The 56,444-nt window shown below is 72.6% G+C and carries 50 protein-coding genes and 1 pseudogene (2 of these 51 cut by a window edge); 28 read left to right on the forward strand and 23 right to left on the reverse strand.

All coding sequences use genetic code 11. From position 1 onward, the window contains the following. Nucleotides 1-529, forward strand: partial view of a methyltransferase domain-containing protein gene (locus IG90_RS0125315; RefSeq protein ID WP_030588916.1) — the 3' portion only. Its footprint begins 281 nt before the window's first position; only the last 529 of its 810 coding nucleotides appear in the window; its start codon lies beyond the left edge, outside the window; its stop codon occupies nt 527-529. A 16-nt stretch (nt 530-545) separates the two neighbouring features. Here the strand turns inward: IG90_RS0125315 and IG90_RS0125320 are convergent, their stop codons facing one another. Continuing rightward, nucleotides 546-1,037, reverse strand: a complete 492-nt coding sequence (locus tag IG90_RS0125320) for a GNAT family N-acetyltransferase (RefSeq protein WP_030588919.1) — start codon at nt 1,035-1,037, stop codon at nt 546-548. A gap of 97 nt (nt 1,038-1,134) precedes the next feature. On the opposite strand from IG90_RS0125320, the gene IG90_RS0125325 reads away from it, so the two are divergent. Further along, nucleotides 1,135-1,488, forward strand: a complete 354-nt coding sequence (locus IG90_RS0125325) for a VOC family protein (protein ID WP_030588922.1) — start codon at nt 1,135-1,137, stop codon at nt 1,486-1,488. 348 nt (nt 1,489-1,836) lie between these two features. Here IG90_RS0125325 and IG90_RS0125330 read toward each other — a convergent pair whose 3' ends face one another. From IG90_RS0125330 to IG90_RS0125360, 7 genes are all read right to left on the reverse strand, one after another. Then, the gene (locus tag IG90_RS0125330; RefSeq protein WP_030588925.1) at nt 1,837-2,076 is read right to left on the reverse strand and encodes a LapA family protein; all 240 of its coding nucleotides are present in this window, start codon (nt 2,074-2,076) and stop codon (nt 1,837-1,839) included. A gap of 138 nt (nt 2,077-2,214) precedes the next feature. Next, nucleotides 2,215-3,981, reverse strand: a complete 1,767-nt coding sequence (locus tag IG90_RS0125335) for a CocE/NonD family hydrolase (protein ID WP_030588928.1) — start codon at nt 3,979-3,981, stop codon at nt 2,215-2,217. Nucleotides 3,982-4,213: 232 nt separating this feature from the next. Then, nucleotides 4,214-5,173, reverse strand: coding sequence for a S66 peptidase family protein (locus tag IG90_RS0125340; protein ID WP_030588931.1), 960 nt, complete (start codon nt 5,171-5,173; stop codon nt 4,214-4,216). Continuing rightward, the gene (locus tag IG90_RS0125345) at nt 5,170-7,185 is read right to left on the reverse strand and encodes a S9 family peptidase (RefSeq protein WP_030588933.1); all 2,016 of its coding nucleotides are present in this window, start codon (nt 7,183-7,185) and stop codon (nt 5,170-5,172) included. The genes IG90_RS0125340 and IG90_RS0125345 overlap by 4 nt, the downstream gene beginning before the upstream one ends. A 65-nt stretch (nt 7,186-7,250) precedes the next feature. After that, on the reverse strand, nt 7,251-8,594 hold the full coding sequence (locus IG90_RS0125350; RefSeq protein WP_030588935.1) for a M20/M25/M40 family metallo-hydrolase: 1,344 nt from the start codon (nt 8,592-8,594) through the stop codon (nt 7,251-7,253). Continuing rightward, nucleotides 8,587-9,420 (reverse strand): M55 family metallopeptidase, encoded by an 834-nt coding sequence (locus IG90_RS0125355; RefSeq protein ID WP_030588939.1) that lies wholly within the window; start codon nt 9,418-9,420, stop codon nt 8,587-8,589. The genes IG90_RS0125350 and IG90_RS0125355 overlap by 8 nt, the downstream gene beginning before the upstream one ends. A 245-nt stretch (nt 9,421-9,665) precedes the next feature. Beyond that, nucleotides 9,666-10,670, reverse strand: a complete 1,005-nt coding sequence (locus tag IG90_RS0125360; protein ID WP_030588942.1) for an aldo/keto reductase — start codon at nt 10,668-10,670, stop codon at nt 9,666-9,668. A gap of 111 nt (nt 10,671-10,781) precedes the next feature. Between IG90_RS0125360 and IG90_RS0125365 the strand changes: the two genes are divergently transcribed. Further along, nucleotides 10,782-11,705 carry a LysR family transcriptional regulator gene (locus IG90_RS0125365; RefSeq protein WP_030588945.1) on the forward strand — a complete coding sequence of 308 codons (924 nt, stop codon included), beginning with the start codon at nt 10,782-10,784 and terminating at the stop codon, nt 11,703-11,705. 169 nt (nt 11,706-11,874) lie between these two features. Here IG90_RS0125365 and IG90_RS0125370 read toward each other — a convergent pair whose 3' ends face one another. From IG90_RS0125370 to IG90_RS0125380, 3 genes are all read right to left on the reverse strand, one after another. Next, entirely contained in the window at nt 11,875-14,319 is a 2,445-nt protein-coding gene (locus tag IG90_RS0125370) for an MFS transporter (RefSeq protein ID WP_030588948.1), read from the reverse strand. 220 nt (nt 14,320-14,539) lie between these two features. Then, complete coding sequence (locus IG90_RS0125375) at nt 14,540-14,983, reverse strand: SRPBCC family protein (protein ID WP_030588950.1); 444 nt, start codon at nt 14,981-14,983, stop codon at nt 14,540-14,542. 89 nt (nt 14,984-15,072) lie between these two features. Continuing rightward, complete coding sequence (locus IG90_RS0125380) at nt 15,073-15,465, reverse strand: VOC family protein (RefSeq protein ID WP_030588953.1); 393 nt, start codon at nt 15,463-15,465, stop codon at nt 15,073-15,075. A gap of 127 nt (nt 15,466-15,592) precedes the next feature. Between IG90_RS0125380 and IG90_RS0125385 the strand changes: the two genes are divergently transcribed. The 3 genes from IG90_RS0125385 (at nt 15,593) to IG90_RS0125395 (ending at nt 18,436) form a co-directional block, all read left to right on the forward strand. Then, nucleotides 15,593-16,066 (forward strand): radical SAM family protein, encoded by a 474-nt coding sequence (locus IG90_RS0125385; RefSeq protein ID WP_030588956.1) that lies wholly within the window; start codon nt 15,593-15,595, stop codon nt 16,064-16,066. Nucleotides 16,067-16,209: 143 nt separating this feature from the next. Then, complete coding sequence (locus tag IG90_RS0125390; RefSeq protein WP_030588959.1) at nt 16,210-17,796, forward strand: alpha/beta hydrolase; 1,587 nt, start codon at nt 16,210-16,212, stop codon at nt 17,794-17,796. A 76-nt stretch (nt 17,797-17,872) separates the two neighbouring features. Then, nucleotides 17,873-18,436 carry a GNAT family N-acetyltransferase gene (locus tag IG90_RS0125395; RefSeq protein ID WP_030588961.1) on the forward strand — a complete coding sequence of 188 codons (564 nt, stop codon included), beginning with the start codon at nt 17,873-17,875 and terminating at the stop codon, nt 18,434-18,436. Here the strand turns inward: IG90_RS0125395 and IG90_RS0125400 are convergent. Beyond that, the gene (locus IG90_RS0125400) at nt 18,414-18,986 is read right to left on the reverse strand and encodes an adenylosuccinate lyase (RefSeq protein ID WP_411572646.1); all 573 of its coding nucleotides are present in this window, start codon (nt 18,984-18,986) and stop codon (nt 18,414-18,416) included. The two genes, IG90_RS0125395 and IG90_RS0125400, sit on opposite strands and share 23 nt — an antisense overlap. 360 nt (nt 18,987-19,346) lie before the next feature. On the opposite strand from IG90_RS0125400, the gene IG90_RS0125405 reads away from it, so the two are divergent. After that, nucleotides 19,347-21,128 (forward strand): 3-hydroxyacyl-CoA dehydrogenase family protein, encoded by a 1,782-nt coding sequence (locus IG90_RS0125405; protein ID WP_030588965.1) that lies wholly within the window; start codon nt 19,347-19,349, stop codon nt 21,126-21,128. 91 nt (nt 21,129-21,219) lie between these two features. Beyond that, nucleotides 21,220-22,038: a TetR family transcriptional regulator gene (locus tag IG90_RS0125410; RefSeq protein WP_030588966.1), complete on the forward strand. Its 819-nt coding sequence runs from the start codon at nt 21,220-21,222 to the stop codon at nt 22,036-22,038. Here IG90_RS0125410 and IG90_RS0125415 read toward each other — a convergent pair. Then, complete coding sequence (locus IG90_RS0125415; RefSeq protein ID WP_030588968.1) at nt 22,025-22,804, reverse strand: restriction endonuclease; 780 nt, start codon at nt 22,802-22,804, stop codon at nt 22,025-22,027. The genes IG90_RS0125410 and IG90_RS0125415 overlap by 14 nt on opposite strands. 156 nt (nt 22,805-22,960) lie before the next feature. On the opposite strand from IG90_RS0125415, the gene IG90_RS0125420 reads away from it, so the two are divergent. From IG90_RS0125420 to IG90_RS0125465, 10 genes are all read left to right on the forward strand, one after another. Further along, nucleotides 22,961-23,758, forward strand: a complete 798-nt coding sequence (locus IG90_RS0125420) for a GNAT family N-acetyltransferase (protein ID WP_030588970.1) — start codon at nt 22,961-22,963, stop codon at nt 23,756-23,758. A gap of 357 nt (nt 23,759-24,115) precedes the next feature. After that, nucleotides 24,116-25,453: a crotonyl-CoA carboxylase/reductase gene (ccrA, locus tag IG90_RS0125425; RefSeq protein WP_030588973.1), complete on the forward strand. Its 1,338-nt coding sequence runs from the start codon at nt 24,116-24,118 to the stop codon at nt 25,451-25,453. Nucleotides 25,454-25,462: 9 nt separating this feature from the next. Next, nucleotides 25,463-27,475 (forward strand): protein meaA, encoded by a 2,013-nt coding sequence (locus IG90_RS0125430; RefSeq protein WP_030588975.1) that lies wholly within the window; start codon nt 25,463-25,465, stop codon nt 27,473-27,475. Then, nucleotides 27,472-28,446 carry an HpcH/HpaI aldolase/citrate lyase family protein gene (locus IG90_RS0125435; RefSeq protein WP_018513489.1) on the forward strand — a complete coding sequence of 325 codons (975 nt, stop codon included), beginning with the start codon at nt 27,472-27,474 and terminating at the stop codon, nt 28,444-28,446. The genes IG90_RS0125430 and IG90_RS0125435 overlap by 4 nt, the downstream gene beginning before the upstream one ends. Nucleotides 28,447-28,448: 2 nt before the next feature. Beyond that, nucleotides 28,449-28,952 (forward strand): MaoC family dehydratase, encoded by a 504-nt coding sequence (locus IG90_RS0125440; RefSeq protein ID WP_030588977.1) that lies wholly within the window; start codon nt 28,449-28,451, stop codon nt 28,950-28,952. 27 nt (nt 28,953-28,979) lie between these two features. Next, nucleotides 28,980-30,185: an acyl-CoA dehydrogenase family protein gene (locus tag IG90_RS0125445; RefSeq protein ID WP_030588980.1), complete on the forward strand. Its 1,206-nt coding sequence runs from the start codon at nt 28,980-28,982 to the stop codon at nt 30,183-30,185. 180 nt (nt 30,186-30,365) lie between these two features. Further along, on the forward strand, nt 30,366-31,013 hold the full coding sequence (locus IG90_RS0125450; RefSeq protein WP_030588983.1) for a phosphatidylserine decarboxylase: 648 nt from the start codon (nt 30,366-30,368) through the stop codon (nt 31,011-31,013). Continuing rightward, entirely contained in the window at nt 31,000-31,863 is an 864-nt protein-coding gene (gene pssA, locus IG90_RS0125455; RefSeq protein WP_209443572.1) for a CDP-diacylglycerol--serine O-phosphatidyltransferase, read from the forward strand. The genes IG90_RS0125450 and pssA overlap by 14 nt, the downstream gene beginning before the upstream one ends. Nucleotides 31,864-32,174: 311 nt before the next feature. After that, entirely contained in the window at nt 32,175-33,023 is an 849-nt protein-coding gene (locus IG90_RS0125460; protein WP_030588989.1) for a hypothetical protein, read from the forward strand. Nucleotides 33,024-33,055: 32 nt separating this feature from the next. Next, the gene (locus tag IG90_RS0125465) at nt 33,056-35,239 is read left to right on the forward strand and encodes a bifunctional serine/threonine-protein kinase/ABC transporter substrate-binding protein (protein WP_030588992.1); all 2,184 of its coding nucleotides are present in this window, start codon (nt 33,056-33,058) and stop codon (nt 35,237-35,239) included. Nucleotides 35,240-35,313: 74 nt separating this feature from the next. On the opposite strand, the gene IG90_RS0125470 is transcribed toward IG90_RS0125465, so the two are convergent. The 5 genes from IG90_RS0125470 to IG90_RS0125490 are packed head-to-tail and all read right to left on the reverse strand — an operon-like array spanning nt 35,314 to nt 40,252. After that, a complete protein-coding gene (locus IG90_RS0125470; protein ID WP_030588995.1) occupies nt 35,314-36,567 on the reverse strand; it encodes an ABC transporter substrate-binding protein in 1,254 nt (417 codons plus the stop codon). Then, on the reverse strand, nt 36,564-37,778 hold the full coding sequence (locus tag IG90_RS0125475) for a branched-chain amino acid ABC transporter permease (protein WP_030588998.1): 1,215 nt from the start codon (nt 37,776-37,778) through the stop codon (nt 36,564-36,566). The genes IG90_RS0125470 and IG90_RS0125475 overlap by 4 nt, the downstream gene beginning before the upstream one ends. Beyond that, on the reverse strand, nt 37,771-38,661 hold the full coding sequence (locus tag IG90_RS0125480; RefSeq protein ID WP_030589002.1) for a branched-chain amino acid ABC transporter permease: 891 nt from the start codon (nt 38,659-38,661) through the stop codon (nt 37,771-37,773). Before IG90_RS0125480 ends, IG90_RS0125475 begins: the two co-directional genes overlap by 8 nt. Next, complete coding sequence (locus IG90_RS0125485) at nt 38,658-39,458, reverse strand: ABC transporter ATP-binding protein (RefSeq protein ID WP_030589006.1); 801 nt, start codon at nt 39,456-39,458, stop codon at nt 38,658-38,660. Before IG90_RS0125485 ends, IG90_RS0125480 begins: the two co-directional genes overlap by 4 nt. Beyond that, a complete protein-coding gene (locus tag IG90_RS0125490) occupies nt 39,455-40,252 on the reverse strand; it encodes an ABC transporter ATP-binding protein (RefSeq protein ID WP_030589009.1) in 798 nt (265 codons plus the stop codon). The genes IG90_RS0125485 and IG90_RS0125490 overlap by 4 nt, the downstream gene beginning before the upstream one ends. Nucleotides 40,253-40,500: 248 nt before the next feature. On the opposite strand from IG90_RS0125490, the gene IG90_RS0125495 reads away from it, so the two are divergent. Next, the gene (locus tag IG90_RS0125495; RefSeq protein ID WP_030589012.1) at nt 40,501-41,244 is read left to right on the forward strand and encodes a PucR family transcriptional regulator; all 744 of its coding nucleotides are present in this window, start codon (nt 40,501-40,503) and stop codon (nt 41,242-41,244) included. A 204-nt stretch (nt 41,245-41,448) separates the two neighbouring features. Here IG90_RS0125495 and IG90_RS0125500 read toward each other — a convergent pair whose 3' ends face one another. Next, a complete protein-coding gene (locus tag IG90_RS0125500; protein ID WP_030589016.1) occupies nt 41,449-42,567 on the reverse strand; it encodes a glycerate kinase in 1,119 nt (372 codons plus the stop codon). A 145-nt stretch (nt 42,568-42,712) separates the two neighbouring features. On the opposite strand from IG90_RS0125500, the gene IG90_RS0125505 reads away from it, so the two are divergent. After that, nucleotides 42,713-43,210 (forward strand): NUDIX domain-containing protein, encoded by a 498-nt coding sequence (locus IG90_RS0125505; RefSeq protein WP_030589020.1) that lies wholly within the window; start codon nt 42,713-42,715, stop codon nt 43,208-43,210. A gap of 21 nt (nt 43,211-43,231) precedes the next feature. Here IG90_RS0125505 and IG90_RS0125510 read toward each other — a convergent pair whose 3' ends face one another. Further along, complete coding sequence (locus tag IG90_RS0125510; protein WP_030589023.1) at nt 43,232-43,432, reverse strand: type II toxin-antitoxin system VapB family antitoxin; 201 nt, start codon at nt 43,430-43,432, stop codon at nt 43,232-43,234. Nucleotides 43,433-43,605: 173 nt separating this feature from the next. Between IG90_RS0125510 and IG90_RS0125515 the strand changes: the two genes are divergently transcribed. The 7 genes from IG90_RS0125515 (at nt 43,606) to IG90_RS0125545 (ending at nt 53,044) form a co-directional block, all read left to right on the forward strand. Then, nucleotides 43,606-44,388, forward strand: coding sequence for a CoA transferase subunit A (locus tag IG90_RS0125515; RefSeq protein ID WP_030589026.1), 783 nt, complete (start codon nt 43,606-43,608; stop codon nt 44,386-44,388). Nucleotide 44,389: 1 nt separating this feature from the next. After that, the gene (locus tag IG90_RS0125520) at nt 44,390-45,079 is read left to right on the forward strand and encodes a 3-oxoacid CoA-transferase subunit B (protein ID WP_030589028.1); all 690 of its coding nucleotides are present in this window, start codon (nt 44,390-44,392) and stop codon (nt 45,077-45,079) included. A 338-nt stretch (nt 45,080-45,417) separates the two neighbouring features. Then, complete coding sequence (locus IG90_RS0125525) at nt 45,418-46,941, forward strand: extracellular catalytic domain type 1 short-chain-length polyhydroxyalkanoate depolymerase (RefSeq protein WP_030589031.1); 1,524 nt, start codon at nt 45,418-45,420, stop codon at nt 46,939-46,941. 97 nt (nt 46,942-47,038) lie between these two features. Then, nucleotides 47,039-48,508, forward strand: a complete 1,470-nt coding sequence (locus IG90_RS0125530; protein WP_051860250.1) for a 3-hydroxybutyrate oligomer hydrolase family protein — start codon at nt 47,039-47,041, stop codon at nt 48,506-48,508. A 213-nt stretch (nt 48,509-48,721) separates the two neighbouring features. Next, nucleotides 48,722-49,519: a 3-hydroxybutyrate dehydrogenase gene (locus IG90_RS0125535; RefSeq protein WP_030589038.1), complete on the forward strand. Its 798-nt coding sequence runs from the start codon at nt 48,722-48,724 to the stop codon at nt 49,517-49,519. Between the two features lie 105 nt (nt 49,520-49,624). Then, nucleotides 49,625-51,046 (forward strand): MFS transporter, encoded by a 1,422-nt coding sequence (locus IG90_RS0125540; RefSeq protein ID WP_030589042.1) that lies wholly within the window; start codon nt 49,625-49,627, stop codon nt 51,044-51,046. 93 nt (nt 51,047-51,139) lie between these two features. Next, a complete protein-coding gene (locus tag IG90_RS0125545; RefSeq protein ID WP_030589045.1) occupies nt 51,140-53,044 on the forward strand; it encodes a helix-turn-helix domain-containing protein in 1,905 nt (634 codons plus the stop codon). Nucleotides 53,045-53,070: 26 nt separating this feature from the next. Here the strand turns inward: IG90_RS0125545 and IG90_RS0125550 are convergent, their stop codons facing one another. Next, entirely contained in the window at nt 53,071-53,475 is a 405-nt protein-coding gene (locus tag IG90_RS0125550; protein ID WP_030589050.1) for a (2Fe-2S) ferredoxin domain-containing protein, read from the reverse strand. A 371-nt stretch (nt 53,476-53,846) separates the two neighbouring features. On the opposite strand from IG90_RS0125550, the gene IG90_RS0125555 reads away from it, so the two are divergent. Next, nucleotides 53,847-54,431 (forward strand): TMEM165/GDT1 family protein, encoded by a 585-nt coding sequence (locus IG90_RS0125555; RefSeq protein ID WP_030589053.1) that lies wholly within the window; start codon nt 53,847-53,849, stop codon nt 54,429-54,431. A gap of 114 nt (nt 54,432-54,545) precedes the next feature. Here IG90_RS0125555 and IG90_RS39760 read toward each other — a convergent pair. After that, a pseudogene (locus IG90_RS39760) lies at nt 54,546-55,083 on the reverse strand (methylated-DNA--[protein]-cysteine S-methyltransferase). Nucleotides 55,084-55,105: 22 nt separating this feature from the next. Next, a protein-coding gene (locus tag IG90_RS0125565; protein WP_030589056.1) for an AlkA N-terminal domain-containing protein crosses the window boundary here: on the reverse strand, nt 55,106-56,444 show its 3' portion. 134 nt of this gene lie beyond the right edge of the window; the window shows 1,339 of its 1,473 coding nt (coding positions 135-1,473); its start codon lies beyond the right edge, outside the window; the stop codon is at nt 55,106-55,108.

A 56,444-nucleotide genomic window follows, 5' to 3' on the forward strand; every position in this document is an offset into this window, starting at 1 on the left:
GGCCGACGTCCACGCCCTGGATTTCCCCGACGACTCGTTCGACGTGGTCCACGCCCACCAGGTACTCCAGCACGTGGGCGACCCGGTCCAGGCGCTGCGCGAGATGCGGCGCGTCTGCCGTCCCGGCGGTGTGGTCGCGGCGCGCGACAGCGACTACGCGGCGATGACCTGGTATCCGGAGGCTCCCGGTCTCGACCGGTGGCTGAACGTGTACGGCCGGGTGGCCCGCGGCAACGGCGGCGAGCCCGACGCCGGCCGCAGGCTCCTGTCGTGGGCGCGGCGGGCCGGGTTCACCGACATCACCCCGACCGCGGCCGCCTGGTGTTTCGCCACCCCGGAGAGCCGCTCCTGGTGGAGCGGTCTGTGGGCGGACCGTACGACGGACTCGGTCTACGCGGAGCTGGCCGTCCGGGGCGGCCATGCGAGCGCCGAGCAGCTCACGGCCATCGCCGGGGCGTGGCGCTCCTGGGGCGAGGAGGGTGACGGCTGGTTCATGGTCCCGCACGGCGAGGTGCTCTGCCGGACGTGACGTCAGCCGGCCCTCATCAGGGGCGGTGCCATTCCATGATGTGACCGGTCGCCCGGAACCGCTCGTTGCCCGCGAGCTTCCCGGTCCTCGTCTCGACGACCACGAAGCCCGCGCTCTCGTAGAGGGCGCGGGCGCTGTCGTTCCCGGCCAGGACCGTGCACTCGATCCCGGCGGAGTCGGCGGCCTCCAGGGCATGGCTCAGCAGGATCCGTCCGATCCCCTGACGGTAGCGGGCCGGGTCGACGTACAGCCAGGTGAGCTCCGCGTCCGCGTACGCGGCGAAGCCGGCGACCACCGGCTCGGAGCCGTTCCGCACCTCGGCCACCCAGAGCGCCCCGTCGAACAGCCCCTCCCCCTCGTACGTCTCGGCCAGCGTGAGGAAGGCGTCCACGCCGACGGAGGCGCGCAGCTCGTCCAGGCGCGCGGCGTCGTGGATGCGGGCGATCGCGTCCCAGTCCTCACGCCGGTAGGCCCGCACGGTGACCTCTGATGGCGAAAGTCGTTCCATGGGAACGACCCTGGCACCGCCCCCGGACCGGAGCAAGAGGATTTCGGCGGACCCGAATCGATCACGCCCGCGGCGGCCGCCAACTACCCTCGTACACATGGAGATCCTCGGAACCACGCTGCGTATCTGCGTCGACGACCTGGAGGCCTCGGTGGCCTTCTACGAGGGGCTGACGGGCACGTCCGCCCTGCGCTTCGAGCGCGGTGGGGTGTCGGTGGCCGCGATCGGCTGCTTCCTGTTGATGAGCGGGCCGGAGTCGGAGCTGGAGGTGTTGCGCAAGGTGGGTGCGACCATCGCCGTCAAGGACGTCGACGAGGCGAACGCGGCGCTGACCCGGGCGGGCGCGCGCGTCATCGCGGGGCCGGTGCCGACCCCGGCGGGCCGCAACCTCATCGCCCTGCACCCGGACGGCTCGGTCTTCGAGTACGTGGACCGCAACGTCACCGTCTGACCGGCCGCCCGGGGCACGTCGATCACTCCTGGGGCGGGCCCCTGCGCGAGCTGTGGGCGTCCGGCAGCGGCCGTCGCTGACGGACGCCCACAGCTCGCCGGGGATTCCGGCCCCTTCACGCGGACCGGCGACCTCGAACCCGGCGTCGAAGACCTCGCGGGCCGCCTCGGTGCCTCCCGGCTGGTGGCAGCCCGGGACGGTGCCGGGGGCCGGGGGGCCGCGGCCCGAGGCTGGACGGGGCGTCGCGGACCACGATCGTACGCATGCGGCCCGTGCTCGCCGCAGCGGGCCGTGGCCCCCAAGCGGATTCGTGGGAGCCCGCGAAGCGGCCGGGGCGCGGGCTCCTCGTCACTTCCCCCGGCGGCGGAAGAGGTAGCCGCCGCAGCCGAGGCCGATGAGGAACATGGCCAGCAGGGCGAACCAGAGGGGCATCGTCACCTCGGGGATCAGCACCCGGATGGTGACCTCGTTCGTGTTCACGCAGATGAACACGATGACGAGCACGACCAGCACACCGACCACGATGCGCCCCGGAGTGAGCCACCCCTTGGCCCTCGCGGTACCGCTCGATACGTCCCTGGGGCTCATGGTCCGGCCCTTCCGCTCGCTCCTCGCCGTCCGGCCCGCCGACGTGCGCGCGACCGCCCCCGGGATGCCAGCATGTCCGGCGGCCGGGTTCGGGGGGCGGTCCTGTACGGCCGTTCGGGTGAACGGGAGTGCCGGGCGTCAGCCGGACGGGACCACCGGGAGCTCCAGTACGCCGGTGTCCTCGGGGGCGTGGACGACGGTGACGGGCTTGATGCCCCGGTTGCCGAAGTACGCGGTGTCGCTGGCGGCGATCACGAACTCCAGACGGTGCCCCGTTCCGTACCGGTGGACGATGCCGGGCAGCTCCACCGTGAAGGGCCGGGTGACGTCGGGGACCCGGACCGGGGAGACGAGCCGGTTCACCAGCGTACGGCTGCCGTCCGGCGCGACGTCGTAGACCTTGGCGAACAGGACGAGCTTGTCGGAGGCGTCGCCGCTGTTCTGGACCCGTTCCGCCTTCGGGGAGAGCACCTTCAGGGTGGCCTTCGGCGCGCCGACGACGTCGAGGGGTGCGGTGAGGGGTTCGCTGCGCCAGCCGAGGTAGGTGCCCCTGGTGTCGTACGGCTCGGGGTCGGGCAGTCCGATCAGCGGGGCGACGGAGCTCTCGGAGTGGCTGGTGGGCACGAGCTGGTTGGTGTACCGGCGGCTGCCGCGCGCCACCTTCGCCCGGTTGTCGACGAGTTTGCCGTCGCCGGAGAGGTACAGGGACTGCGAGAGGGCGGGGACGCCGGCGGCCGAGCCGTAGCCGCTCCGCCAGGCGCGGTAGTAGGAGAAGGCGGGTCCGGTGTCGGTGTCCGTCTTCTTGTGGAGGTAGCGGTCGAACCAGGCCAGGACCCGCTGTCCGACGTGGCTGGTCTCCAGATCGCCCTGGCTCAGGTCGAGTTCGCCGGGGACCAGGCCGCCGCTGTGCCCCCAGGACTGCCAGATCATCTTCGTCTCGGTGCCCTGCGCCTTGAGCGTCCGGTAGGTGGCGGTGGCCTCGTTGAGGTTGAACAGGCTGTCCGCCTGGCCCTGGACGATGAGGGTGGGGGCCTTGACCCGGTCGAGGTAGGAGACGGGCGAGACGCTGCGGGCGTAGGCGAGCATCTCCTCGGCCTTGTCGGCGGGGTAGCGGCCCGAGTTCAGCAGCCGGATGGTCTCGCAGGCTCGGGTGGCGAAGTGCAGGCAGTCCAGCCGGTTGATCCGGGACGGGTCCAGGCTCGGGTTGAGGAGTGGCTGGCCTTCGCCGATCAGGTAGAAGCCGTTGGTCCACTGCCACTTGAAGACGCCGGGGGTGCCGGGAGTGCCGGGAGTGCCGGAGGTGCGCGCCCCGGTGTTGTTGGGGGCGAGTGCGTAGCCGAGGTCGTTCCAGGTGATCAGCGGGACGAGGGCGTCGACGCGGGGGTCGACGGCGGCGGTGGCCAGCTGGATCGCGCCGCCGTAGGAGCCGCCGATCATGCCGACGCGCGGGTCGCCGTCGGCGTCCTGGGTGACGTAGTCGGCCTTGGTCCCGTCGTCGGCCGCGCGGACTCCCCCGAGGAAGTCGAGCAGTTCGGTCGCGGCCCTGCCGTCGATCCCGGGGTCGTCGAGGGTGATCAGGCAGCCGGACTTCCCGAAGCCGAGGCCGGAGTAGACGAGCCCGACGTAGCCACGCTCGGCGAAGGCCTCGCCGATGACGTCGGTGGTGCCGTCGGACTTGCTGCCGCCGAAGCCGTTGGTCGCGAGGACGGCGGGGGCGGGGCGGTCCGCGTCGGTCCCGGCGGGCCGGTAGAGATCGGCGTCCACCGTGCAGGTGCGGTCGCCCGCCTCGACGGTGAACGTCAGCGGGGTGACGGTGTACGGATCCGCCTCGGCGTGGGCCGGGCCGGCGAGGACGAGGGGGGCGACGAGGGCCGCCCCGGCGACCGCGACGAGCGGGCCGCGCACTCTGGAAACAGCACCTGACACGAAGACCTCCACACCGAGGACACCCTACCGACCGGTAAGTGTTGGGCCGCGCTCCTGCTGTGACGCAGCTCATTGCCGTGTCAACGTATCGGTAAGCGGTTCTTGACGGACGTTCACGTTCCGCGCGCGAACGCCACATCCGGATGCCCGCGCGGACAGCGGCGCGGGCACGGACGCGGCGGCGGATACGGGTGGGGCGGCCGAGGAGGGCTCAGCGCAGGGCGGGGGTCTCGACGGTCAGCGTGCAACGCCCGCCGTCCGCCGGTGCGTCGAGCACCCCGGGCACGCCCAGGGGGATCGTCAGCGCGGTCGGGCCGTGGCCGAAGCCCAGTTCCTCGACCACGGGTATGCCCAGCGGGCCGAGCCGGTCGGCGAGCACGGCGCGGACCTTCTCGTACGGTCCGCACTCCTGCCAGGAGCCGCAGGCCACACCGGCGGCCCCGTCCAGGGCTCCGGACCGCAGCAGCCGGGTGAGGAATCCGTCGAGCCGGTAGGGCTCCTCCCCCGTGTCCTCGATCACCAGCAGTCCGCCGCGGGTACGGGTCCTGCCGCCCGGGGTGCCGGTGTCGGAGGCGAGCAGGCTGACGCACCCGCCGTACAGGATGCCCCGCGCCCGGCCCGGGACCAGGGCCCCGGCCGATTCCAGGCCGAGGGTGCGGACGGTCTCGGGTTCGAAGAGCGTGGCGCGCAGGTGCTCACGGGTCGTCGCGTCCTTCAGGAACGTCTCGGTGGCGACCATCGGCCCGTGCAGGGTCGCGAACCCGGCCCGCAGGGCGAAAGCCTCGTGCAGAACCGTGATGTCGCTGTAGCCGACGAACGCCTTGGGCCCGGCGGCCCGGACCGCCGCCCAGTCGACCAGGTCGACCATCCGGTGCGCGCCGTATCCTCCCCGGGCGCACAGCACGGCCTCCACCAACGGGTCGCACCACGCCTCCTGGAGGTCCGCCGCACGGTCCGCGTCCGCACCGGCGAGGTAGTCCAACTCCGGGTGTGCGTCACGGACATGGGGGCCGACGACGGGTTCGAGGCCCCAGTCGCGCAGGACGGCGAGACCCTCCTCCAGCCGGTCGGCGGGCACGGGGCCGCTGGGTGCGACGACGGCGACCCGGGAGCCGGGGCGCAGCCGGGGCGGCCGGGCGAGGGTCGCCGGGTCATGGCCCTCACGGGTCACGTGGTCAGCTCCAGGGTCGGCACGTCGGGCCGCTGAAAACCGAACGTCTGCGCGTAGAGGGAGAGTTCGGCCTCCAGTGCGCGGACCAGAGTCTCCACGCGCCGGAAGCCGTGGCTCTCCCCCTCGAAGGCGATATAGGCGTGGGGGATGCCCCGGCCGGCGAGTGCGGCGAGGAACCGCTCGCTCTGGACGGGCGGGCAGATCACGTCGTCCAGGCCCTGGAGCAGCACGAACGGGGTGTTCAGCCGGTCGGTGCGGTGGATCGGTGAGCGTTCGCGGTAGCGCTCGGGCACCTCGGCGAACGGGCCGACGAGGGACTCCAGGTACTGCGACTCGAAGTCGTGGGTCTCGTCCGTGGCCCACCCTTCGAGATCCAGGATCGGGTAGAGGATCGTCCCGCAGGCGTACAGGTCGGTGGAGGTCAGCGAGGCGGCGGTGGTCCAGCCGCCCGCGCTGCCGCCCCGGATCGCGAGCCTGTCCGGGTCGGCGGCGCCCTCCTCGACCAGGGCCGAGGCCACGGCCGCGCAGTCGGCGACGTCGACCACGCCCCACTGGCCGCGCAGCCGTTCGCGGTAGCCGCGGCCGTAGCCGGTGGAGCCGCCGTAGTTGACGTCGGCCACGCCGATGCCGCGCGAGGTGAAGTAGGCGGTCTCCAGGTCGAGGACGAGCGGGGTGTGGCCGGTGGGCCCGCCGTGCGCCCGGACGACGTACGGCGGTTTCTCGCCCTCGGGGCCGGTGCAGTGGGGATTGCGCGGCGGATAGATGTGGGCGTGGACCTCACGGCCGTCGGGGCCGGTGAAGGTGCGGTCCTCGGGCACCGGGTAGTACGCGGGGTCGACCGCGTCGTGGTGGGGTGCGCCGATGGTGCGGGTGTGCCCGGTCGCGGTGTCCAGCTCGATAATCTCGGCGCCGCTGCGGGGACTCGCCGCGACGCCGACGACCCGGGAGCCGTGGACGGCGAGCGTGTCGGCCCAGGCGGTCCGGGGGCCCGGTACGTCGGCGAGTTCGCCGGTCTCCGGGTCCAGGATGCCGAGCCGCATGCCGCCCCTGCCGTGCAGGACGGCGATCAGCCCGTTGTCCAGGGGGTGGAACCAGCGCAGCCCGATCTTCCAGAGCGGCCCGCCGAACTCCTCGCCCCGGGGCGGCAGGAGGCGGCTGCTGGGGACGACACCGCCCGCGACGGTGTCGGGGCGGATGCGCTGGAGCTCCCACCAGCCGGAGAGGTCGGAGACGAACAGGAGGCTGCCGTCGCGGTCCCACTCCACCTGGCAGACCGATTCGTCGAGGTCGCCCACGAGGGGCCGCAGGCCGGTGAACTCACCCGCGTCGGTGATGTCGGCCAGCATGACCACCGTGCCGTCCCACGGCATCCGGGGGTGGTCCCAGGCGATCCAGGCCGCCCGCCGCCCGTCGTGGGAGACCTTGGGCCCGGTGACGAACCGGTGCCGGTCGTCGGAGAGTTCACGGACCGCCGAACGGTCGTCGGCCGCCGAGCCGTCCAGCGGTACGGCGGCGACCACGCGCCGCACGTCGGTGGGCGCGGGTCCGGTGAACTCCTCCAGGACGCACCAGACTTCGCCCGCCGCCCCGCGCTCCGGGCGCAGCTGCGGGTCCACCCAGCGCAGCCCGCCGCCGACGTCCGACACGGGGGTGAGCGGCCACGGCTCGTCCGGCCCGTCGGGGGCGTAGGCGTACAGCCGCTGGTCGGTGAAGTGGACGAACACCACGAGGAGTTCGCCGTTCTCGCGCACCGTGCCGGCCCAGGGCTGCCCGCCGTACTCGATCACCCGGCTGCGGGCGTTCCAGGGGGCGGGCAGCACGGGGGCGGTGGTGCCGTCGGCGCGGCGGCGCATCAGGGCGCGCCGACCGCCCTCGGCGGGGCGCGGCTCGGTCCACCACACCTCGTCCCCGACGATGCCGAGGTGGTCGGGGCGGCCGTCGTACGAGGCGGCGAGCGCCGCGTCGATCGGCGACGGCCAGGTTCCGTACGGTGCTGCTGGCACGGTGCTCACGTAGGTCGGTCCCCCCGGGGCGCGGATCGGTCGGCAGGCGGTCAGGCGGTCAGGCGGTCAGGCGGTCAGGCGGTGCGCAGGTAGTGGTCGAGGACGCGGACGCCGAAGTGGAGGGCGTCGACGGGGACGCGCTCGTCGACGCCGTGGAAGAGCCGCTGGTAGTCGAAGCCGACGGGGAGCTTCAGCGGGGTGAAGCCGTAGCCGGTGATGCCGAGGCGGGAGAACTGCTTGGCGTCGGTGCCGCCCGACATGCAGTACGGGACGGTGTGCGCGTCCGGGTCGAACCGCTCGACGGCGGCGCGCAGCTTGGCGTACGTCGGTGAGTCGACGGGGGCCTGGAGGGCCGTCTCGCGGTGGTAGAACTCCCAGGAGACCGAGGGTCCGGTGAGCCGGTCCAGGGTCGCGTGGAACTCGTCGTCGCCGCCGGGGACCGTGCGCCCGTCGATGAAGGCGGCGGCGTGCCCGGGAATGACGTTGACCTTGTAACCGGCGTTCAGCATCGTCGGGTTGCTGCTGTTGCGGATGGTGCTCTCGACGAGGGACGCGGCCGGTCCGAGCTTGCCGATGAGCTGGGCGACGTCGAAGCCGGGTTCGTCGAGGTCGACGGTGATGCCGTGCAGGGCGGCGATCTCGGTGATCGCGGCCCGGACGGTCGGGGTGAGGCGGATGGGCCACTCGTACTCGCCGATCCGCGCGACGGCGGCGGCCAGGGTGCTCACCGCGTTCTCCCGGTTGACCTTGGAGCCGTGCCCGGCCCGGCCCTCGGCGGTCAGCTTCAGCCAGCCGGTGCCGCGTTCGCCCGCCGCGATCGGGTAGAGCGAGAGACCGTCACCCGCGTGGAAGGTGAAGGCCCCGGACTCGCTGATGCCCTCCGTGCAGCCCTCGAACAGTTCGGGGTGCTGATCGGCGAGGAAGCCGGAGCCGTCGGCGGCGCTGTCCTCCTCGTCGGCGGTGTAGGCGATGACGATGTCGCGCCGGGGGCGGAACCCCTCGCGGGCCCAGCCCCGTACGACGGCGAGGACCATCGCGTCCATGTTCTTCATGTCGACGGCGCCCCTCCCCCACACGACCCCGTCGCGCACCTCGCCGGAGAAGGGGTGCACGCTCCAGTCGGCGGGCTCGGCGGGCACCACGTCGAGGTGGCCGTGGACGAGCAGCGCGTCGGCCGACGGGTCGGTGCCGGGGATCCGGGCGACCACATTGGTCCGGCCGGGGGTGCGCTCCAGCAGCGTCGGTTCGATTCCGGTGTCGGCGAGCCGCTCCGCGACGTACTCGGCGGCCGGGCGCTCCCGGCAGTCGCCGCCGCCCCGGTTGGTGGTGTCGATGCGGATCAGTTCGGAAGTGAACGTCACCACCTCGTCGAGCGCCTGCCGGTCGACGGGTCCGAGCAGGTCGGGGGCCTCAGCCATACTGTTCCTCCACAGCGGCCGACACGATCGTCGTCACCGCCTTGAACGTGCGAATACCTTCGTACATCGTCGCGCTGGTGTACGCGACGCGCCTCTCGCCGCTCGGCGCCACGCCGGGGACGACGGTGGCCGCGGCCGCCAGATGTTCGGCGTCGAACTCCAGCTCCACGGTGAACGTGGAGCCGGTGACGGGCTCCCGCCGGCCCGCGAGCACGGTGGCCGCTTTCGCCGCCGCCCGGATGTCGGCGGCGGTACGGGCGGGGGTGCGGCACACCGCGGCGTAACGGGAGACGTGGTCCTTGACGGCGACCTTGCGGGCGTCGGGGGCGTATCCCTCGGCGTCCACGCAGGTCAGGTCGTCGCCGGTGACGAGGACGACGGGCACCCCGTACTCGGCGGCGACGTGTGCGTTGAGCAGGCCCTCGCTCGCGCGGGTTCCGTCGAGCCAGACTCCGGTGATGGAGTTGGCGAGGTAGGTGTGGGCGAGGACGCCCTCCGTGCCGGCCCCGGTGTGGTAGCCGACGAAGGCCACCGCGTCCACGTCGCCGTGCTGGATGCCCTCCACCATGGACAGCGACTTGTGCTTGCCGGTGAGCATCTGGACCCGTTCGTCCATGTGCTCCAGCAGCAGATTGCGCATCGACCAGTGGGCCTCGTTGACCAGGACCTCGTCGGCGCCGCCGTCGTAGAAGCCGAGCGCCGCCGCGTTCACGTCCGAGGTGAACATCGACCGGCAGCGCTCCCACTGCGGAGTCCCCGGCAGCACGTCGGCCGGCCAGGTCACTCCGGTGGCGCCTTCCATGTCCGCGCTGATGAGGATCTTCATGCCGCCACACCGTACGCGCCGTGAGCGGCGCGGGCCAGGGAGGGGCGGCCCGTCAGAGGTCCAGTCCGCCGAAGGTCCCTCCGGTGGTCCTCGTGCGGTCCCTCCGGTGGCCCCCCTCCGACCGCCCCCGTACGCCTCCCGGGTCCTGCCCCGGCCCGGCGGGCGCGCCTGCCCCGCGACGACCGCCGCGCAGGAGCGGGCCCGGGGCCGGATCGACGGGGTGGGCATCACCCCGCGACGCACCGTCAGCCCGTCTTCGCGTCCCGCAGCAGCTCCTCGATCCGGGACAGCTCGTCCTCGCCGAACTCCAGGTTCGAGACGGCCTCGACGCTGTTCTCCAGCTGGGCGACGCTGCTCGCGCCGACGACGGCGGAGGTGAGCCGGCCACCGCGCAGCACCCACGCCAGGGCCAGCTGCGCGAGCGACTGGCCCCGCTCCTTCGCCAGGGCGTCCAGCGCGCGCAGCCGCTCCACCAGCTGCGGGGTGACGGCGTCGGGGGTCAGGAACGGGCTCGCGCCCGCGGCCCGGGAGCCTGCCGGGATGCCGCTCAGATAGCGGTCGGTGAGGACGCCCTGCTCCAGCGGCGAGTAGGCGATGGACCCGGCGCCCAGTTCGTCGAGGACGTCCGGCAGCCCGTCGTGCTCGATGCGGCGGTCGAGCATCGAGTAGCGGGGCTGGTGGATGAGCAGCGGGGTGCCGAGGTCCTTCAGGATCGCGGCGGCCTCGCGGGTCTGTGCGGCGGAGTAGTTGGACAGCCCGGCGTACAGCGCCTTGCCCTGCCGTACGGCGGTGTCGAGCGCGCCCATCGTCTCTTCGAGGGGGGTATCGGGGTCGGGCCGGTGGGAGTAGAAGATGTCGACGTACTCGATGCCGAGACGCTTCAGGCTCTGGTCGAGGGAGGAGCGCAGGTACTTGCGCGAGCCCCACTCCCCGTACGGTCCGTCCCACATGTGGTAGCCGGCCTTGGTGGAGATGACGATCTCGTCGCGCAGCCGGGCGAAGTCGGTCGCCAGGGCGCGGCCCAGGGTGAGCTCGGCGGAGCCGGGCGGCGGGCCGTAGTTGTTGGCCAGGTCGAAGTGGGTGATGCCGAGGTCGAAGGCGCGGCGCAGGATGCGGCCCTGCTCCTCGGGCGTCCGGTCCCCTCCGAAGTTGTGCCAGAGGCCGAGGGAGAGCGCGGGCAGCAGGAGACCGCTGCGGCCGGTGCGCCGGTAGGGCATGGCGGAGTAGCGGTCGGCGGACGGCAGGTACATGCGAAAGGCTCCGCGGGGAGAGGGCCGGGGGGACACGCCCAGGCTTCCGCAGATGGATCCAGCAGTCCAACAGGAGATTGCGCTCGGATTCATCGCCTAGATTGCTCAATCATGGAACTGCGTCAGCTGGAGCACTTCGTCGCCGTGGCGGAGGAGCAGCACTTCACCCGCGCCGCCGAGCGCCTCGCCGTCTCGCAGTCCGGGCTCTCCGCCTCCGTACGGGCGCTGGAACAGGAGCTGCGGACCCCGTTGTTCAGCCGCACCACGCGCACGGTCCGGCTCACCGAGGCGGGGCGGGCGCTGCTGGTGGAGGCGGAGCGGACGCTGGCGGGCGCGCGGGCGGCGCGGGACGCGGTCGACGCCGTACGGGGGCTGCTGCGCGGGACGCTGACGGTGGGGGTCGAACAGTGCGTGGCGGGGGTGAGCCCGGCGCGGCTGCTGGCGGCGTTCCACCGGGAGCACCCGCAGATGGAGCTGCGGCTCCGCCAGGAGGGCACCAGCAGCCTGCTGGACGGGGTGGCGGGCGGGCGCCTCGACCTGGCGTTCGCGGCCACGGTCAGCCCGGCGGAGTGGCGCGGGGAGCTGGTGCCGCTGGCCCGGGAACCGATGGTGCTGCTGTGCGCGGCGGGGCACGCGTTCGCCGGGCGGCCGGAGGTGGGGTGGGAGGAGCTGCCGGGGGCGTCGTTCATCGACTTCCATCCGGACTGGGGCCCCCGGCGGGCCGCCGACGAGGCGTTCGCGGCGGCGAGGGTGCGCCGGACGGTGGGCCTGGAGGTCAACGATGTGCACAGCCTCCTGGAGCTGGTGCAGGAGGGACTGGGGATCGCGGTGGTGCCGCACCACTTCTCCCGTAAGCCGGAGGCGGCCCGGCTGGTCGCGGTGGAGCTGGCGGGTGCGTACCGGCCGGTGTACGAGAGCGTGGTGGTGCTTCCGGCGGCGCGGGGTCTGAGTCCGGGGGCGCGGGCGCTGATGCGGCTGGTGCGGGAGGCGGCGGAGGTGCGCCGAGCCCGGCGCACCCGTGTGGGCGGCTCCTAAGGGCTGTCCCGCAGTTCCCGTCCGCCTCACGACGCCATGCACGCACTCTCGCCGCACCGGCCCCGGACCCACGTACGTCCGGTACGAGGGCCTGGGGCCGGCACTCCGAGAGCACCCACCTGACGCCGCGCGGCCGCCCTGCGGACGACGACGGGAATGGACAGGACACCTAGTCCTCGTGGCCGAGCTGGAGGTCGCGCTCGGTACGGCCGCCGCCCGCGACCTGCAGGACGGTGGCGACCGGCGGGTATCCCGCGGCGATCACCGTGTACTCGCCGGACGAGAGGTCGACGAACCGGAACGAGCCGTCGGGTCCGGTGGTGAGGGTGTCCACCACAGTGCCCGCCGCGTCGAGCAGGGTGACCCGGGCGTCCTCTACGGGCCGTCCGCCGGTGGCCCGGACGACGCCGCGCAGGACGGCCCCGCCCGCCAGCTCGACGTCCTGCCGGGTCTCGCGGGCGGCCTGCACGCTGACCGGGAGGGCGGCGGGGCGGAAGGCGGGGGCGCTCGCGGCCAGCGTGTACTCGCCGGCGACCAGTTCGCCGATGACATAGCCGCCCTCACGCCCGGTGCGGGTGGAGGCGACGACCTCGCCGCGTACGTCGGTGAGGGTGACGGCCGCGTCGCGTACGGGAGCCCCGTCGGGGGTGAGGACGGATCCGGCGAGGCGTCCGGCCCCGCCGAGCACCACGTCCAGCTCGACGGGGCGCTCGCCCACGGTGACGCTGACGGCCTGCGGCTGGTGGCCGCCCGCCGCGGCGATCAGGACGTAGGACCCGGCGCCGGGGACGCTGAGCGCGTACCGCCCGTCCTCGCCGCTGGCCCCGCGCCCGATCTGCCGCCCCTGGACGTCGATGAGGGTGAGCGCGGCGCGGGGGACGGTGGTGCCGTCGGAGTGCTGGACGCTGCCGTGGACCGGGACCCCGGAGAGGTGACCGGCGGCCGGCCGGCCGGAGTCGGCGCGGGCGGCGGGGATCTGCGTGGTCTCGGCGGCGGCTTCGGGGCTGTGGTGGGACACCAGCGGTTTCTCCTTGAGGAAGAAGGCGAGGATCAGGCCGAGCACGAGCACCGGCACCAGGTAGAGGAAGATGCGCGGCATGGCGTCGACGTACGCCTGGATGTAGGCGTCGCGCAGTGCGGGTTCCATCGCGTGCACGATCTGCGGGGTGATCGACTCGGGGTCGGGCAGCTCCGCGCCGACGGGCAGGTGTACGCCGAGGGCGTCGGAGAGCCGCCCGGCGAACAGCGTGCCGAAGATCGCCGCGCCGACGCTGCCGCCGATCTGCCGGAAGTAGTTGTTGGCGCTGGTGGCGGTGCCGAGGTCCGAGGGGCGTACGGAGTTCTGCACGGCGAGTACCAGGACGGACATGACCAGTCCGATGCCGATGCCGAGGACGGCCTGGTAGAAGCCGTACGCCAGGGGGGAGGTGTCCGCCTCCAGCAGGGACAGCAGCCACATGCCGAGCACCGAGACGGCGCTGCCGACGATCGGGTAGACGCGGTAGCGGCCGGTGCGGGTGATGAGCCGGCCGGAGACGACGGAGCCGCCGACGATGCCCATCATCATCGGGAGCATCAGCAGCCCGGATTCGGTGGCGCTGGCCCCGTCGACCATCTGGAGGTAGGTGGGGAGGTAGCTGGCGGCCCCGAAGAGCGCGATGCCGACGACCGCGCCGACCAGTCCGGTGACGTTGAAGACGGAGTCGCGGAACAGCCGCAGCGGAATGACCGGTTCTACGGCCCGGTGTTCGGCGGCGACGAAAAGCACCGCCGCGAGAACCGCGGCCGCCGAGAGGCCCAGGATGGTTCGCGATCCCCAGGCGTACTCGGTGCCGCCCCAGCTGGTGACCAGCACCAGGCAGGTGGAGGCGACCGCGAGGAGCACCGCGCCCAGGACGTCGAGGCGGGGCCGGACTGCGGGCCTGGGCAGCTTGAGGACGACCGCGATGACGGCCAGGGTGACCAGGCCGAAGGGCACGTTGACGTAGAAGCACCAGCGCCAGGAGGCGTGGTCGGTGAAGAAGCCGCCGAGCAGCGGTCCGGCGACCGAGGCGAGGCCGAAGACCGCGCCGATGAGGCCCATGTAGCGGCCGCGCTCCCGGGCCGGGACGATGTCCGCGATGATCGCCTGAACGCCGATCATGAGGCCGCCGCCGCCGATGCCCTGGATGGCGCGGAAGGCGATCAGCTCGTCCATGGTGCGCGACCAGCCCGCCAGCGCGGAGCCGATGATGAAGACGACGATGGCGAACTGGAAGACGCCCTTGCGGCCGAAGAGGTCGCCGAGCTTGCCGTAGAGCGGCAGCACGATGGTGGAGGCGAGGAGGTAGGCGGTGACCGCCCAGGACATCTTCTCCAGGCCGTGCAGCTCACCGACGATCTTCGGCAGGGCGGTGGCGACGATCATCTGGTCGAGCGCCGCGAGCAGCAGGGTGAGCATCAGTCCGAGGAAGACCGTGCGGACCTTGCGGGGGCTGATCTCCGCCGCGTCCGGGCCGGGTCCGGCCGGAGGGGGTGGCGGGGGCGGGGCGGCGAGGGCTCCGGCGGTCGCGGCCGTACCGTCCGGTCCCGTGCCGTCCGGCTCGTCCTTCACCAGCGTGATACCGCCCACCACGTAACGCTCCCCTCGTCGCACCTGCGCCGCCCTTTCTCGCATCGCGCGGCAAGGCGGGGCAAACGTGACGAGGGGCGCGTACAGCGCACACGAAGGGCTTATGCGCCGGTGGGAGCCGCTACGGCGCACAACCGGCCACCCCGGAAAACCACCCGTTCCGGTGAGGCCGACCGTGCTCGCGGAGGTCGGATCGTCCGACCTCGGGTGCGGGGATGGGGAGTTACTTCTCGACCTCGGTGGCGAGGTTCTGGAGCAGTTCGTCGTAGATCCGGCCGAGGCCCTTGGGCGCGAAGGTCCGCTCGAAGAACCCGCCGATGCCGCCCGCGCCGTCCCAGACCGTGGTCACGACGGCCTTGGACTTCCCCTCACCGGCCGGGGTTACGGTCCAGGTGGTGACCATGGAGGAGTTGCGGTCCTTCTCGACGAGCTGCCCGTCGGTCGGCTCGCTGACCTCCAGCAGGCAGTCGCGGACGCGCTTGCTGGTGGCCTGGAGCTTCCAGTGGACGAGGGTGCCCTCGCCGTCGCCGCCCTCCCGGACCTCGTACTCGCTGAAGTGCCCGGTCAGCACCTTGCCGCGGACGTCCTTGTAGTCGGCCAGCGCGTCGAACACCGCCTCTGCGTCCGCCGCGATGATCCGCTCCGTGGTGGCCTCGACCTGAGCCATGGCTGTTCCTCCAGCACTCGGTGTGTTCGGTGGGTGAGCTGAGCCAACCACCTCGGGCACAACCGCTCAAAATCGGGGCCGGAAGGGGGTCAGGGGCAGCGGTCCGCGAGGACGCAGAACTCGTTGTCCTCCGGGTCGGCGAGGACGATCCAGCTCTCGTCGCCCTGACCGACGTCGGCGCGGCGGGCGCCCAGGCCGAGCAGCCGGCGCACCTCGTCGTCCTGCTCCCGGTCGGTGGGACTGACGTCGATGTGGAGCCGGTTCTTGACGGTCTTGCCCTCGGGCACCCGCGCGAAGGTCAGCACCGGCGGCACGGGGCCGGGTCGGTCCCTGCCCTCGGGCACCGCGGGCGAGCCGATGGTGACGACGCCTCCGTCCTCGTCCTCGCGCAGCACCTCGTAGTCGAGGACCGAGCACCAGAAGCGGGCGAGGCCCACGGGGTCGGCGCAGTCGATCGCGAGCTCGGTGAACTTGCCGGCCATGGTCGGGGCCTCCCGGTCACGTAGCGGGTCTTCCGGAGCACCCCACGCTAGGGGGTGAGGAGCCTCCCTCGCACGATCAAGGGAACAAATGTTCTATTCTTCGGTCAGCTCTACCGAGGAGGCGTCCATGCGCTGGGACAATCTGGTCGAGAACGGCTCGACGACCGGGAACAGCGCGCTCTTCGCCGCGGGTGCGGTGACCACGCGCACGTTCGACACCCCTGAATTCCGGGGGATCACCTTCCATGAGATCCGGGCCCGTTCGATCCTGAACCGGGTGCCCGGGGCCTCGCGAATGCCGTTCGAATGGACGGTGAACCCCTACCGGGGCTGCACGCACCTGCGCCCCGGCGCGCGCGAGTGGTACCTGCACTGGCTGGGGCGGCACCATCCGCGTCTGGTGCCGCGCTACGAGCGGATGTACGCGGACGGGGCGTACGCGCCCACCTGGTACCAGCGCCGGATCACGCGTCAGGTGCACGAGCTGGCGGACGAGTTCGGGATCGGACCGGCGCTCCGGGGCGGGGCCCGGCGGACCGGCCCGGATCCCGGGCCGGCCGCCGCGCCGGAGCCGGGCCCCACCCAGCTGACCCTGCTGTGAGGCCGTGAGGTCCCCGGTGGGGCCGATGGCGTGACCGTACGGGTCGACTCCGCGCGGAACGGGCCCTTCCGCCGGGGAATTCGGGGAGCATGCGGCGGGGACCGGTGATCCGGCGCCGCGTCCCGCCACCCCGGGAGGCCCCCTTGACGAAACGTGCAGGAATTCTGGTCGCCGTCGGTGCGACCGTCGCCGGTCTGCTGACCGCGGCGCCCGCGCCGGCCGCCGCCACCGCGGCGAGCACTCCGCCCGCGCCGAAGCCGAAGTGGACCGACTGTCCGACCGAGAGCTACCCCACGCTCCAGTGCGCGAAGGTCCGCGCCCCGCTGGACCACCGCCGTCCGTCGGGCCGTCAGGTCACGCTCGCGCTGTCCCGCGTCCCGCACACCGCGAAGACCTCCCAGGGCCCGCTGCTGGTCAATCCCGGCGGTCCGGGCGGCAGCGGCCTGTCGATGGCCGGGTTCGTGGCGTCCTCGCTGCCGAAGAAGGTCGCCGCCCAGTACGACGTGATCGGCTTCGACCCGCGCGGTGTCGGCAGGAGCACCCCGGCCCTGAACTGCCTGCCAGGACACTTCGACCCGGTGCGCCCGGACTCGGTGCCGGACTCCTACCGCTCGGAGCGGATCAACCGCGACCGGGCGGAGTCCTTCGCCGAGGCCTGCGGGGAGAAGCACGGCGACGTGCTGCCGTACATGGACACGGTGAGCGCCGCCGAGGACCTCGAGGTGATCCGCCGCGCGCTGGGCTCCCGGCAGATCAACTACTTCGGCTACTCCTACGGCACCTACCTCGGCGCGGTCTACGCCAAGCTGTACCCGGAGCGCGTGCGCCGCCTGGTCCTGGACTCGGTCGTCGACCCGGACGACGTCTGGTACGAGGGCAACCTCGGCCAGGACCCCGCGTTCGACGACCGCCACGAGGCCTTCGCCGCCTGGGTCGCGAAGAACGACGCGGCGTACGGCCTGGGCACCGACCCGGCAGGCGTCGAGGCCGCCTGGTACAGGATGCGGGCGGACGTGGCGCGGGAGCCCGCGGGCGGCACGGTCGGCGCGAGCGAGCTGGAGGACACCTTCCTGCCCGGCGGGTACTACAACGGCTACTGGCCCTACCTCGCCGAGGCGTTCGCCGCGTACGTGAAGAACCGGGACGCCGAGGCGCTGGTCGAGGTGTACGAGGACTTCGGCGCGGTCGACGCCGGCGGCGACAACGGCTACTCGGTCTACACCGCCGTCCAGTGCCGCGACGCCGGCTGGCCGGAGCACTGGAGCACCTGGCGCAACGACAGCCGCCGGATCCACAAGAAGGCGCCGTTCATGACCTGGAACAACACCTGGTACAACGCGCCGTGCGCGAACTGGCCGGTGGCGCCGCTGCACCCGGTCCAGGTGAACAACCGTCAGCTGCCCCCGGCACTCATCCTCCAGGCCACGGACGACGCCGCGACCCCGTACGGCGGCGCGGTCAGCATGCACCGCAAGCTGAAGGGCTCCAGCCTCGTCGTGGAGGAGGGCGGCGGCAACCACGGCATCACGCTGAGCGGCAACGACTGCCTGGACGAGCACCTGGCGGCCTATCTGACCGACGGAACGGTCCCGCGCGGCCGGGGCGGGGCGGACGCGGTCTGCGCCGCCCTCCCGGACCCGAAGCCGCTGCCCGCCGAGAAGGCGGCGGCCCAGTCGGTGGACAACAGCAAGGGAAGCCGCCTGCACGGCCTGCTCGGCTTCCGCCGCTGAGCCGTTCACCACTGCCCCGGCGGCACCGGTGAAAACGGCGGGCGGAATGCGAGGGGGTGGGCGATGATTGCCCGGCATGAGGCACTCCACCACTCCCCCGCACCCGCCCGGCGCCACGATCCGCGACATGCGGATCGAGGACTGCGAGGCGGTCGCCGCGATCCGGGTGCGCGGCTGGCAGCACGCGTACCGGGGCATGATTCCGCAGCCGTACCTGGACGCGATGGACATCGGCCGCGAGACCGGGCAGCGCCGCGCGTACTTCGCCGAGCGCGGCGAGGCCGTCAACGTGGTGGCGGAACGCCCCGACGGCACGGTGACCGGCTGGGCCTGCACCGGCCCGCACCGCGCGGAGGGCCGCCCGCTCCCCGGGTGCGAGCTGTACGCGATCTACGTACTGCCCGAGCACATCGGGACCGGGACCGGCCGCGCCCTGCTGGCCGAACTGACGGCCCGGGCCGTCGCCGCGGGGCACCCGGAGATGGCGCTGTGGGTGCTCCGGGAGAACGCGGCGGCGCGCCGGTTCTACGAGCGTGCCGGGTTCCGGCCGGACGGCGCCGAGGAGGACTTCGAGGCGGGCGGGGCCATGGTGCCCGAGGTGCGCTACGTCCGCCCGCTCACTCCCCCGGCAGCCGGCTGAGCGCCTGAGCAGCCGCCGTACCGAGGCGCGGATGCGGGAGGGCCGCCGTGAGGACCGGGCGGGCCTGTTCGTCGGCGAGGCGGCCCAGACCCTCGACGCAGGCGAGGGCGACGCGCCAGTGCGGTTCACCGGGGGCCAGCAGGCGTTGGAGGGTGGCGACCAGGGCGGGCACCGATTCGGGTGCCCGCAGGTCGGTCAGCAGGCGCACCGGGTGCAGGGCGTATGCGGTGCGCAGCGCGTTGGTGGCGAGGGCGGCGGCGGCCCGCGGGGTGCGGGGGTCGTTCAGGCGGGCCAGGGCGTGGGCGGCGGAGACGCAGCGTTCGGGGTCGCGGTGGTTGAGCAGGAGCACCAGCGCCTCGAAGGCCCGCGGGTCGCCCGCGCAGCCGAGCCGGAAGGCGGCCATCTCGCGGGCCCACAGGGGGCGGTGCGGCTCCACGAGGACGCGGGCCAGCTCCTCGGGGTCCTCGGCGGCGACCAGCCGGGCGTACTGCGGCGACCCGGCCGCCTCGGGTTCCAGCCGGTCCATGAGTGAACGGAACTCCTCATCCATGACGCTCAGCGTATCGACGGACACGCTCCGCACGGGGCGGCATCGGGGAGTCCATGTGGTCCAGGGCACAAGGATCCAGGGGTGGCGCGCTCGTTACTCGCCGGTTAGTCTCATCTGAGCGGGGCACACTCCCCGCAGGCTCCGGTGGCCTGGTGACGCAGCCATCCGGAGAGCTTGTCGGTTCGGCTTTTCCGTGCGACGTGACTCCGGGACAGAGTCCGTCACCCCTCACGGCCGGGCGCGCTCCGTGCGCCCCGGCCTCGTGCTCCACGACACGCAGCTTCCGTACGCCACGCGCCGCTCCCTCATCGCCGCGCGTTTCCGTGCTCCCACAGTCGTCACTCACCCTGGAGTCCCGTGATGGACACCCCTCTCTCCACCATCGCCGTCGTCGGCCTCGGCACCATGGGCACCGGCATCGCCGAGGTCCTGGCCCTGGCGGGCCGCGAGGTCATCGGCATCGACATCAGCGAGGCCGCCGCCCTGGGGGCCGTCGCCTCCCTCGAAGCGTCCACCGCGCGGGCCGTGGGCCGTGGACGGATCACCGAGCAAAAGCGGAGCGACGCCCTCGCCCGCTTCCGTACGTCCGACGACCTGCGCACCGCCGCCAAGGCCGAGCTGGTCATCGAGGTGGTGCCGGAGACGTACGAGATCAAGCAGCAGGTGTTCCGGGAGCTCGACGCGGTCGTCTCCCCCACCGCGATCCTGGCGACCGGCACCAACGCCCTGTCGGTGACCCGGCTGGCAGCCGAGTCCCAGCACCCCGAGCGCGTCCTCGGCCTGCACTTCTTCAACCCGGCGCCCGCGATGAAGCTGGTCGAGGTGGTCTCCTCGGTGCTGACCGCGCCGCCCGCCGTCGAGGCCGTCACCAGGCTGGCCCGGGAGCTGGGCAAGGAGCCCGTCGCGGTCGGCGACCGGCCCGGGTTCGTCGCGGACGGGCTGCTCTTCGGCTATCTCAACCAGGCCGCCGCGATGTACGAGGCGAACTACGCCTCCCGCGAGGACATCGACGCGGCGATGAAGCTGGGCTGCGGGCTGCCGATGGGGCCCCTCGCCCTGCTGGACCTGATCGGGATCGACACCGCCCGCACCGTCCTGGAGGCCATGTACGCCGAGTCGCACGACCGGCTGCACGCCCCGGCCCCCGTCCTCGGGCAGCTCAGCAGTGCGGGCCTGACCGGCCGCAAGGCCGGGCGCGGTTTCTACACGTACGACGCCCCGGGCGGCCAGGACGTGGTGCCCGACGCGCTGACCCCGGCGGCCGACACCGCCTCCGGGGCGGGGCGCGAGGTGGCGTCCGTCGGGGTCGCGGGCTCCGGGACGATGGCCTCGGGCATCGCCGAGGTCTTCGCGAAGGCCGGATACGGTGTGGTGCTGGCGGCCAGGACCCAGGAGAAGGCCGACGTCGCCAAGGGCCGGATCGCGAAGTCGCTGGAGCGCTCGGTGACCAAGGGGCGGCTGACCGCCGAGGCCCGGGACGAGACGCTGGCCCGGATCACGGCGGCCGGTTCGCTGGACGCGTTCGCCGAGGTCGACCTCGCCGTCGAGGCGGTCGCCGAGGACCTGGAGATCAAGCAGCAGCTGTTCGCCTCGCTGGACAAGGTCTGCCGGCCGGGTGCGGTGCTCGCCACCACCACCTCCTCGCTGCCGGTCGTCGCCATCGCCCGGGCGACCGCGCGCCCCGAGGACGTGATCGGGATGCACTTCTTCAACCCGGCGCCCGCGATGAAGCTGGTCGAGGTCGTCCGCACCGTCCTGACCGCCGACGATGTGCACGCCACGGTCCGCGCGGTGTGCGCGAAGATCCGCAAGCACCCGGTGGACTGCGGGGACCGGGCCGGGTTCATCGTGAACGCGCTGCTGTTCCCGTACCTGAACAACGCGATCAAGATGGTCGAGGAGCACTACGCCTCGCTGGACGACATCGACGCGGCGATGAAGCTGGGCGGCGGCTACCCGATGGGCCCGTTCGAACTGCTCGACGTGGTCGGCCTGGACGTCTCGCTGGCCATCGAGAAGGTGCTGCACAAGGAGTTCCGCGACCCGGGCCTCGCGCCCGCGCCGCTGCTCGAGCACCTGGTCGCCGCGGGCTGCCTCGGCCGCAAGACGGGGCGCGGCTTCCGCGAATATGCCCGTCGCTGACCCGGGAGCCGGGTGGGGCGGGCTGCTGGGACCCTCCGGCGGCCCGCCCCCGCAGGCGCGCTCTCCTGCACCGATGCGTTACGTTCATGCCATGTCCCAGCCCGCCAAGTCACCCCGTGCCACCGCCGCGAACGACGCCCCGGAGACCACCACCGCGGGGACGCGCGCCGCCGCCCAACGGCTCAAGATGCGCCGCGAACTGGCCGCCGCCGCGATGGAGCTCTTCGCCACGAAGGGCTACGAGGCGACCACCGTCGACGAGATCGCGGGCGCCGCGGGTGTCGCCCGGCGGACCTTTTTCCGCCACTTCCGTTCCAAGGAAGAGGCCATCTTCCCGGACCACGACGACACCCTCGTCAGGGCCGAGGCCGTCCTCAACGCCGCCCCCGCGCACGAGCACCCGCTCGACACCGTCTGCCGCGGCATCAAGGAAGTCATGAAGATGTACGCGGCCAAGCCCGCCGTCTCCGTGGCCCGCTACAAACTGACCCGTGAGGTGCCGACCCTCCGGGAGGCCGAGATCGCGTCGGTGGCCCGCTACGAGCGGCTGTTCACCCGCTATCTCCTGGGCCACTTCGACGAGCGCGACCACCACGTGGGCAACGACGACCCGCTGCTCGCTGAGGTCGCAGCGTCCGCCGTGGTCACCGCGCACAACCATGTGCTGCGACGCTGGCTGCGGGCGGGCGGCCAGGGCGACGTGGAGGCCCAGCTCGACCGCGCCTTCGCCATCGTGCGCGACACCTTCGGCACGGGCATCGGCGCGGGCCGGACCGCGGGGGCCGAGCCCGAGCGCGCCCCGGCGGCGACGGTGGCCGCGGAAGGCGAGGTCCTCGTCGCGGTGGCGCGCACCGACGCCCCGCTGGACGAGGTCATGCGGACGATCCAGCAGGCGCTCAAGGACCGCTGAGCCCTGCGGCCGGTCCTTCGGCGGGGACCGCCGCCGTCTCCCAGGGCGGCGGTGCGCCGCCCTCGCTCCAGGCCGCCAGCTCCTCGGGGCCGTAGCAGAGAATGGCGCACTGCTCCGCGTAGTCGAGCGCGGGTTCGGTGAAGCCTCCGGTGGAGACGACGAGCGCGATGTCCGCTTCGTGCACCGCGTAGCAGGTGCCGCCGAACCGCTGGAGGTCCTGGGAGCCGGCCCGGTTCTCCGGGCCGTAGCGCTTGCACTGGACGACCAGGCGGCGGCCGTCCGGGGTGGTCGCGAGGACGTCCGCGCCCAGGTCGCCGGCGCCGCCCACCACCTCGGCGTCCGGGCAGCCGTCGCGCCGGCAGAGTTCGGCCACGGCCTCCTCGAAGGCGTACGGGTCCAGCTCCGCGTGGTCGACCGGACCGGCGGGCTCCGGGGGCTCGGGACGGGCCTGGGCGCGAGCCGCTTCCGCGGCGTCCAGCTCCGCGACGCCCGCGTCGACGATCCGGTACGCCGCATCCGTGACGGCCGCCGCGACCCGGCGCGCCCGACGGCGGCGGCGCAGCACCACGAAGGCGGCTGCGAGGGCCAGGACGGCCGACAGCGCGGCGGCGACCGGAGGGAGCCCGGTGCCGCGCCAGGCGGCCCGCAGCGCCATGCCGCCGCCCGCGAGGATCAGCGCGCACAGCGCGAACCCGAAGGTGGTGCGCCGGAGGTCGAAAGAAGCGCGTCGCTCCCGGATGCTCCGTCCGCGGGTCGGTATCGCCATCGGTGCCGCACCTCTGCTTCCTCACCACTTCATGATCAATTGACTCCGGACACCTGCCCCCAGCTGGGCTTTCGACGCGTCCGCACCGAGCCGTTCCTTGTGGGCGGCGGCCGAAACCCGTTGGTTTACCGATCACCGCTGTGCTGAGGTGCGAGGATGCGGCCGACCGAGACACGTGACCTGTTCGACCGCGCGATGCGCGAGCACGCCCGCCCGGAGGGGCCCGGCGTACGCGTGGAGCGCGCCGGCCCCCTGGTGCGCCAGGTCGGCGGCCCCGAGGACTGGAACGGGGTCGTCTGGTCGGACCCGGCCCTGGACGCCGCGGGGGCCGACGCGGCGATCAGGGCCCAGATCGAGCACTACACCGCGCTCGGTCACGAGGAGTTCGAGTGGAAGCTCTACTCGCATGACCGGCCCGCCGATCTGGGCGACCGGCTGCGGGCGGCCGGATTCGTACCGGACCCGCCGGAGACCCTGCTGGTCGCCCCCGTCGAGGCGCCGGCCTCCCGGCCCGGGTCCGGGGTCCCCGAGGGCGTCGTCCTGCGCCCGGTGACCGACGCGGCCGGGGTCGAGCTGATGGCCCGGGCCCACGAGCGGGCCTTCGGCACGGACGCCGGCCGGCTGCGCCGCCAGGTGCTGGCGCGGTTGGAGCAGGCCGGGGACGACTTCGTGGCGATCGTGGCGACGGCCGGAGAGGAACCGGTCAGCTCGGCCCGTATGGAGCTGTACCCCGGCACGGGCTTCGCCGGCCTCTGGGGCGGCGGAACGGTCGCCGAGTGGCGCGGCAGGGGCCTGTACCGGGCCCTGGTCGCCCACCGGGCCGCGGTGGCCGCCGAGCGCGGCTACCGCTACCTCCAGGTCGACGCGAGCGACCTGTCGGCCCCGATCCTGGCCCGGCTCGGATTCTCGGCGCTCGGCACGACGACGCCGTACGTGTACCGCGCGGCACGATAGCCGCCCGCCAGCAGGACAGAACGTCCCGTAACGCCCATCGTGTTGCTCATGCGTGCCTACGAGATGACAAGTGAGAGAAATTGTTGGCACTGGGTGCCTTGTCAGGTGTCACAGAGTGCCATACGTTGAAGGTGTCCGGGCGGCCGGCGTGCTGAGACCTCACACGTACGCCGGCTGTCCCCGCAACCACCGTGCTGCGCGCCCGGACGCCTGCGTCACAGGCACCCTTCTTGCTCCACCGGGCAAAGCCGAGCTCCACCCGCCGAACCGACGGCAAACACCTCCACACCGCACCCCTCCCCTGCCAGCAGGGCCCCTCAAGCGTTCCCTCGACGCCGCATCACCGGAGGCAACACCGTGAAGGAAATCCTGGACGCGATCCAATCGCAGGACAGCACCGCCGCGGACTTCGCGGCCCTGTCCCTCCCCGAGTCCTACCGCGCGATCACCGTGCACAAGGACGAGGCGGAAATGTTCGCGGGGCTCGACACCCGTGACAAGGACCCCCGCAAGTCGATCCACCTGGACGACGTCCCGGTCCCCGAACTCGGCCCCGGCGAGGCCCTGGTCGCCGTGATGGCCAGTTCGGTGAACTACAACTCCGTCTGGACCTCGATCTTCGAGCCGGTGTCGACGTTCAGCTTCCTCGAGCGCTACGGCAGGCTCAGCGAGCTGACCAAGCGCCACGACCTGCCGTACCACGTCATCGGCTCCGACCTGGCGGGCGTCGTCCTGCGCACCGGCCCCGGCGTGAACGCCTGGAACCCGGGCGACGAGGTCGTCGCGCACTGCCTCTCGGTCGAACTGGAGTCCTCCGACGGCCACAACGACACGATGCTCGACCCCGAGCAGCGGATCTGGGGCTTCGAGACCAACTTCGGCGGCCTGGCGGAGATCGCGCTCGTCAAGTCCAACCAGCTGATGCCCAAGCCCCAGCACCTCAGCTGGGAGGAGGCCGCCGCCCCGGGCCTGGTCAACTCCACCGCGTACCGCCAGCTCGTCTCGCGCAACGGCGCGGGCATGAAGCAGGGCGACAACGTGCTGATCTGGGGCGCCAGCGGCGGACTCGGCTCCTACGCCACCCAGTTCGCGCTGGCCGGCGGCGCCAACCCGATCTGTGTCGTCTCCAGCCCGGAGAAGGCCGACATCTGCCGCGCCATGGGCGCGGACGCGGTCATCGACCGCAACGCCGAGGGCTACAAGTTCTGGAAGGACGAGCACACCCAGGACCCCAGGGAGTGGAAGCGGCTCGGCAAGCGCATCCGCGAGCTGACCGGCGGCGAGGACGTCGACATCGTCTTCGAGCACCCCGGCCGCGAGACCTTCGGCGCGAGCGTCTACGTCACCCGCAAGGGCGGCACGATCGTCACCTGCGCCTCCACCTCGGGCTACAACCACGAGTACGACAACCGCTACCTGTGGATGTCGCTCAAGAGGATCGTCGGCTCCCACTTCGCCAACTACCGCGAGGCGTGGGAGGCCAACCGCCTGATCGCCAAGGGCAAGATCCACCCGACGCTCTCCAAGGTCTACTCCCTTCAGGACACCGGCCAGGCCGCGTACGACGTCCACCGCAACCTGCACCAGGGGAAGGTCGGCGTCCTGGCGCTGGCCCCCCGGGAGGGTCTCGGCGTGCGCAACGAGGAAATGCGCGAGCAGCACATCGACGCCATCAACCGCTTCCGCAACGTCTGAGGTTCCCCGATGAACGAACGTCAGAAGGACCGGCCCTGGCTCATGCGGACGTACGCCGGTCACTCGACCGCCGAGGCGTCCAACGAGCTGTACCGCCGCAACCTCGCCAAGGGCCAGACGGGTCTCTCGGTCGCCTTCGATCTGCCGACGCAGACCGGATACGACCCGGACCACATCCTCGCCCGCGGCGAGGTGGGCCGTGTCGGTGTTCCCGTCTCGCACCTCGGTGACATGCGGCGGCTGTTCCAGGACATCCCCCTGGAGCAGATGAACACCTCGATGACGATCAACGCGACCGCCATGTGGCTGCTGGCGCTCTACCAGGTGGTCGCGGAGGAGCAGGGGGCCGACCCCGAAAAGCTCCAGGGGACGACGCAGAACGACATCGTGAAGGAGTACCTCTCGCGCGGGACGCACGTCTTCCCGCCGGTGCCCTCCCTGCGGCTGACCACGGACATGATCACGTACACGGTCAACCGCATCCCCAAGTGGAACCCGATCAACATCTGCAGCTACCACCTCCAGGAGGCGGGGGCCACCCCGGTCCAGGAGATCGCGTACGCCATGTCGACCGCCATCGCGGTGCTCGACGCGGTCCGCGACTCGGGCCAGGTGCCCGAGGAGAAGTTCGGTGACGTGGTCGCCCGGATCTCGTTCTTCGTGAACGCGGGCGTCCGCTTCATCGAGGAGATGTGCAAGATGCGCGCCTTCGGCCGCATCTGGGACCGCGTCACCCGCGAGCGGTACGGCATCACCGACGCCAAGCAGCGCCGTTTCCGCTACGGCGTCCAGGTCAACTCCCTCGGGCTGACCGAGGCGCAGCCGGAGAACAACGTCCAGCGCATCGTCCTGGAGATGCTGGCCGTCACGCTCTCCAAGGACGCCCGCGCCCGCGCCGTACAGCTGCCGGCCTGGAACGAGGCGCTGGGCCTGCCCCGGCCCTGGGACCAGCAGTGGTCGCTGCGGATCCAGCAGGTGCTGGCGCACGAGAGCGACCTGCTGGAGTACGAGGACATCTTCGCCGGTTCGCACGTCATCGAGGCGAAGGTGGACTCGCTGGTCGAGGAGTCGCTGGCGGAGATCGACCGGATCCAGCAGATGGGCGGCGCGATGGCGGCCGTCGAGTCCGGCTACCTCAAGTCGGAGCTGGTCTCCTCGCACGCGGCGCGCCGGGCCCGGATCGAGGGCGGCGAGGAGAAGATCGTCGGCGTCAACATCTACGAGACGACCGAGCCCAACCCGCTCACCGCCGACCTCGACGGCGCGATCATGACGGTCGACCCCGAGAACGAGGCCCGCGTCGTCGCCGCCCTGCACGAGTGGCGGGACAACCGCGACGAGGCGCGCGCCTCCGAGGCGCTGGCCGCGCTGAAGAAGGCGGCGGCGGGCACCGAGAACATGATGGAGGCCACCGTCGAGTGCGCCCGCGCGGGCGTCACCACCGGCGAGTGGTCCTGGGCGCTGCGGGACGTCTTCGGCGAGTTCCGCGCACCCACCGGGGTCTCCTCGGCCCCGGTGGCGGTCAGCGCCGAGCCGGGCAGCACGCTCGCCCTGGTCCGCGAGAAGGTCACCCGCACCGCAGCCGACCTGGGCGTGGGGCGGCTGCGGCTGCTGGTCGGCAAGCCGGGCCTGGACGGGCACTCCAACGGGGCCGAGCAGATCGCCGTACGGGCCAGGGACGCCGGGTTCGAGGTGGTCTACCAGGGGATCCGACTGACCCCCGAGCAGATCACCGACGCGGCGCTGGCCGAGGACGTGCACTGCGTGGGGCTCTCCATCCTCTCCGGCTCGCACGCGGAGCTGGTGCCCGACGTCCTGCACCGGCTGCGCGAGGCCGGGGCCCCCGACATCCCGGTGATCGCGGGCGGCATCATCCCGCCGGCCGACGCCGCCGCGCTCATCGAAGCCGGTGTGGCGGCCGTCTTCACCCCGAAGGACTTCGGCATCACCGAGATCATCGGCCGTATCGTCGACGAGATCCGGAAAGCGAACAAGCTCGACCCCCTGGAGGTCTCCGCATGACCACGCCCACCACCCCCGTGAACCGGCTGCGCCCCCGGCGCTCGTGTCTGGCCGTGCCGGGCTCGAACCCGCGCTTCCTGGAGAAGGCCCAGGGGCTCCCGGCTGACCAGGTCTTCCTCGACCTGGAGGACGCCTGCGCGCCGCTCGCCAAGGAGGGCGCCCGCCACACCATCGTGGACGCGCTGAACAACGGTGACTGGAGCGGCAAGACCCGGGTCGTGCGGGTCAACGACTGGACCACGCACTGGACGTACCGGGACGTCATCACGGTCGTCGAGGGCGCGGGGCCGAACCTCGACTGCATCATGCTGCCGAAGGTCCAGGACGCCCAGCAGGTCGTGGCGCTGGACCTGCTGCTGACCCAGATCGAGAAGACGATGGGCTTCGAGGTCGGGAAGATCGGCATCGAGGCGCAGATCGAGAACGCCAAGGGCCTGGTGAACATCGACGACATCGCCGCCGCCTCGCCCCGCCTGGAGACGCTGATCTTCGGCCCGGCCGACTTCATGGCCTCGATCAACATGAAGACCCTGGTCGTCGGCCAGCAGCCGCCCGGCTACCCGGCGGACGCCTACCACTACATCCTGATGCGCATCCTGATGGCGGCCCGTACGCACGACCTCCAGGCGATCGACGGCCCGTTCCTCCAGATCCGTGACGTGGACGCCTACCGCGAGGTCGCCGGCCGCGCCGCCGCCCTCGGCTTCGACGGCAAGTGGGTGCTGCACCCGGGTCAGGTCGACGCGGCCAACGAGGTGTTCTCGCCCTCGCAGGAGGACTACGACCACGCCGAGCTGATCCTCGACGCGTACGACTGGTGCACCTCCGAGGAGGGCGGCAAGAAGGGCTCCGCGATGCTCGGCGACGAGATGATCGACGAGGCCAGCCGCAAGATGGCACTGGTGATCGCGGGCAAGGGCCGGGCCGCCGGAATGCAGCGCACCTCCAAGTTCGAAGCACCGGAGGCCTGATCATGCAGTTCGGACGCACTTTTGAGGAGTTCGAGGTCGGTGCCGTCTACAAGCACTGGCCCGGGAAGACGGTCACGGAGTACGACGACCACCTCTTCTGCCTGCTGACCATGAATCACCACCCGCTGCACATGGACAGCAACTACGCGGAGAAGACGACCGACTTCGGGAAGAACGTCGTCGTCGGCAACTACGTCTACTCGCTGCTGCTCGGCATGTCGGTGCCGGACGTCTCCGGGAAGGCCATCGCCAACCTGGAGGTCGAATCGCTGAAGCACATCGCGCCGACCTTCCACGGCGACACGATCTACGGTGAGACGACCGTGCTGGACAAGACCCCGTCGAAGTCCAAGAACGACCGCGGGATCGTGTACGTGGAGACCAGGGGCTACAAGCAGGACGGCACCGTGGTCTGCGTGTTCCGGCGCAAGGTGATGGTTCCCACCGAGACGTACATCAAGGAGCGCGGCGGCGAACAGCCGGGCCGCCCGACGCCGTCCAACTAACCGTGTGAAGCCACAGGAGAAGCAGCCATGACGCGACTCGCCCAGACCGCCGGTCTGAACGACATCCAGCGGGAAATCCTCGCCACGGTCCGGGATTTCGTCGACAAGGAGATCATTCCGGTCGCGACCCAGCTGGAGCACCGCGACGAGTACCCCACGGAAATCGTCGAGGGGCTCAAGGAACTCGGCCTGTTCGGGCTGATGATCCCCGAGGAGTACGGGGGTCTGGGTGAGTCGCTGCTCACCTACGCGCTGTGCGTGGAGGAGATCGCGCGCGGCTGGATGAGCGTGTCGGGCATCATCAACACGCATTTCATCGTGGCCTACATGCTCAAGCAGCACGGCACCCAGGAGCAGAAGGACACGTTCCTGCCGCGGATGGCGCTCGGCGAGGTGCGGGGCGCGTTCTCGATGTCCGAGCCGGCGCTCGGCTCGGACGTCTCGGCGATTTCGTCGAAGGGCGTCAGGGACGGCGACGAGTACGTTCTCAACGGCCAGAAGATGTGGCTGACGAACGGCGGAACGTCGAATCTGGTGGCCGTGCTCTGCCGAAGTGACGAAGGCCACCCGGAGGGCACCGCGCCCCACAAGTCGATGACGACCTTCCTCGTCGAGAAGGAGCCCGGCTTCGGAGAGGTCCGGCCCGGCCTGACCATCCCCGGGAAGATCGACAAGATGGGCTACAAGGGCGTCGACACGACCGAGCTCATCATGGACGACCTGCGCGTTCCGGCCAATCGCGTCCTCGGGGGCACGACCGGCCGAGGGTTTTACCAAATGATGGACGGCGTCGAAGTCGGGCGGGTGAATGTCGCCGCACGTGGTTGCGGTGTCGCACAGCGTGCATTCGAGCTGGGCGTTTCGTACGCACAGCAGCGCCACACCTTCGGCAAACCGATCGCCCAGCACCAGGCGATCCAGTTCAAACTGGCCGAAATGGCCACCAAGGTCGAAGCCGCTCATGCGATGATGGTCAATGCGGCACGCAAAAAGGACTCCGGGGAACGAAACGACCTGGAGGCAGGGATGGCGAAGTACCTCGCCTCCGAGTACTGCAAGGAAGTCGTCGAGGACGCCTTCCGTATCCACGGCGGTTACGGCTTCTCCAAGGAGTACGAGATCGAGCGCCTCTACCGTGAGGCTCCGATGCTGCTGATCGGTGAAGGTACCGCCGAGATCCAGAAAATGATCATTGGCCGGCGCCTCTTGGAGGAGTACCGATTCCAGGGCTGATTGTCCCTTTCGAGATGATTTGGTGGCGAAGAACATCACACCGGGTCATCCTCGGCGGGTGCCTTTCCGCCGTCCGACTCGGCTGCTGGCTTGCCCAGTTGCGCCCGGCAACCGATAGCATCGCCGGAAAGCCGCCGTCCCCCGTTGCCAGCGCGGCATCATCCGCTACGAAGGTCATCCATGCCCGACAGCCCTATCTCTGCACCCCGCGGCGGGGTCCGCATCGCCCGCGGAGCATCGCCGTGGCTCCTGCCGACCGTCGCCACCGCAGCCCTCAGCCTGGCCCGCGCCCGCAAGTCGGGGCGCTGGGCGGCAGTGGCTGTGCCCACCACCGCGCTCGCGGCGGGCATGCTGTGGTTCTTCCGTGACCCCGAGCGCGAGATCACTGACGGCCGGGTCATCTCCCCGGCCGACGGTGTGGTGCAGAGCATCATGCCGTGGAAGGACGGGCGCACCCGCGTCGCGATCTTCATGAGCCCGCTCAACGTCCACGTCAACCGCGCGCCCCTGGCCGGCACCGTGACGTCGGTCGAGCACATCCCGGGCGGGTTCGTTCCGGCGTTCAACAAGGAGAGCGAGAACAACGAGCGCGTTGTCTGGCACTTCGACACCGAGCTCGGCGACATCGAGATGGTGCAGATCGCGGGAGCGGTCGCCCGTCGGATCGTGCCGTACCTCCCCGAGGGCACCAAGGTGGAGCAGGGCGAGCGCATCGGCCTGATCCGCTTCGGCTCACGCGTGGACATCTACCTCCCGGAGGGTATCGATGTCGCGGTCGAGGTCGGTCAGGCCACCACCGCGGGGGTGACTCGAATTGACCGTGATTGATCCTGATACCAAGGCCGGCTGGGTACCCGAGGCCGACGAGGAGAGCGACACCGACGGCACGGAGGACATGCCGCTGTCGATGCGGCTGTCGATAGCGGACACGCTCACGCTCGGTAACGCGACGTGCGGGTTCATGGCGGTGTACTTCACCACCACGGGCATTCTGATCCCGCACCTCACGGGCAGCGACGAGACGGGCATGGCCCGGCACTCCGCCGCCACCGCCGTGATCCTCATGCTGATGGCCGCGATCTTCGACCTGTTCGACGGACTCGTGGCGCGCAAGCTGCGCTCCTCGCCGATGGGCGCCGAGCTGGACAACCTCTCGGACCTGATCAGCTTCGGGCTCGCGCCGGCCTACTTCGTGCTCGTGTACGGCATGGTCGCCGACGACGCCCATCAGCGGGTGTCGGCGCTGGCGGCGATCGTCGTGTTGCTGGCGGTGGTGCTCAGGCTTGCGAGATTCTCCTGCGTGACGCTGAAGGACGGCATGTTCCAGGGCATGCCGAGCCCCTTCGGAGCGCTGACGGTCGTCTCGATCGTGCTCCTGGAGCTGCCCTTCATCCCGACGCTGCTCGCGATCGTCGGCGTGGCCTGGCTGATGGTGAGCCGGGTGGAGTACCCGAAGCCGCGGGGCATTCTCGCGGTGGCGATGCTCGGCTGGATCGTGGCCGCGATGGGGCTGCTCGCCGCATGGGCGTTCGACGCGCCCGGGGGTCAGCTGCTGCTCCAGACGGGCTGTGTGCTCCAGGTGGTACTCGGCGCGGTGATCCCGCTGTTCGCCACGGCGCGACGGGTGAACACGTTCCGTGACAACCGGCGCGAGGCGCGGGCGGCACAGCTGCCGTAGCGTCGGCCGGCGGCAGCGGACAGGCGGAAACAGGGCGAGGGCCCGGATGCTCCCCGGCATCCGGGCCCTCGTGCGTTCCCGTCACACCTCGTGCGTTCCCGTCCAGCCCGGCAGGGCGGCTCGATGCCGCTTACCACCGCGCGCGCCACGCCGCCAGAGGTGAACCCCTCCCGATGGCTGAGGGTTTTCGGCACCGAGGTGAGTACCGGGTTCCCGTCACCTCCCCCGCACCCGGCTTCTAGAATCGCGTCGCAACCGACACCCGGGCCCCTTCGGCCCGGGCGCGGTCCGGGGGACCAGGGGGGTCCGGGATGAAGCTGATGCTGGTGGGGACACGTGTGATGGCGGTCGCGGCGGCGGGGGCGCTGCTGGCCGGATGTGGTGGGTCGGCCTCGAAGGGCGGGGACGGGCCGGACCCGAAACGCAGCGGACCGGCGAAGCGGGGCGGCCCGGCGACCGGCGGTGAGAAGACGGGGGCGACGGGGAAGCCGGACGCGAAGGAGTCCACGCTGCCGGGGGCGCTGCCCAGCGCCTACGAGTTCACGCCGAACCCGGCGCGGGTGCCGAAGACCGCGGCCCAGGCGCGGAAGCTGACGCGCAACGCCGCGCTCGGGGAGACCGACTGGACGGCGGGGATGGTCCGGCACACCCCGTACGAGAGCGGCGGCAACTGGCCCGTGCTCCCGGCCTCCTGCGTCTGGACCCGTTCCGCGCTGCCGTCCGGTGTGCTGGACAGCTTCACGCGGCGGCTCGACATCCCGGCGCGGGACGGCAAGGGCCGGGTCCAGGGAGCGGTGACCGTGACCGTGCACCGGAGCGAGTCCGGCGCCGACAAGGAGATCAAGGACACCGTCCAGGAGAGCTTCCGCTGCCCGCAACAGGAGCTGGGCGGCGGACAACGCCTCAGCGGTCTGATGTCGCTCCAGTTCGACCAGAAGGACGTGCGCAACGCGGACGCCTCACTGTTCGAGGCGGGGAAGTACACCGGTCCCGGCTCGGGCGGGATCCAGGACTACGTGTGGACCAAGTCCCGGATCGGTCCGGTGACGACGGCCGTGTCGGTCAAGGGCGCGAAGGGCTACCGGAACAGCGACCTGCTGCGGATCGCCGCCGAGGGCGGCGCCAAGGTGCTCTACCGCGTCGAGCTGGAACTGAAGTGACCGCGGGCTCGGACGAAAGGCACTGACCTCTGATGGAACCGCTCCGTTCCACCGACCCGGCACGGATCGCCGGGTACCGCGTCCTCGGCCGGCTCGGCGCCGGAGGCATGGGGGTGGTGCTGCTCGGCCGGTCGCCCGGCGGCGCGCTGGTGGCGATCAAGCTGATCCGGGCGGAGTACGCCGACGACACCGCCTTCCGGGCCCGCTTCCGGCGGGAGGTGGCCATCGCCCGGCAGGTCCGCAACCGGTGGGCGGTGCCGGTGGTCGACGCCGACACCGAGGCGCCGGCGCCCTGGCTGGCGACCGAGTTCGTGCCGGGCCCCGCCCTGAGCGAGGCGGTCGGCGGCGGGGGTCCGCTGCCGGAACGCGGGGTGCGGGCGCTGGGCTCGATGCTCGCGGAGGCGCTGGAGGCCGTCCACGCGGCGGGGCTCGTGCACCGGGACGTGAAGCCCGGCAACGTGCTGCTGGGTCTGGACGGACCCCGGCTGATCGACTTCGGGATCGCGCGGGCCCTGGACGACACCGTCCTCACGGCGACGGACGTCATCGTCGGCTCCCCCGGCTTCCTCTCGCCCGAGCAGGCGCAGGGGCGGCGGATCGGCCCGGCGAGCGACGTCTTCTCGCTGGGCTGCGTCCTGGTGTACGCGGCCACCGGCGGCAGGCCGTTCGGCACCGGCCCGGTGGAGGCGATGCTGTTCCGCACCGTGCACGACGCGGCGGACCTGGGCGCGCTGCCGCCCGGGCTGCTGCCGGTCGTCGGGGCGTGTCTGTCCAAGAACCCCGAGGACCGTCCGTCGGCGGCGGACATCCGGCAGGCGTTCGCCGAGGACGTGTCCGGCGGAAGCTGGCTGCCCGCTCCGGTCACCCATCTGATCGCCGAGCGCTCGGCGCGGATGCTCGCCCTGCCCGACATCGACGCGACGAGCCTGGACGCCCGCCCGGTCGGCGGCCCGGTCGGCGGCCCGGACACGGACACCGGGACGGACGCCGGGGGGCGGGACACGACCTCAGTCCCCGCGCCGGTCGGCCGGCGCCGCTTCCTCGCGTACGTCACCGGGGGCGCGGCCCTCGCGGCATCGGGCGGCACCGCCGCCTGGCTGGTCTCCTCCGGCGACGACGAGGACCCGGGCGGCGAGGGTGAGGGAGACGGGAAGACGGCCCGCCCGGAGCTGCACATCGGGCTCCAGGCCGACCTCAGCGGCCCGTCGGCGGCCGTCGGCAAGGGTCAGGACCGGGCGGCACGGCTCGCGGTGGCGGAGCACAACGCGCGGAGGGACGCGCCGTTCACGCTGCGGCTGACCACGGTCGACGACGGGGGCGACGAGGAGCGGGCCAAGGCGGCGGTTCGGCGGTTCGCCGAGGATCCGCTGCTGGTGGCCGCCATCGGCGCGACCGGCACGGACGCGGCCCGGGAGGCGCTGGTCGCGTACGACGAGGCGGCGCTGCCGCTGCTCAGCGTGGTCGACGGGGACATCCGGCACCTGAACCGGATCTTCCTGTGCGCCCGGCCGCGCAACGACATGCAGATGCTGCCGGTGGCCCAGTTCCTCGGGGCGTACGAGATCGACCGGATCGCGCTGGTCGACGACGGTACCGAGTACGGCCGGCAGACCACCCGCTTCCTCGACGCGGGGCTGCGCGGCAACAACCGCACGGTGCTCGCGGAGACCGTACGGGAAGGCACCCGCGACCTGGACGCCGAGGCCGAGCGGATCGCCGCCAAGCAGCCGGGGGCGGTGGTCTACGGGGGCGGGTGGCGGGACGCCGGACGGTTCGCGAAGTCGCTGACCCGGGCCGGGTTCCTGGGGCCGAAGATCGGCACCCAGGCCGTGCACGACCCGCGGTTCCTGGCGGAGGCGGGCGGGGACGCGGCGGGCTGGCTGGTCGTCTCGACGGCCGCCGACCCCGCTTCCGTACCCTCGGTGCACCCGTTCGCCGCCGCCTACCGCAAGCGCTTCGACGGCGCGCCGCCGCTGTTCGCCGCGGAGGCGTACGACGCGGTCGGGCTGATCGCCGGCTGCGCCGAGGGGCTGGGCCGGGAGAAGGTCAGCCGCCAGGATCTGCTGCCCGCGCTGCGGACGACCTCGTACAAGGGGGTGTCCAAGAGCTACGCCTTCGAGTCCGCCAACGGGATGTACACCGGGACCGGGGTCTTCATCTACCGCGTGGAGCGGGGCCGCTTCCGGTACATCGGGATGGACGGCCGGGAGGTCTGACCGGCCGGCCCCTGAACGCGGGAAGGCGTACGGACGGTTTCGTCCGTACGCCTTCCGCCGAGCCGATAGGAGGGTCAGGAACCGGCGGTGAAGGACTCGGCCGCCGCGGCGACCTCGGCCGGCCGGACCACCTTCAGGCCGCCGGCGGCCTTCGCGTCCGGCTTCATGATGACGCTCTCCCGGGTGGACGGCGCCTTCGGGTCCGAGAAGTCGTGCGACACCCCGAACTCGGTCCCGTACTCCTTGATCGTGAGCAGCGCCTTGTCGATGCCCTCGCGGGTGAGGTCCTTGTCGTCGCACGCCTTCGACAGCGCCTCGCCGAACACGGAGGCCGCCGTGTAGCCGGCGACGACGCCGTTGTCGAGGACGTCCTTCGGGTACTGGGCGGCGTACTCCTTGGCGAGCTTGGCGGGGCCGTCGCCCGGGTCCCCGATGGGCAGCGTGGAGGAGGCGACGTAGTAGTCCTTGAGCAGGGCGGGGCCCGCCTGGGTCTTCAACAGCTGCGGCGCGAAGGCCGAGTTGTTGCCGACGACCGGGACGTCGAAGCCGGTGGCCGCCGCGACGCCGACGAGCGAGGCCGCCTGGCGCGGGCCCGCGCTGACGATCACGGCCTTGACCCCGGCCTGCTTGAGGGCGGCGACCTGGGCCGTCATGTCGTTGTCGGTAGGCTTGATCTTCTGCTCGACGACGGTGAGACCGGCCTCCTTCGCCGCGTGCTTCGAGCCGACGAGCGCGTTCTCGCCGTAGTCGCCCTCGAAGTACACATGACCGATCTTGTCGCCCTTCCCGATGCGCTTCTCGGCGAGGAGGTAGTCGATCAGGTTGATCGTCTCGACGTCGTACGTGGCGCCGATGACCCGGATGTACGGGGAGCCCAGCAGGTTCGCCGACCAGGCCTGCGGCAGCACCAGGCCCTTGTCCTGGCCGTCGATGCGCTGCTCGACGGCGGCGACGAACGGGGAGCCGATGAACTGGGTGAAGCCCAGCACCTCCGGCTCCAGCTCGGTGTAGGCGGCGATCGCCTTCTGCGGGTCGTATCCGTGGTCGCGGACCGTCAGTTCGATCTTCCGGTCGCAGATGCCGCCCTCGTCGTTGGTCTGCTCGACCCACAGCTGCTGCGCCTGGGTGACGCTCTTGCCGAGCGAGGCGTAGACGCCGGTCATGTCGGTCAGCACACCGAGGGAGATCGTCGAGGAGGAGACCCCGGGGCCGGTCTTGATCCCGCCCTCGCTCTCCTCGTTCGCCTTTCCGTCGGTCGCCTTGCCGCTGCACCCGACGAGGGTGACGGCGAGGGTCGCGACCACGGCCGTGAGCACTCTCAGTTTCATGACTTCTCCCCTGGATTCTTCGGAGCCGCTGGTTGCATCGGAGCCGCTGGTTGCTTGGGAAGGCCCGGCTTCTTCGGGGCCTTCGGCTTCTTCGTGCGTGCGAGGCCGAGGCGGGCGAGGCCGCCGGGCAGGAACAGGACCACCGCGACCACCGCGGCGCCGTACAGATAGCGGGACGCCTCACCGGGTGCCAGCCCGCCCGTACCGGGGGCGGAGACCAGCGGCAGGGAGTCGCTGTAGTGCGTGAACACCTGCGGGAGCAGGGAGACGAAGGCCGCGCCGATCACGGCCCCCGCGACGCTGCCGAGCCCGCCGATGACGATCATGGCGAGGTATTCGAGGGACAGGATCATGCCGAAGTACTCGGGCACGGTCCGCTGGAAGACCAGGGCGAGCAGGACGCCCGCGAGGCCCGCGTACATCGAGGACAGGACGAAGACGCCGGCCCGGTAGCGGGCCACCGGCACGCCCATCACCCCGGCCGCGATCCGGTGGTCGCGGATGGCGTTCATGGCCCGTCCGGGCCGGCCGCGCAGCACGCCCCGGGCGAACAGCGCGCTCAGCAGGAGCGCGGCCAGACCCGCGTACCAGAGCTTCTCCGAGGAGCCGAACGGCACGGCGGCGACGACGAGTTCGGTGTCGTCGAAGGTGAAGCCGAACAGCGACAGCGGCGGTACCGCCCGGCCGTTGTAACCGCCGGTCAGCGAGCCCGCGTTGAACAGGACGTGCTGCCCGATGAAGATCAGCGCGAGCGTCGCGATGCCGAGGTAGGCGCCGCGCAGCCGGCCGGCGATGGGACTGAAGAGCCCGCCCGCCGCTCCGGCGAGCAGCACGGCGAGGACCGCGGCCAGCCAGGTGGGCAGCCCGAGCCCGGTCAGCGTGTGCCCGTTCTCCGTGCTGCTCTCCCCCGCCAGGACGCAGTAGCCGTACGCGCCGACGGCGAGGAAGAAGGCGTGGCCCATGGAGAGCTGTCCGGTGGCGCCGGTGAGCATGTTGAGCCCGATGGCGCCGATCGCCGCCGCCATCGCGAACAGTCCGGCCTGGAGCCAGAAGCGGTCCAGGTAGAAGGGGAGGGCGAGGAGCAGGAGGGAGCCGGCGAGGACGGCGTACGTACGGGGCCGGCGCAGCCGTTCGGTGACGCCCTGGGCGCGGGTGGGTCCGGGTGCGGGCCCGGCGGGGGCCGCCGGGGCGGCTTCGGCGGTGTCAGACACGGGCCAGCTCCTTCGTGCCGAAGAGTCCCGCGGGCCGGATGAGCAGGACCGCCACCATCACCAGGTAGGGCGCCAGATCGCCGATGCCCCGGCCGAGGAAGGAGAGGTCGCTCTGGTAGCCGGTGGCGAACGATTCGGTGACGCCGACGATGAGTCCGCCGGCCAGCGCCCCGGTGGTGGAGTCGAGTCCGCCGAGGATCGCGGCGGGGAACGCCTTGAGCGCGGCGAGCGAGGTGGCGCGTTCGAGGCCCGGGGTCGGGAACACCGTGAGGAAGAGCGCGGCGACGGCGGCGAGGGCTCCGGCGACCGCCCAGGCGGCGAGCGACACCCGTCCCAGCTTGATGCCCATGAGCGCCGCGGTCTGCGGGTTCTCGGCGGCGGCCCGCATCGACACGCCCCACGAGGTGTAGCGGAAGGCGAGCAGGAACACCGTGATCAGCAGCCCTGCGGCGAGGAACGCGGCGATCCGGGTCTGGGCGAGGGTGACGCCGCCGATGGAGACGACCTCGTTGCCCCAGGGGTCTCCGAGGGCGAGCACGTCCGTGCCCATCCGGCGGGTGAGTTCGGTGATCAGGAGGATGTCGACGCCGATGGTGACGATGGCCAGGACGCTGTGGTCGCTGCCCCGGTAGCGGCGCATCACGAAGAACTCGATGGCCGCCCCGACGGATGCCGCACCCGCGATCCCGACGAGCAGCGCGGGCCAGAACCCGATGTCGTCGTGGAGTACGGCGGTGACGTAGCCGCCCGCCAACAGCAGTGACGCGTGGGCGAAGTTGACGACCTCGGTGGCTTTGAAGATGACGACGAACCCGAGTGCGATGAGTGCGTACACCGAGCCGATCGACAGGCCGCCGAGGAGGAGTTCGAGAGACGTGGTCATTGAGGTGCTCCCAAGTAGGCCTGGACGACGGCCGGGTCGTTCTGGACCTCGGCGGGAGTGCCCCCGGCGATCCGTCGTCCGAAGTCGAGTACGGTCACCGCGTCCGCGAGCCGCATCACCACGCCCATGTCGTGCTCGACCAGCACGATGGAGATGCCGAGGCTGTCGCGTACGTCGGCCACGACGGCGGCGGTGCGGCGGCGCTCGTCGGCGGTCATTCCGGCGATCGGCTCGTCCAGGAGCAGGACCTTCGGCTCCATGCACAGGGCGCGGCCGAGCTCGACGAGCTTCTGCTGCCCGTACGGCAGTGATCCCGCCGGGCGCTCCAACTCCTTGTCGAGGCCGATGAACGCGGCGATCTCCCGGACCCGGTCGCGGTGGCGTCGTTCCTCACGGGCGGCGGAGGGCAGCCGCAGGCCGGTGGCGACGAACCCGGAGCGGGTCAGCCGGTGGCGGCCGAGCAGGAGGCTGTCGGCGACGGTCGCGTGCGGGGGCAGCGCCAGGTTCTGGAAGGTGCGTGCGACCCCGAGGTCCGCGATGACGTGCGGCGGGAGTCCGGTGAGCTCGGTGTCGCCGAGGCGGACGTGTCCGGAGGTGGCGCGGTAGACGCCGGACAGGACGTTGAAGCAGGTGGACTTGCCCGCGCCGTTGGGCCCGATGACGGCGTGCACGCTGCCGGGTTCGACGGTGAAGGAGACGCCGTCCAGGGCGGTGAGCCCGGAGAAGCGGACGGTCACGTCCTGCACGGCGAGGGCGGCCGTCGTGCTGTGCGCGGAGGCCGTGGCGGTGGTCGTCACGCGGACCACCTGCTCAGGGTGCGACGGGTCCGGGCGGCCGGATCGGCGTCCGCCGCCGCGTCCTCGTCGACCACGCCGAGGTAGCGGCGGCGCACCTCGTCGGACGCGGCGAGTTCGTCGGCGGGCCCGGACAGGGCGACCTCGCCGACGTCGAGGACGTACGCCGTGGAGGCGAGCCGCAGCGCGATGGCCGCGTTCTGCTCGACGAGCATGACGGAGGTGCCGCTCGCGTTGATCTCCTGCACGGTCTCGGCGATCCTGGCCGCCATCAGCGGGGCGAGGCCGAGCGAGGGCTCGTCCAGCAGGAGCAGCCGGGGCCCCGCCATCAGTGCGCGGCCCATCGCCAGCATCTGCTGCTCGCCGCCGGACAGCAGTCCGGCCCGTTGGTGCGCGCGGTCGGCGAGCACCGGGAACAGTTCGTGCACCCGGGCCAGTGCGGCGCTCGTCTCCTTGCGCCCTCCGCGTGCCCCGAGGGCGCCCGCCCGCAGGTTGTCGGCCACCGTCATCCGGGCGAAGACCTGTCGGCCCTCCGGTACCTGGACCACGCCGGCGGCCACCACCTGGGCGGGCCGCAGCCCCTCCAGGGGGCGGCCGTCGAGCCGGATGGTGCCGGTGCCCGTCCCGCGGTGGAAGCCGAGGGTCCGCGACACGGCCCGCAGCAGCGTGGTCTTGCCCGCGCCGTTGCCACCGAGTACGGCGGTGATCCCGCCGTCCGGCACATCGACGGAGACGTCGCGCAGCGCCCGGACCGGGCCGTAGCCGACGGACAGCGCGCGGATCTCTAGCGTTGCCATGCGTCCTCCTCCTTCCGCCTTGTCGTGTCGTGCTGGTCTGTCGTGCTGGTTGGTGGGGTGGTGCCACAGACCAGCACCGGGCGGGACGTGCGTCCACGGCACGGGGCCGACTCGATGCGGGCGACCAGCCGACGAAGGGCCTCGTTGTGCACGCGCACAGACGCGGGTGCGTGCGGGCGCCCGCCCGCACGGCCGGTGGCATCCTCATCGGTCATCAGGTGCGCCCGGACCCGGGGACGGAGCGGCGGATGCGGCGTGGGACGCGGTACGGGGAGCTGCTCGGCCCGCTGCTGGCGGGCGGTGCACCGCCGGGCCTGGTGGAACGCGCGGCGCGCGGCCTCGGGCTGCCCGAACGAGGGCGCTACGCGGTGGTGGTGCTGGGCGCGCCCGTGCCGGAGGCCGCGGTGGCCGAGGGCCCGGACGCGGACGGGACGCGCTGGTGCTGGTGCGGCTCCGGGGCCGGGGGCGGGAACGAGGGCGGGGGCGGGGACGTCGCGGTGGTGCTGCTGGGTGCGGCGGGCCCGGCCGGGGCGGTGGCGCGTCTCGGGGAGCACGGTGCGGGCCCGGCGGGCATGAGCCCGGTGGTGGGCTCGTTGGCGGAGCTGGGCGCGGCACGGCGGCTCGCGGGCACGGCGCTGCTGACGTGTGCGCCCGGGACCCGGGAGGTCGTGCGGCTCGACGAGCGGCTGCCGACGGCTCTGCTGGTGAGCCGACCGGAGCTGTCCGCACGGCTCCTCGCGGAGGTGTTCGGTCCGCTGCTGGCGCTGGTCCCCGCGGAGCGTGCGGTGCTGGTGGGGGCGTTGGAGGCGTGGCTGGAGTGCGGGGGTTCGGTGGGGCGGGCCGCGGTACGGCTGCGGTGTCACCGCAACACGGTGTTCAACCGGCTGCGGCGGCTGGAGCGGCTGACCGGGCGCTCGCTGTCCCGGCCGCCCGAGCTGGTCGAGCTGGTGCTGGCACTGGATGTGCTGAGGCGGTCGTCCGCGCCGCCGTGAGCGGCCGGGTGCGCCCGGGGCAGGAGGTGGGGGCGCGGAGGCGTGGGGTGCGGAGGCGTGGGGTGCGGGAGGGCGCCCGGGCCCGACGTACGGCGCGGGGCCCGTCCGACGTACGGCGCGGGGCCCGACGTACGGCGCGGGGCCCGGTGTCTGTCCCCGGGCCCCTCCGGTCTCCGTGCCCGGCGTGCGTGCGTCAGCTCGGCGTCAGCTCCGCAGGAAGTCCCGGGCGATCGACTCCGCCGCCCGTTCCAGCAGCGGCCCGGCCTGCGCCATGGACACCGCCGGGTCAGGTTCCAGCTCGGCCAGGGCGTAGGCGCGGCGGATGCCCGCCTTCTCCAGGGCCTCCGGGGGCAGGGCGAGCCGGCCGCAGACCGCGACGACCTCGATGCCGGCCGCGCGGGCGGCGGCGGCGACCCCGGCCGGGGCCTTGCCGTGCAGCGTCTGCTCGTCCAGCGATCCCTCGCCCGTGATGACCAGCGTGGCCCGGGCGAGCGCGGGGGCGAAGCCCAGCACGTCGAGCATGACCTCGATGCCGGGGCGGAAGCGGGCGCCGAGGGCGACGAGCGCCCCGTAGCCGATGCCTCCGGCGGCGCCCGCGCCGGGCAGGACCGCAGTCTCCGGCCCCAGGATCGAGGCGAAGTGCGTCAGGGCCGCGTCGAGGACCGCGATGTCCGCCTCGCTCGCACCCTTCTGCCGGCCGTACACCTCAGGGGCGCCCTTGGGCCCCGTGAGCGGGTTGTCCACGTCGCTGGCCAGGACCAGGTCGACGTCCGCCAGGCGCGGGTCGAGCCCCGAGAGGTCGGCTTCGGCCAGCTCGGCGAGCGGGGCGCCACCGGGTCCGACGGGCTTGCCGTCCGCGTCCAGGAGGCGGGCTCCGAGGGCGGCGAGCATGCCCGCGCCGCCGTCCGTGGTGGCGCTGCCGCCGACCCCGAACACGATCGTCGTCGCCCCCGCCTCCAGTGCGGCCCGCAGGAGTTCGCCCGAGCCGTACGTGGTGGCCGTGAGCGGGGCGAACACCCCGTCGGGCAGGAGCTGGAGGCCCGAGGCCTCGGCCATCTCCACCACGGCGGTGGACCCGCGCAGGGCGTACGCCGCCGTCACCGGGTCCCCGAGGGGCCCGGTCACCCGCGCCTCGCGGCGCTCGAATCCGGCGGCCACCGCCGCCGCGACCGTGCCGTCGCCGCCGTCCGCGACCGGCAGGGTCTCCACCCGTACGCCGGGGACGACGCGCCGCAGCCCGGCCGTCACCCGCTCCGCGACCTGTACGGCCGTGAGCGAGCCCTTGAACTTGTCCGCCGCGACGAGCACGCGGGCGGTCTCCACATCTGCTCCGTCCGTCACCTTGCATCCCTTGCTTTCGAACAGGCAGTCGCGCCGCCCCGACTTTATCCGCACGACCCCTGATCTGCCCATGGCCGTCCACGGCCGTGCGGTCCGGGGCCGGACGATCCCCACTACGCTGTCGGCCGTGACGACCCCCGATGCCGACTACGCCGCGTACATCGCCGGGCTCCCCCGGGCCCTGGCAGCTGCCGCCTCGCTCTTCCGTGACGCGGAGGGACGGCTCCTCCTCGTCGAGCCGAACTACCGCCAGGGCTGGGCGCTGCCCGGCGGGACCGTCGAGTCGGAGGCGGGCGAGGGCCCCCGGCAGGCGGCCCGGCGCGAGACGCTGGAGGAGATCGGCCTCGACCTGGCGCCGGGACGGCTGCTCGCCGTGGACTGGGCACGGGGCGTCGGCCGCCCGCCGATCGTGGCGTACCTGTACGACGGCGGGGTGCTCACCGCCGATCGGCTGGCGGCGATCCGGCTCCAGGAGGAGGAGTTGCTCTCCTGGAGGCTGGTGGCGCCCGCAGATCTGGACGGCTTTCTGCTGGGCGCGCTCCGCCACCGGGTACGGGCGGCACTGGCTGTCCTGGCGTCCGGCGGCGGGCCGGCGGAGCTGGAGGACGGCGAGCCGGTCGCGTAGGGGCGGGAAGGCCCGGGGCGATCAGCCCTGCTGGGCCTCGGGCTTGATCTCCACGTCGCGCGCCACCTGCTCGCGCTCGGCGACCACGGCCTCGGTGCGGTGGCCGCGCGCGATGTAGTCGCGCACCACGAGTTCGACGGCGTCCTGGGGGTTTCCGACCCCCGCGAGCACCATGACTTCGACGACGAGTTCGGCATCCAGACTGACAGTCACCTTGGCCATGCGCGGACCCTACCCCGGCGTGCTCCGCACGCGGGCCGGATTCCCGGGGAACATCGCTCCGGACCGTCCTGACCACCATCCGGACCGGCCCCGCTATGGGGTCGGCCGCCATCGCCGCGAGCCGTCACCGGTTCCTAGTCTCATGCGCAGTCGATGAGGCGAGAGGTGAACGGATGAGCAGGGACAAGGTGGTCGCCGACGCGGCGGACGCGGTCGCGGACGTCGAGCGCGGGGCATCGCTGGCCGTGGGCGGATTCGGGCTGTGCGGCATACCCGGTGTGCTGATCCACGCTCTGCTGGAGCGGGGCGCCGGTGAGCTGAGGGTGGTGTCCAACAACTGCGGGGTGGACGACTGGGGCCTGGGCCTCCTGCTGCGGGCGGGGCTGATCTCGCGGATGACCAGTTCCTACGTGGGGGAGAACAAGGAGTTCGCACGCCAGTACCTCCAGGGTGAGCTGGAGGTGGAGCTCGTCCCCCAGGGCACCCTGGCGGAACGGTTGCGGGCCGGCGGTTCGGGCATCCCGGCGTTCTACACGCCGGCCGGGGCGGGCACCGTGATCGCCGAGGGCGGTCTGGCCTGGCGGTACGGCGCGGACGGCTCCGTCGCGGTCGCCTCGCCGCCCCGGGAGACCCGGACCTTCGGCGGGCGGGCGCACCTGTTGGAGGAGGGCATCACCACCGACTTCGCACTGGTGCGCGCGGCCGTGGGAGACCGGCACGGGAACCTCCGCTTCGACTCCTCCGCCCGCAACTTCAACCCGCTCGCCGCGATGGCCGGACGCGTCACCGTGGCGGAAGTGGAGGAACTCGTCGAGCCCGGCGAACTCGCCCCCGACGACGTCCATCTGCCCGGGATCTTCGTCCAGCGGGTCGTCCCCGTCGCGACCGACGACCCGCGCGCCGAGAAGCGCGTCGAGCGCCGTACCGTCCGCACCGCCCACGAAGGGACCACCTGAGATGCCGCTGACGCGTGCGCAGATGGCGGCCCGCGCCGCCCGGGAGCTGGCCGACGGCGCCTACGTCAACCTCGGCATCGGTCTGCCGACGCTGATCCCCGACCACCTGCCGGACGGCGTCGAGGTGGTGTTCCAGTCGGAGAACGGCGTCCTCGGCGTCGGCCCCTACCCCCTCGCGTCCGAGGTCCGGCCCGACCTGATCAACGCGGGCAAGGAGACGGTGACCCTGCTGCCCGGTGCGTCCTGTGTCGACTCCGCGCTCTCCTTCGCGATGATCCGGGGCGGGCACATCGATGTCGCGGTGCTGGGGGCGATGCAGGTGTCCGCGTCCGGCGACCTCGCGAACTGGGTGATTCCCGGCAAGGTGATCAAGGGCATGGGCGGCGCCATGGATCTCGTCCACGGGGCCCGGCGCGTCATCGTGCTGACGGAACACACGGCGCGCGACGGTTCCCCCAAGCTGCTCGCGGAGTGCACCCTGCCCCTCACCGGGCGGGGCGTGGTGCACCGGATCGTCACCGATCTCGCGGTGCTCGACGTCACCCCCGACGGCTTCCTGCTGCGGGAGGTGGCCGACGGGGTGACGGTGGATCAGGTCCGCGCCGCGACCGGGGCGGAGCTGACCGTGGCGCACGAGCTCGCGGCGCCGGCCGGAGCGCGGCGCCGGCCGCCCTTCGACACCGTCCCCTAGGTGTTTCGAAAGTCCCGCCTGATCGGCGACGCCTGGCACGCACCCTCGCCGCGTTGTCGGGATCACCCCGATACATCCAGTGTCGGGGCGACCCTCCGTCTTGCGATCGCACGCACCAGACGCCGCCGAGCCCGCCCTAGCAGCAGGGGCGCGCTCCCCACAACAGGTGGCGGCCCCCGGCTCCCGGGCGGGTTGTGGGGAGCACCGCCATTCCCCGGCCGCCCGCCCGCTTCCTAGGGTGACCGCACCTCGGCCGTGCCGCCGTCCTCGCCGACGGCGGCACGGCCGGGGTCACGGGGTCACGGGTGATCCCGTGCGCCGTCCTACGGGAGGTCACCATGCCGTACGTCATGCCGTCGCACCCTGCCGCGCCCGAGCCCCCGCCCCCGCCGCCGAGGACAGGTCGCGGCGGGCGCTGGGGCCGCGCGGCACGCCGGCTCGCCGCCACCGTCGCCCTCGCCACCGTGGCGGCGCTGGCCGGCCCGGTGACCACCGAGGCCCGGGCGGCCGCCTCCCTGGAGCGTGTCACCTCCTTCGGGGCCAACCCCGGCAGCCTGAACATGTACGTGTACCGGCCCGCGGCCCTGCCGGCGAACGCGCCCGTGGTCGTCGCCCTGCACGGCTGCACCCAGAGCGCGCGGGTCTACTCCGACAACGCCGGGCTGAACACCTTCGCCGACCGCCACGGATTCCTGGTCGTCTACGCCGAGACCACCACCGCCAACAACGCGAACAAGTGCTTCAACTGGTTCCAGCCGGGTGACACCCGGCGGGGTCAGGGCGAGGCGGCGTCGATCCGGCAGATGGTCGCCCATGCCGCGACCGCCTATGGGGTGGACACCGGCCGGGCCCAGGTCACGGGCCTGTCGGCGGGCGGGGCGATGACGTCGGTCATGCTGGCCGCCTACCCGGACGTGTTCGCCGCGGGCGCGGTCGTCGCGGGCATCCCGCACGGCTGCGGAGTCGACGTGGTGTCGGCGTTCGGCTGCATGAGCCCGGGCGTGGACCGGACCCCGGCGGCGTGGGCGCGGGCCGTCCGCGACGCGCACCCCGGTTTCCCGGGCCCCTGGCCCCGGGTGGCGATCTGGCACGGGGACGACGACACGACCGTCGTCCCGAAGAACGCCGATGAGCTGCGGGACCAGTGGACCGCGGTGCACGGACTCGGCCAGTCACCGGACCGGACCTCCACCATCGGCCCCGACAGCACTCGCAGGAGCGAGTATCTGTCGGCCGGCGGCGGGAGCGTCGTCGAGGTCAACCAGGTGCCTGCCATGGCTCACGGCACCCCCGTCGATCCGGGCGGCGGCGCGGAGCAGTGCGGTGCCACCGGTACCCAGCACTTCATCGACACGATCTGCTCCTCCTACTGGATCACCCGCTTCTTCGGGTTGGACCGCTCGGAACCGCAGCCGGGCGGGCTGCCGGCCCCGGCCGGTCTGCGGTCCACCGGAGTGACCGACGCGTCCGCGACGCTGACCTGGGACCCGGTCGAGGGGGCCGCGGAGTACGCGGTGTACCGCGACGGCGCGCGGGTCGCCACCGTGGCGGGGCCGCCGTACACCGACCCGGGGCTGGCGCCCGGCAGCACCCACGCGTACACGGTGGCGGCGCGGGACGCGACCGGCGGCGAGGGCGTCAGGTCCGGCCCGGTCACCGTGGTCACCACCGGCGCCGCGTCGGCCTGCTGGACGGCGAACAACTACGAGCACGTACGCGCCGGCCGGGCCACCACCACCGGCGGCCGCGTGTACGCGAAGGGCTCCGGCCAGGACCTGGGCCTCTACAACACCTTCGTGACCCACACCCTCAAGGAGTCACCGCCGGGCCACTACGTCCTCGCGGACGGCGCCTGCCCCTGACACGACTCGCCCACACGCCCGCCCACCGGCCCCACGCACCCACATAGCCGCTCACCCGCTCACCCGCTCACCCGCTCACCCTACGGAGGCACAGCCCATGTCAGTCGCCCCACCGGCAGTCCGGCGCACCGGATCACGACACGACCGTCCGCGTGGTCCGGCCCACGGCCGGTGGCTGCGCGGGGCGGCCGTCGCCGCGGCCGCGCTGACGGCCTGGACGGCGACTCCGTCCGCCGCCGCACCGCTGTCGCCGGACACCGGCAGAACCGGTCACTGTTCGCGCCCCGACCTGATCAGGGTGCCCGGTGCCGCCCACCAACAGGCCGACTGTCTGCGGGAGTTGACGACGGCGGGGACGGTGGCCTCCGGGCACACCGATCCGGCCGACTGGGCGGGGCTCACTCCGAAGGGCCTGGCCACCCCCAGCGGCGTGCCGGGCATCCAGATCGACGGGTACTTCCCCGACTCCTCGGCCGGCAACACCAACCACGGCTGGAACCACGACTCCCAGTTCGTCATCCGTCTCCCCGACCGCTGGAACGGCGGTCTCGTCGTCGCCGGATCACCGGGGGTGCGCGAGCAGTACGCCAACGACCGGGCCTTCGGCGACTGGGCGCTCGCCCGGGGCTACGCCTTCGCCGCCACCGACAAGGGCAACACCTCCGCCGCGTTCCACCGGGACGGCACGGCCCCCGGCGACGCCATCGCCGAATGGAACACCCGCTTCACCCAACTCACGCGCGCGGCACGCCTGGTCGTCGCCCAGCGCTACCTCCGCCTCCCCTCCCGCACGCTGGCGATGGGCATGTCCAACGGCGGCTATCTGGTGCGCTGGCAGTTGGAGAACCATCCCGGGCTGTACGACGGCGGGGTGGACTGGGAAGGCGCGCTCTGGCGAGCCGAAGGGCCGAACCTCCTCACCTTCCTGCCGCCCGCCCTCCGCGCCTATCCCCGCTACGCGGCCGGGGGCGCGGACGCCGAGGGCGCCCACGGGGCCATGACGGCAGCCGGGTACCCGGCCGGTTCGGAGTTCCTCTGGCCGTACCACCACCAGTACTACTGGGACCTGACCCAACGCATCTACCGGGAGGAACTGGACCCGGGCTTCGACGGCGCGACTGAGGCCGGCACGCCCTTCTGCGCACCGGGAACCCCCGCCTGCGACGCCGACTACGCCTACGCCGAGCGCCCGGCCGAGGTCCGCGACGCCGTCGCGAAGATCGCGCTGACCGGCCGCATCGGGAAGCCGCTGGTCAGCTTCCACGGCACCCTGGACGTCCTGCTGCCGATATCCAGGACCTCGGACGCGTACGCGCGGATGGTGCGGCGGGAGGGCCGTGGCGCGCTCCACCGCTACTACCGCGTCGAGGGCGGCACGCATGTGGACTCGCTCGTCGACGCCTTCCCCGACCGGCTGCGTCCGCTCGTGCCGTGCCACCGCTCGGCCGCCGCGGCACTGGAACGCTGGCTGGACGGCGGCCGGCGGCCCCCGTCCAGCCGGACCCTGAAGATGCCCGCGGGGGCACCTCCCGCCGAGCTGCTCGCCCGCTGCCCGCTGGACGGGTAGGCGCCGGCAGCCGGCTCCACGCGCACAGCCCTGACGGGGCCCTCCGCACCGGAGGGCCCCGTTCCGTCCGTTTCGTCGAGGTGAGCACCTCGTGGCCGCTGGTGCCCCCGGCGTCACACACGCCCTAGTGGCGATGTCCCCCACTCCCCGCCCGCGTACTGTGGAGATCCACGCCATGGGATGCCCGGCGGAGTGTCTCTAGCGTTTCCGGCCATGACGAGCCAATTTCACGCAGCGTCCGGTTCCCCGGCGCCGGACGCCGGGACCGTGGACCTCCGGGGGCGTACCGCCCTCGTCACCGGCGGCGGCAGCGGCATCGGGCGGGCCACCGCCGAGGCGCTCGCCGGAGCCGGCGCCCTGGTCCATGTGGTCGACCGCGAGGCCGGGAGCGCCAAGTCCGTCGCCGCCGCGATCGGCGGAGTGGCTCACGTCGTGGACCTGGCCGCCCCCGAAGCGGTCGGGACGCTGCCGGCCGATGTGGACGTCCTGGTCAACAACGCCGGGCTGCAGCACGTGGCCGCCATCGAGGACTTCCCGCCGGCCCGCTTCGAGCTGATCCAGAAAGTGATGGTGAGCGCCCCGTTCCTGCTGATGCGGCACTGCCTTCCGCACATGTACTCCGGGGGGTGGGGCCGGATCGTCAACATCTCCAGCATGCACGGGCTGCGGGCCAGCGCCTTCAAGTCCGCCTACGTCGCCGCCAAGCACGGCCTGGAGGGGCTGAGCAAGGTGGCGGCTCTGGAGGGCGCCCCGCACGGCGTGACCAGCAACTGCGTCAACCCCGGTTACGTACGCACGCCCCTGGTGGAGGGCCAGATCGCGGGCCAGGCAGCCGCGCACGGGATCCCCCCGGAGGAGGTCGTCACCGACATCCTCCTGGACCGCTCCGCGATCAAGCGGCTGATCGAGCCCGAAGAGGTCGCCGCGGTCTGCCTCTGGCTCTGCGGCCCCCACACCTCGTACATCACCGGCGCCTCGCTCCCCGTCGACGGGGGCTGGGGCGCCCAGTGACCCCACACCCGCCTCCGCCCCACCGGAGCCGGGCGCACGACCCCGCACCACCGCTCCCGCACCCCCGTCCCTGACAGCCCTGCCAACGAAACGCGGTGACTCATCATGGGTTCCCCAAGCTCCGCCCAGTCCCCCTCGGGACCGTCCGCCTCCACGCGGCCCGCCCCCAAGGGCAAGATCGGCCGGATCGTCGCGGCCAGCCTCGTCGGCACCACCATCGAGTGGTACGACTTCTTCCTCTACGGCTCGGCCGCCGCGCTCGTGTTCAACACGCTCTTCTTCCCCAGCAGCGACCCGCTCGTCGGCACCCTGCTGGCCTTCCTGACGTACGCGGTCGGCTTCGCCGCCCGTCCGCTCGGCGGCGTCGTCTTCGGCCACTACGGTGACAAGATCGGCCGCAAGAAGCTCCTCGTGATCAGCCTGCTGATGATGGGCGGCGCCACCTTCGCCATGGGGCTGCTGCCCACCCACGCGAGCATCGGACTGTGGGCGCCGATCCTGCTGACGGTCCTGCGGCTGGTGCAGGGCTTCGCTCTCGGTGGCGAGTGGGGCGGCGCGGTACTCCTCGTCTCCGAACACGGCGGAGACGAGCGGCGCGGCTTCTGGGCCTCCTGGCCGCAGGCCGGAGCCCCCGGCGGCAACCTGCTGGCGACCGGCGTGCTGGCGCTGCTGGCCGCCGTCCAGTCCGACGAGGCCTTCCTCGCCTGGGGCTGGCGCATCCCGTTCCTGCTCTCCGGCGTCCTCGTCATGCTCGGCCTGTGGATCCGGATCTCCGTCGAGGAGTCCCCGGTCTTCCTGGAGGCGCAGAAGAAGTCGCAGGAGCAGGCCGCCGCGGGCGTCAAGGAGCAGGCCCCGGTCGTCGCGGTGTTCCGCAAGAGCTGGCGCGAGGTGCTCCTCGCCATCGGCACCCGCTTCGGCGAGAACATCTCGTACTACATCCTCACCGCGTTCCTCCTGGTCTACGTGACCGTGCACCTGGAGATGTCCAAGAGCGACGCCCTCAACGCCCTGCTGATCGGCTCGGCGGTCCACTTCGTCACCATCCCGCTGTGGGGCGCCCTCTCGGACCGGCTCGGCCGCCGGCCGGTCACCCTGATCGGCGCCCTCGGCATGGCCGTGTGGGCCTTCGGCTTCTTCGCGCTCCTGGACACCAGGTCCTTCCCGGTGATCGTCCTGTCGGTCACCGTCGGCCTGCTGCTGCACGGGGCGATGTACGGGCCGCAGGCGGCCTTCATCTCCGAGCTGTTCGACACGAAGGTCCGCTACTCCGGCGCCTCGATGGGCTCCCAGCTCGCCTCGATCATCGGCGGCGCGCTCGCCCCGCTCATCGCGGTCGAGCTGCTCAAGGACTACCGCTCGTCCGTCCCGGTCTCCCTCTACCTCTGCTTCGCCGCGCTGGTCACCGCGGTGACGGTCTGGGTGGCGAAGGAGACCCGGGGCCGTGACCTGGCCAAGGACGGCCTGGACCACTCGGTCCCGGCCGCACCGGCCGCCGCCCGCAAGGACTCGGTCCCCCTCGGCCGCTGAACCCACGCCCTCCCGCGCGCCGCACCGCTCGTACGGCGCGCGGGAGACGCCCCCCACCGCCCGCTCGCACCTTCCCCGGGAGGCGATCACCGTATGCTCACCGGCGTGACAGCCCCCGGCCCCCAGCACTCCGCGGCAGCCCTGCGCCGGCTCCTGGACCTGCTGGCGCAGGGCGCGGCGGCCGAGGAGTTCGACCGGCCGGCCGCCGCCGCCCGGCAGGCGGGGGCGTCCGCGGCCGAGCTGGCCGAGATCGCCGAGGCAGCCGTGGTGGCCTTGCGCATCCGGCGCACTCTCAGCCAGCACCGGGTGCGCGAGGCGCAGCTCACCGCCCTCTTCGACACCGCCAGCGACCTGGCGGCCCTGCGTGACCTGGACGCCGTGCTGCGGGCCATCGTCCACCGGGCGAAGCTGCTGCTCGGCACCGACGTCACCTACCTCTCCCTCAACGACGACGCCGCGGGCGACACGTACATGCGGGTCACCGACGGGTCGGTGGCCGAGGCGTTCCAGCGGGTGCGGCTGGGCATGGGCGAGGGCCTGGGCGGACTGGTGGCCCAGACCGCCCGCCCGTACGCGACCGGGGACTACCAGGCCGACACGCGGTTCCACCACACCGCCGGCATCGACAGCGCGGTCCTGGACGAGGGCCTGCGGGCGATCCTCGGCGTGCCCCTGCGCCTGGGCGCCCGCATCATCGGGGTCCTCTACGCGGCCGACCGGGCACCCCGCGAGTTCACCGCCGGTGAGGTGGCGCTGCTCTCCTCACTGGCCGACCACGCCGCCATCGCCATCGACGGGGCCCGGCTGCTGGAGGAGACCCGGGCCGCACTGGTCGACCTCAACGCCGCGTCGGAGACCATCCGGACACACAGCGAGGCGATGCGCCGCGCCGAGGAGGCCCACGACCAGCTCACCGACCTCGTCCTGCGGGGCGGTGGCGCCGACGACGTGGCGGCGGCCCTCGCCGACATCCTGGACGGCGGGATCCTCATCCATGACGCGGACGGCGCCGAACTGGCCCGCGCCCGCACCGAGCCTCGCCCGCAACCGATCCCGGCCGTATCCGCCTCCCGGGCCAGGGGCCGGGCCGTTCCCCTGGGCGGCACCTGGGTCTGCGCCGTCCTCGCCGGCCCCGAACTCCTCGGCTCCATCGCGCTGACCGGCCGGGCGGGGCTCGCGGACGCCGACCGGCTGCTGTTCGAGCGCGCCAGCGTCGTCACCGCGCTGCTCATGCTGCTGCGCCGCTCCGTCGCCGAGACGGAGGACCGGGTACGGGGAGAGCTGCTGGGCGACCTGCTCTCGCGCACCGGCGACCCGGGCACCCTGACGGCCCGCGCCCGCAGGCTGGGTGTCGACCTCGGCGGCCGGCACAGTGTGTTCGTCGCGCACAGCGACGTGGCCCCCCGGCACCGGCTGCTGGCCGCGACCGCCCGGAGCGCGCAGGCCCGCAACGGTCTGGCCGGACTGCACCACGACCACGTCGTCCTGGTGGCGCCGTCCGAGGCGCCGGGACCGGCCGCCCAGGCGCTCGCCGCCGAACTGGGCCAGGCGGTCGGCTTCCCCGTCACGGTCGGTGCGGCGGGTCCTGCCGCGGGTCCGGCCGACCTGCCCCACGCGCACAGCGAGGCCGACCGCTGCCTGTCCGCACTGCGCGCCCTCGGCCACACCGGGAGCGGCGGGGCCGTCGCGGACCTGGGGTTCATCGGCGTGCTCCTGGGCGACCAGGCGGATCTGGGAGGCTACGTGGAGCGGACACTGGGGCCCGTGCTCGACTACGACCGCCGGCGCGGCACCGACCTCGTCGCCACTCTGGACGCCTATTTCGCCCAGGGGACGAGCCTCACCCGGACCAGGGCCCGGCTTCACGTCCATGTGAACACGGTGGTGCAGCGGCTGGAGCGCATCGGCCGGCTGCTCGGCCAGGACTGGAACACGCCTGCCCGCACCCTGGAGATCCAGCTGGCTCTGCGCCTCCACCGGCTGACGCAGGGCCTGTGACGGCGAGCCGGTCGCGTAAGGGGGTCTCAGCCGTCCAGGCCCGCCCGGACCCGGCGCGAGGGCTGGAAGACGTACAGGTCGAGGATGTCCGGGGCGTCCGCGACGCCCGGGCCGCCCGCCGCCGCCCAGGTCACGATGTCCTGCTCGGCGTGCTCGTCGTTGACCAGGCCCAGCCAGACCGGCCGGCCGCCGGCGCGACGGCCCTCGGCGGAGGGCTGCACGACGATCACGTTGCCCTGCTCGCAGGCGTCCAGGCATTCGACCGCCCGTACGGTGGCGGCGCCCTGCAGTCCGGAGCGCAGCCGGGCCAGCTGGGCCGCGTGGTCGACGCCCGGGATCTTCTCGGTGCCGCAGCAGCAGCCCCGGCAGACGCTGACGGTGGGCCGGGGGACGCCCTGGGCGGGCACGTCCTTGCGGGGGCGGCGGCTCATGGGGGCTCTTCCCGTCGCGGTGGGTGGGATGGCGGGGACCACCGGTGGCACGGGTGATCATCACGACTCTACCGAGGCGCTCACGGCTCGAACACCAGCACCCACGCCCGGCCGGGTGGGGTACTGTTGATGGCTGCGAAGGGGAGTAGCCCCGCAAACCGGTCGTCGACACACTGGAACCCCCGGGTTCCCGGTGGCCGGGCTCGTGAGTCCTGCAGAAGGATCCCCACGGGCGGGCGAGACCTTCGGTCCTGTATGACACGTCCACGTCCTGTGGACGCCGCCGTCATGCCGGGCCGAGTGGTCCTCCGAAAGCCCGAGCGGCGCTTCGCGAAGATCCGGGGCCCGGCTCGAACAGAAAGCCACCCGGAATGCACCTCGACCCCCTGGCGATCATCACCGCCTTCGGGCTGATCTTCCTCGCGGAGCTCCCCGACAAGACGATGTTCGCGTCGCTGGCCATGGGCACGCGGATGCGGCCGCTCCATGTGTGGTTCGGTACGTCGTCCGCGTTCGTCGTGCACGTCGCCATCGCCGTGGGCGCGGGCGGCCTCATCGGTCTGCTGCCCGACTGGATCGTCAAGCTCGTCTCGGCCTCGCTCTTCGCGCTCGGCGCGTTCCTCCTGCTGCGCGGCGGCGGCGGGGACGACGATGACGAGACCGAGGTGAAGACCGTGGCCGGATTCTGGCCGGTCTACTCGACCGCGTTCATGGCGGTCTTCATCAGCGAGTGGGGCGACCTGACGCAGATCACCACCGCCAACCTCGCGGCGAGCAACGGCGCCTGGTCCACGGCGCTCGGCTCGGCCGCCGCCCTGATCTCCGTATCCGCCCTGGCCCTGCTCGCGGGGAAGTTCATCGCGAAGCGCGTACCGCTGAAGACCGTGCAGCGCATCGGCGGGATCTGCATGCTGGGCCTCGCCGTCTGGACGGCCGTGGAGATCTTCACCGGCTGAGAACGGTGAGCGTGGGGGCGGGGGCGTACCGGCTTCGGTACGCCCCCGCCCCCACGCTCAGCCCTCGCCCGCGCTCAGCCCGCCCGCGCTCAGGACCACTCCCCCGCCCGGCGCTCAGAACAACGCCTGCACCCCGGCCTCCGTCCCGCCGCTCTCGAAGGCGAGCAGCCGCTGCTTGCGGTCCAGGCCACCGCCGTAGCCGGTGAGGCCGCCGGAGGCGCCGATGACCCGGTGGCACGGCACGATGATCCCGACCGGGTTCCTGCCGTTGGCCAGGCCCACCGCCCTCGACGCGCCCGGCTTGCCGAGTTCCCCGGCCAGTTCGCCGTACGTACGGGGTCTCGCCGTACGGGATCTTCAGCAGCTCCGCCCACACGCTCCGCTGGAACGGGGTGCCGTGCAGGTCGAGCGGGAGGTCGAAGGTGGTGCGGTCTCCGGCGAAGTACTCGGCGAGCTGCCGGATCACCTCGCCGAAGGGCTCCGGGTCCGGAACGCCGAAGGTCTCCTGGGGTGGGCGGTGGCGCTGGTCGGTCATGTAGAGCGCGGAGAGGACACCGTCGGTGGCGACGAGCGTCAGCGGGCCGTAAGGGCTGTCGAGGACCGTGTGCTGCTTGGTCACCGGCGGCGTGGTGGTCGTCGTGGTCGTGGTCATGGGAGCGGTGTCCTTGTCTGCGTCAGGCGGGCAGGTGGTTGACGGGGTGGTCGTCCACCGTCCAGAGGTACTGCACGGCGTACGCCCGCCAGGGGCGCCAGCCGGCGGCCCGTGCGGTGAGGGCGGCGGGGGTGGCCGGCAGGCCGAGCCGCTCGGCCGCCCGGCGGATGCCGAGGTCGGTGGGGAGGAAGGCGTCGGGGTCGCCGAGGGACCGCATGGCGACGGACTCGACCGTCCAGGGGCCGAAGCCGGGCAGTGCGGCCAGCTCGGCGCGGGCCTGTTCCCAGTCGGTGTCGGTGTCGAGCCGCAGCCGGTCCTCCGCGAGGGCGGCGACGAGCGTGGTGAGGGTGGTACGGCGGGTGCGCGGCAGGGCGAGGGCCTCCGGGTCGAGGCCCGCCAGCGCCTCCGGGGCCGGGAAGAGGTGGGCCAGGCCGCCCTCGGGATCCTCGACCGGGACACCGTGGGCGGTGACCAGACGGGCCGCGTGGGTGCGGGCGGCGGCGGTGGAGACCTGCTGGCCGAGCACCGCGCGTACGGCGAACTCCGCACCGTCCACCGTGCGGGGCACCCGGCGGCCGGGGCCCGCGTCGACCAGTGGGGCGAGCAGCGGGTCGGTGCGCAGCTGCGCGTCGACGGCGACCGGGTCCGCGTCCAGGTCGAGGAGCCAGCGGCATCGGCTGATGGCCCGGGTGAGGTCGCGGGGGTCGGTGAGGGAGAGCCGGCAGGCGATGTGGCCGGGTGCCGGGCTCAGGGCGACGACGCCGTGCCCGTACGGGAGGGTGAGGGTGCGGCGGTACGCGCCGTCGCGCCACTCCTCGACGCCGGGGACGGCGGTCGCGGCGAGGTGGCCGAAGAGGTTGCTCGGGTTGAGCGGGGCCCGGTACGGGAGGCGGAGGGCGATGACGCCCGGTACGGCGGCGGCCCGGGGGCCCCGGGCGGCCCGGGTGCGCAGTTCGCCGGGGGCCAGGCCGAAGACCTCGCGGACCGTCTCGTTGAAGGTGCGGATCGAGGAGAAGCCGGCGGCGAACGCCACCTGGGCCATGGGCAGCGCGGTCGTCTCGATGAGCAGGCGGGCGGTCTGCGCCCGCTGGGCGCGGGCCAGGGCCAGCGGGCCCGCGCCCAGCTCGGCCAGTAGCTGGCGTTCGATCTGCCGCGCGGAGTAGCCGAGCCGGGAGGCGAGCCCTGGCACTCCCTCGCGGTCGACGACCCCGTCCCGGATCAGGCGCATGGCGCGGGCGACCGAGTCGGCGCGGGCGTTCCACTCGGGGGAACCGGGGCTGGTGTCGGGGCGGCACCGCTTGCAGGCGCGGAATCCGGCCTGCTGGCAGGCGGCGGCGCTCGGGTAGAAGGTCATGTTGCGG

Origin of the sequence: Streptomyces anulatus (assembly GCF_000721175.1) — a bacterium.
Classification (GTDB): Bacteria; Actinomycetota; Actinomycetes; order Streptomycetales; family Streptomycetaceae; genus Streptomyces; species Streptomyces anulatus_C.

Excerpts from the sequence above, each read along its gene's own strand:
- IG90_RS0125320 (WP_030588919.1), bottom strand. The coding sequence starts at position 1,037 with ATGGAACGACTTTCGCCATCAGAGGTCACCGTGCGGGCCTACCGGCGT.
- IG90_RS0125325 (WP_030588922.1), top strand. The coding sequence starts at position 1,135 with ATGGAGATCCTCGGAACCACGCTGCGTATCTGCGTCGACGACCTGGAG.
- IG90_RS0125330 (WP_030588925.1), bottom strand. The coding sequence starts at position 2,076 with ATGAGCCCCAGGGACGTATCGAGCGGTACCGCGAGGGCCAAGGGGTGG.
- IG90_RS0125350 (WP_030588935.1), bottom strand. The coding sequence starts at position 8,594 with ATGGCTGAGGCCCCCGACCTGCTCGGACCCGTCGACCGGCAGGCGCTC.
- IG90_RS0125355 (WP_030588939.1), bottom strand. The coding sequence starts at position 9,420 with ATGAAGATCCTCATCAGCGCGGACATGGAAGGCGCCACCGGAGTGACC.
- IG90_RS0125360 (WP_030588942.1), bottom strand. The coding sequence starts at position 10,670 with ATGTACCTGCCGTCCGCCGACCGCTACTCCGCCATGCCCTACCGGCGC.
- IG90_RS0125365 (WP_030588945.1), top strand. The coding sequence starts at position 10,782 with ATGGAACTGCGTCAGCTGGAGCACTTCGTCGCCGTGGCGGAGGAGCAG.
- IG90_RS0125375 (WP_030588950.1), bottom strand. The coding sequence starts at position 14,983 with ATGGCTCAGGTCGAGGCCACCACGGAGCGGATCATCGCGGCGGACGCA.
- IG90_RS0125380 (WP_030588953.1), bottom strand. The coding sequence starts at position 15,465 with ATGGCCGGCAAGTTCACCGAGCTCGCGATCGACTGCGCCGACCCCGTG.
- IG90_RS0125385 (WP_030588956.1), top strand. The coding sequence starts at position 15,593 with ATGCGCTGGGACAATCTGGTCGAGAACGGCTCGACGACCGGGAACAGC.
- IG90_RS0125395 (WP_030588961.1), top strand. The coding sequence starts at position 17,873 with ATGAGGCACTCCACCACTCCCCCGCACCCGCCCGGCGCCACGATCCGC.
- IG90_RS0125400 (WP_411572646.1), bottom strand. The coding sequence starts at position 18,986 with ATGGATGAGGAGTTCCGTTCACTCATGGACCGGCTGGAACCCGAGGCG.
- IG90_RS0125405 (WP_030588965.1), top strand. The coding sequence starts at position 19,347 with ATGGACACCCCTCTCTCCACCATCGCCGTCGTCGGCCTCGGCACCATG.
- IG90_RS0125410 (WP_030588966.1), top strand. The coding sequence starts at position 21,220 with ATGTCCCAGCCCGCCAAGTCACCCCGTGCCACCGCCGCGAACGACGCC.
- IG90_RS0125415 (WP_030588968.1), bottom strand. The coding sequence starts at position 22,804 with ATGGCGATACCGACCCGCGGACGGAGCATCCGGGAGCGACGCGCTTCT.
- IG90_RS0125420 (WP_030588970.1), top strand. The coding sequence starts at position 22,961 with ATGCGGCCGACCGAGACACGTGACCTGTTCGACCGCGCGATGCGCGAG.
- IG90_RS0125430 (WP_030588975.1), top strand. The coding sequence starts at position 25,463 with ATGAACGAACGTCAGAAGGACCGGCCCTGGCTCATGCGGACGTACGCC.
- IG90_RS0125435 (WP_018513489.1), top strand. The coding sequence starts at position 27,472 with ATGACCACGCCCACCACCCCCGTGAACCGGCTGCGCCCCCGGCGCTCG.
- IG90_RS0125440 (WP_030588977.1), top strand. The coding sequence starts at position 28,449 with ATGCAGTTCGGACGCACTTTTGAGGAGTTCGAGGTCGGTGCCGTCTAC.
- IG90_RS0125445 (WP_030588980.1), top strand. The coding sequence starts at position 28,980 with ATGACGCGACTCGCCCAGACCGCCGGTCTGAACGACATCCAGCGGGAA.
- IG90_RS0125450 (WP_030588983.1), top strand. The coding sequence starts at position 30,366 with ATGCCCGACAGCCCTATCTCTGCACCCCGCGGCGGGGTCCGCATCGCC.
- IG90_RS0125460 (WP_030588989.1), top strand. The coding sequence starts at position 32,175 with ATGAAGCTGATGCTGGTGGGGACACGTGTGATGGCGGTCGCGGCGGCG.
- IG90_RS0125465 (WP_030588992.1), top strand. The coding sequence starts at position 33,056 with ATGGAACCGCTCCGTTCCACCGACCCGGCACGGATCGCCGGGTACCGC.
- IG90_RS0125470 (WP_030588995.1), bottom strand. The coding sequence starts at position 36,567 with ATGAAACTGAGAGTGCTCACGGCCGTGGTCGCGACCCTCGCCGTCACC.
- IG90_RS0125480 (WP_030589002.1), bottom strand. The coding sequence starts at position 38,661 with ATGACCACGTCTCTCGAACTCCTCCTCGGCGGCCTGTCGATCGGCTCG.
- IG90_RS0125490 (WP_030589009.1), bottom strand. The coding sequence starts at position 40,252 with ATGGCAACGCTAGAGATCCGCGCGCTGTCCGTCGGCTACGGCCCGGTC.
- IG90_RS0125495 (WP_030589012.1), top strand. The coding sequence starts at position 40,501 with ATGCGGCGTGGGACGCGGTACGGGGAGCTGCTCGGCCCGCTGCTGGCG.
- IG90_RS0125510 (WP_030589023.1), bottom strand. The coding sequence starts at position 43,432 with ATGGCCAAGGTGACTGTCAGTCTGGATGCCGAACTCGTCGTCGAAGTC.
- IG90_RS0125515 (WP_030589026.1), top strand. The coding sequence starts at position 43,606 with ATGAGCAGGGACAAGGTGGTCGCCGACGCGGCGGACGCGGTCGCGGAC.
- IG90_RS0125520 (WP_030589028.1), top strand. The coding sequence starts at position 44,390 with ATGCCGCTGACGCGTGCGCAGATGGCGGCCCGCGCCGCCCGGGAGCTG.
- IG90_RS0125525 (WP_030589031.1), top strand. The coding sequence starts at position 45,418 with ATGCCGTACGTCATGCCGTCGCACCCTGCCGCGCCCGAGCCCCCGCCC.
- IG90_RS0125530 (WP_051860250.1), top strand. The coding sequence starts at position 47,039 with ATGTCAGTCGCCCCACCGGCAGTCCGGCGCACCGGATCACGACACGAC.
- IG90_RS0125535 (WP_030589038.1), top strand. The coding sequence starts at position 48,722 with ATGACGAGCCAATTTCACGCAGCGTCCGGTTCCCCGGCGCCGGACGCC.
- IG90_RS0125540 (WP_030589042.1), top strand. The coding sequence starts at position 49,625 with ATGGGTTCCCCAAGCTCCGCCCAGTCCCCCTCGGGACCGTCCGCCTCC.
- IG90_RS0125545 (WP_030589045.1), top strand. The coding sequence starts at position 51,140 with ATGCTCACCGGCGTGACAGCCCCCGGCCCCCAGCACTCCGCGGCAGCC.
- IG90_RS0125550 (WP_030589050.1), bottom strand. The coding sequence starts at position 53,475 with ATGAGCCGCCGCCCCCGCAAGGACGTGCCCGCCCAGGGCGTCCCCCGG.
- IG90_RS0125555 (WP_030589053.1), top strand. The coding sequence starts at position 53,847 with ATGCACCTCGACCCCCTGGCGATCATCACCGCCTTCGGGCTGATCTTC.